Raw genomic sequence first — 57,671 nt, forward strand, 5'->3', positions numbered from 1 at the left:
GGTGAAATCCTTCGGGGAGATTCTGAGCGATGCTGCAAGCTGGCCGCAGCACTTCATGTGGTCGAACTACTCAAGCGCATGGAAGTTGGCCCGCTTCTCTGAAGCCTTCCGCAACTCGCTGATTGTCACCATCATCAGTGTGGTTCTGATCTCTTTGTTCAGTGCAATGGCTGCTTACCGTATGGTTCGCGCCAATAACCGGTTTAACCGGGTATTGCTGCTGCTGTTCGTAGCGGCGATGGTCGTTCCGTTCCAGACCATTATGATTCCGATCCTAAAGGTCGTTAATGTATTAGGAGTGAATAACTCCTTTCTGGGCCTCATTATTTCCAACCTGGGCCTCAGTATTCCGATGGCGATCTTCCTGTTCCACGGATTCATCAAGTCCGTACCTCTTGAAATTGAAGAGGCGGCAACGGTCGACGGCTGTAATCCGATCTCGGCATTCTTCCGGATTGTGCTTCCTCTGCTGAAGCCGATGCTGATGACCATTATCGTGCTGAATGCTCTGGGAATCTGGAATGACTATCTGCTTCCGTCGCTGATTCTTCAGGCACCTGAACTGCGGACCATTCCGCTGGCTACCTTCTCGTTCTTCGGGCAATACACGAAGCAATGGGATATGGCGCTCCCGGCACTGACAATCGGGGTTGCTCCAATTGTGATCTTCTATCTGTTCATGCAGCGGTACATTGTTGAGGGAATAGCGGCCGGCTCGGTGAAAGGTTAACACCGGGCCCCCGTTCCACATAGGAATCAGTTAAATTATACGAGGGGGAAATAAAATGATTAAGAAACGTTCTGCACTGTTGATGTCATCTGTAATGCTAATGACAGTAGTGCTCGCGGCTTGTGGCGGGAATTCAAATAATGCCGCATCCAATACTGCATCTAATGGAAGCGCTGGCAACAAATCCGGCGAAGTGAAAACGGTTAAAATTTTTCAGTTCAAGACTGAAATCGTGGAAGGCCTGAACGAGCTGAAGGTTGAATTCGAGAAAGAACATCCTAACATCAAGCTGGACATCCAAACGGTCGGCGGCGGTGCAGACTATGCGGCAGCCCTGAAGACTAAATTTGCTTCCGGCGATGCTCCTGATATTTTCTCGAACGGCGGTTACGCTGAAATGGCACTGTGGGCTGACAAATTGGAAGATCTGTCCGATCAGCCTTGGGTGAAGGATCTGATTCCTTTGGCTGCAGAGCCAATGACCAAAGACGGCAAAACCTATGGTATGCCAATGAACCTTGAAGGTATCGGTTATGTATACAATAAAGACCTGTTTGCAAAAGCGGGCATCACTGAAACTCCAAAGACCATTTCTGAGTTGGAACAAGACGCTAAGAAGCTGCAGGCGATCAATGTTATTCCTTTCGGCAACGCCTATCAGGAATGGTGGCTGCTGGGTATCCAGGGGATTAGCGTAGCTTTTGCACAGCAGAATAATGTGGATGATTTCATCAAGGGCCTGAATGCCGGAACTTCCACAATCGTGGGCAACGAGAAATTCAAGGATTGGAGCAACCTGCTTAACCTGACTGTAAAATACGGACAAAAAAATCCGTTGACAACAGATGCTAATACTCACCTGGCTATGTTCGCCAATGGCGAAACAGCTATGATGCAGGAAGGCAACTGGGCACAGACTCTGGTGGACAACATCACGCCTAACATGAACATCGGTATGTTCCCTATGCCAATCAACGACGATGCTGCGATGAACGATAAGTTGTCTGTAGGCGTACCGTCCAACTTGGTTGTAAACAAGGATTCCGGATCGAAGGAAGAAGCTAAAACCTTCCTGAACTGGCTCGTAACTTCTGACATGGGTAAAGAATATATTACAAAAAAATGGAAGTTCATCCCTGCTCTGTCCACCATTCCAGCAACACCTGAAGATATCGGTCTGCTTGGTTCTGATGTATGGAAATATGTTAAAGAAGGTAAAGTATACGGTTTGCAGGCTTCAAAATTCCCTGATGGTGTAACTCAAGAATTCGCCAGCGTCATCCAAGAGCTGATCGCCGGTAAAACCGACGAAGCCGGCTGGGAAAAAGGCATGCAGGCTGCTTGGGACAAGCTGAAGAAATAAGCGGATCAAGTAAACAGAGAGTCCGGACACGGACCAAATAAGCAGTTGGATAAAGTGGATTTGCGAAAGGCGCTCCGTCTATCTCATCATTGATGTGAGGCGGGGCGTCTTTATTTGATTTAAAATAAGAGGATGAAAGGGAGTGGAGGAATGGCCGGGGAAGGCTATACAAACGTTCAAGTCGGTGTTGATTATTATCCGGAGCATTGGGATGAATCCATGTGGGAGCCGGATGTGAAGTTAATGAAGGAGAGCGGCGTCAGACTGGTGCGGGTGGCAGAGTTTGCCTGGAGCCGTCTGGAGCCGAGCGAAGGGGATTTCGAGTTCGGCTGGCTGGATAGGGCGATAGACCTGTTTCATAAATATGGCCTCCAGGTTGTGATCGGGACGCCTACAGCAACACCGCCGCGCTGGGTGACGCGGACTTACCCGGATGTGCTGCCGGTCTTTGCGGACGGGCGGATTTATCACGAAGGCGTGCGCGGGCACCGCTGCTACAACAGTGTCTCCCTGCGCAAATTCGGAAGCCGCATTATTGAACGCCTGGCTGGACACTACAGCAGTCATCCGGCCGTGATCGGCTGGCAGACCGATAATGAATTCAGCATGCTGGACTGCTGCTGCGACCGCTGCAATAAGGACTTCCGGGACTGGGTGCGGGCAAAATACGGCACGCTCCAGCATCTGAACCAGGAATGGGGAACCGTGGTCTGGAGCGGGGAATACAGCGACTGGTTTGAGGTTACAGTGCCTTACGGTGGCTCACCGCACCAGAATCCTTCACTTCTGCTGGACTATCAGCGGTTCCAGTGGGAATCATGCATTGCCTTCCAGCGTTCCCAGGTAGAAATTCTGCGCCGGGTCTGCCCGGAGCATTTCATTACGCATAATTTCCACAGCTATCCGCAGCGGCTCAACATGCATGGGTTGGCTGAGGATCTCGACGTGGCCGCCTTCGATTATTATCCGAACCCGTCACCGCAGAAGCAGGCGACTGCGCCTTATAGCGGCGCGCTTTCCCTGGATCTGACCCGGGGCATCAAACGCCGGAATTTCTGGATCATGGAGCAGCTTAGCGGCCCTCCGGGGTGCTGGTTCCCGATGTGGCGGACGCCGTACCCGGGACTCATCCGGGCTTATGCCTGGCAGGCAATTGCGCGCGGAGCCGACACGGTTGTGCATTTCCGCTGGCGCAGTGCGGCTGCCGGAGCGGAGCAATTCTGGCATGGGCTGATCGACCACAGCAATGTGCCCGGGCGGAGGTTCGCCGAATTCGCACAGCTGTGCGGGGAGGTGAACGGTTTGGCGTCGCTGCTGGAGGGGACTGAGGTCGTCAGCAGGGCTGCCATCCTGTATTCGCATGAGCAGCAGGCGGCGTTGCGCATCCAGCCTCAGGCCGAAGGAATGGATTATTATGAGAACATCAAGCTGTACCACCGTGCGCTGACCAGGCTTGGCATCAGCTGTGATGTTATCGACTGGCGTCAGCCGCTTGAGGGGTACAGGCTGGTGATTGCCCCCAGTCTGTACCTGCACGACGAAGAAGCTTCGCAGTCACTGGAGGCCTGTGCCGAAGCCGGGGGAACGGTGATTCTCACGAACCGCAGCGGCGTGAAGAATATGAACAACATCTGCGTGATGCAGCCGCTGCCGGGATTCTTCTCGCGTGCGGCGGGCGTTTCGGTGGAGGAATACGACCCGGTCGGAAGCGAAAATCATTTGCTTGTCGATCGTGAGAGTGTGCTGTATGAATGCAGTCAGTGGTGCGACATTCTGCGGCCGGAGGGGGCTGAGCCCATCGCTTGGTATGGAGACGATTTCTTCGCCGGAGCTCCTGCGGTTACTGTGAACCGCTTCGGATCGGGCAGGGTGTATTATATCGGGACTCATGCCGGTGAGGACTACTGGCTGAAGCTTCTCCATGATATCGCCCTGGATGCAGAGCTGGTCCTGTTTCCGGGATTGCCGGACGGTGTGCAGGCATTTACGCGTACCGGAGAGGCAGGAGACCTGCTGTTCCTGCTGAATCTCACCCGTACGGCACAGACCGTGGGACTGGACAAGCATTACCGCAGCGCTCTTACCGGTGCCAGGCTGAGTGGACCGGTTGAGCTTGGGCCGTACGCCGTAGAGATTCTGATGACAGAAAGCTGATCTAATTCGGGCACCCGGACGCAGGCCGCGGGATGGCGCCTTTTGTCCATCATGCGGGAGACCCAAGGGAGCAGCAGCGCTTTCGGCTTACTCTTCAGACTAGCAGTCTGACCGTGGTCAGCGGCATAAAATCAGGAAATCCAAACATTCCCCGTAGTTCCGACCATAACCCCACATGATAATCTAAAAGTTTAACTGATGTTTGTGTGCAAGGCTATTGCCGGGGGGCTGGATCACGAACGGACATTAGTACAGCCGCCGGAATTGATCCGGCGTCGTTCCGGACTGCTTGCGGAAGGTGGCCACGAAGTGGCTGACGTCGCGGAAGCCGACCCGCTTCGAGATGGCTTTTACCGTGAGATCCGGCTGGCTGACCAGCAGTTCCTTGCTCTTGCGGATACGCAGGCGGACGAAGTAGGCATAGGGGGAGAGACCGAAGGTTTGCAGGAACAGGCTGTTGAGATAGCGGCCCGACACCCCCGACTGCAAGGCCAGATCGTGGAGACCAATATCGGGCTCGCCATAATGGCTGTCCATCCATTTCAGCAAAGGCTGCACCTTGTCCACATTGCGGGATATGGCGGTATTGTTATGCAGTTGCCCGTATTTGCTTAGCGTAAGAAGGAAACGGTAGGCATCAGAGGAGGCACCCAGGCTGAACATATCCTCTGCGGCATCATAACGGTCGAGCATTTCCTCCAGCATCAGGGGGAGCGGAGCCTCACTCTCCCAGCGGTAAAAAGAGTTGGCGTTCATCCCCAGCGAATCGAGAATATTCCGGGCGGAGCTTCCCCCGAAGGTTAGATAATAGGTGCACCAAGGTTCAGCGGAGAGCGCTTGATAACGGTGCGGGGTACCCGGCAGCAGCAGCACGCCGCTGCCTTCGGCGAGCGTAAGCTTTTTATTCTCGAAATGAATCAGTCCTTCGCCCTGCGAAGTCTGAAGCCAATGATAGGCGTGATAGCCTTCCGGCCGGGATACCTTCTCCTGGTCCGGGTTATAACCCATACTGTCCAGAGTAATAGGCAGATGATAGCCTCCCTCCTGGCCAAACACAATTCTGCGGGGTGCTGCCACAAGCACAATGATCCACTCCTGTAGGTTCCATATTATTATATGACACAGCGGTAATTTTATATTTAAAGGGAAACGGCAAACGTTTACAATAAGAATATACTTATACTATAAAGGATGTGCAATAAGTGATCAACGATAAATTGGCGAAGATTTGGTACGGCGGAGATTACAATCCCGAGCAGTGGGACGCGCCTGTATGGGCAGAGGATGAACGGATGTTCAAGCTGGCGGGCATTGATGTCGCCACGATCAATGTATTTTCCTGGGCGCTCATTCAGCCGTCGGAGGATACCTATGATTTTTCCGGACTTGATGAATTGATGGACCGTTTATATAAGAATGGAACCTATGTCTGTCTGGCGACGAGCACCGGTGCTCATCCGGCCTGGATGGCTCACCGCTATCCTGAAGTGACCCGGGTGGATGTTCAGGGCAGAAAACGCAAATTCGGCGGACGCCACAACTCCAATCCGAATAGTCCGGTCTACCGTAAATTCGCGGCCAAACTTGCGGGCAAGCTGGCTGAACGCTACAAGGATCATCCGGGTCTGGTCGCCTGGCATATCTCCAATGAATATGGCGGCTACGATTACTCTGAGCAATCCGAAGCCGCTTTCAGAGTCTGGCTGAAGAACCGTTATGGCTCGCTGGATGCTCTCAATAAAGCCTGGAATACCCGTTTCTGGGGACATACCTTCTATGACTGGGAAGAAATTGTTGTGCCAAGTGAGCTGAGTGAGGAATGGAATGGCAACCGGACCAACTTCCAGGGGATATCGCTCGATTACCGCAGATTTATGTCCTACAGTCTGCTGGAATGCTACAAGCTGGAATATGACGCGATCAAGGAGCACAGCACCAATGTTCCGGTCACCACGAACCTGATGGGCTTCTATCCGGAGCTGGATTATTTCGAGTGGGCCAAGCACATGGATGTCATCTCTTGGGACAACTACCCGTCGCTGGATACGCCGGTGAGCCATACGGCTATGACACATGATCTGATGCGCGGCCTGAAGCATGGTCAGCCGTTCATGCTGATGGAGCAGACGCCAAGCCAGCAGAACTGGCAGCCGTATAACTCGCTGAAGCGTCCGGGCGTGATGCGTCTGTGGAGCTATCAGGCAGTAGCACGCGGTGCAGATACTGTGCTGTTCTTCCAGCTCCGCCGTTCCATTGGGGCCTGCGAGAAGTATCATGGTGCAGTCATTGAGCATGTGGGACATGAGCATACCCGGGTATTCCGTGAATGTGCTGAGCTCGGCAAAGAGCTGGAGCTGCTGGGCGACCAGCTTCTGGATGCGCGCAGCGCAGCACAGATAGGCATTATCTACGACTGGGAGAACCGCTGGGCGCTGGATCTGTCGAGCGGACCTTCCGTAGCCCTGGATTATGTGAACGAAGTGCATAAATATTATGATGCCCTGTATCAGCAGAATATCGAAGCCGATATGATCGGTGTTGAAGAGGATCTCTCCAAGTACAAAATTGTCATTGCACCGGTACTGTACATGATTAAGCCGGGGTTTGCTGAAAAGGTAGAAGCCTTCGTGAAGGCAGGCGGCACATTCGTTACGACTTATTTCAGCGGAATCGTAAATGAGAATGATCTGGTTACCGTAGGCGGCTACCCTGGAGAACTTCGCAGCGTACTCGGCATCTGGGCTGAGGAGATCGATGCGCTGCTGCCGGGAATGAGCAATGAAATCGTGATGAGCAAAGAGTGGGGAGCGCTGAACCGCACCTATCCATGCGATTTACTGTGCGATCTGATTCACGCTGAAGGCGCAGAAGTGCTCGCGGAGTATGGCACTGACTTTTACAAAGGCATGCCGGCCCTGACCGTGAACCGCTTTGGCGAAGGCAAGGCCTATTATGTGGCAACCAGTCCGGATGCGGCTTTCCTGCAAGGGTTCTTGTCGAACCTCTGTACTGAACAAGAGATCCGGCCGCTGGTCAGTGCACCGGAAGGCATCGAATCCGTACAACGCGTTAAGGACGGTGTGTCTTATCTGTTCCTGCTGAACCATAAGGAAGGCGAACTCAGTGCCGATATCGGTTCCGTACATCGCACCGATCTGCTGACAGGCAAGACCTTCAGCGGCACGGCCGTTGTTCCGGGGCGTGGCGTGCTGATTCTGTCAGACAAATAATCTAAAAGGACGGTTTCCCGGGCTTCAGGCCTGGAGAATCGTCCTTTTTTCTACGCCCAAAATGGTATAATGCAGAAATAGAGCGAGATATGAAGATTAACGGTTCAGGAGAGAGGCAGCATATGACAACCTTACTGGTAACAGGCTACCGCGCGCATGAGCTCGGGATTTTTGACAGCAAACATCAGGGGATTCCGTATATCAAAAAAGCGCTGAAAAACAGACTAATCCCTCTGATCGAGGAAGGGGTGGAATGGATCATTACCCCCGGGCAATACGGGGTGGATCTGTGGGCCTGTGAAGTGGTGCTGGAGCTGAAGCAGCAGTATCCGGGACTGAAGCTGGGCATTATCACAGCACATGCCGCTCCGGAAGAAAAGTGGAAAGAGGAGAAGCAGGAAGAATACCGCCGGATTATTGCCGGGGCTGATTATTACGGGGCCGTCAGCAATGCTCCATACGACGGAAGCTGGCAGTTCCGGGCCAGAGATGACCTGCTGCTGCGCAAAAGCGACGGGATTCTGCTGTTCTATGATGAAGACGCGGCCGAGGGAAGTCCCAAATTCTTGAAAGAGCGGGTCCAGAAGCTGCAGGAGGAGGGAAACTATAGCCTCTATCTGATGCATGCCGAGGAAATCCAGAATATTGCGGATGAGGAGAGCCAGCGCGGCTATGAATAAGGAGGACAGACAAATGAGTTCTGTTAATGGCGGAGCGGATCGCAGAGCGCGATCCGTACATTCTCACGGGAATCCGCAGCTATGAGCTGCGCACCTGGGGGCTATCCCATGCAGGTAACCGGCATATGGGCATCGCGGAGGAATAGCACAAGCGGCTCTTTCACAGAAACGATACCGTCCTTCAGAAGGACGGTATCGTTTCTGTTTATATGAAGCTTTGCAGGGAAGGCGCTTTGCGGACCTTGTAATTCTGCTCGTAGGCATATGCCAGCCGGATCAGTACCGGCTCCTGGTAAGCCTGCGCTGAGAAGGTGACCCCAAAGGGAGCACCGGCAGAAGTGTAGCCGGAAGGCACAACGATGGAAGGATAACCTGCCCTGGAGGTGATCCTTGCACCGAAATCCGCCGGGAACAGAAGCGCGTCAAGCTGATGCTCCTTCATCGTGGCGTCAATGCCAAGCTCCTTGCAGAGCCGGAGATCCGTTGCCCGGTCGCGCAGATATTGCGGCTCAGTGAACGTGCCGGAGGAGGTGTACTCAGCATCCAGCAGGGTGGCTTGACCGTATTTCAAGGTCTCCATAGGATGTGCATGATTGAAGTCGATAATATCCTTCAGCGTGCGCATTCTGGCTCCCGGGCCGAGAGCGGCCAGATACGCATTCAGCGAGGTTTTGAATTCGTTCAGCACGACGGAGGAATAACTGATCTCGCGAGCGGTCCGGATCTCTGCCGGATCAATGATGGTGGCGCCAAGCTCGCGCATCCGGTCCACCGAGGCGTTGAACAGTGCCAGCTGCTCATCGGTCAACTCCTCAAAATAATAATCCCGCGGAATTCCAATCCGTGCGCCCTGCAGCCCATTCGGGTCGAGGAAGACGGTATAATCCTCATGCAGACGGCCTGCACTTGTCCCCATGGCGGCATCTCTGTCATCCTTACCCAGCATTGCGTTCAGCAGCAGTACCGCATCGCGGACCGTGCGTGCCATGGGTCCGGCAGTATCCTGTGTATTCGAGAGCGGCAGGATGCCGGAACGGCTGATCATCCCCACCGTCGGTTTGATACCGATGATGGAGCCGAGATTGCCGGGATTCAGAATGGAGCCGGAGGTTTCCGTACCCACGGACACTGTGCAGAAATTACAGGCCACTGCTACCGCAGAGCCGGCGCTGGAGCCGCCCGTCGGCGTGGATATATTGTAGGGATTCAGCACTTGTCCGCCGCGTGAGCTGTACCCGGACGGCATGCCGTTCGTCATGAAATTGGCGAACTCAGTCATATTGGCTTTGCCTATAATGACGGCCCCAGCTTCGCGCAGCTTGGTGACAATATAAGCATCTTCCCCGGCAAAAGAATCCGCCAAAGCCAGCGAGCCTGCACTGGTGTGCATTTTATCGCCGGTGTTGATATTGTCCTTCACTAAGACAGGTATACCATGCAGCGGCCCCCGGGGGCCTTGCAGCGAGCGTTCCACATCCAGAGATTCGGCAATGAACAGGGCATCAGGATTGATCTCCAGAATGGAGTTGACCGTCAGCCCGCTTTTGTCATGCTCGGCGATACGTTCAAAATACATGAGGACTAATTGTCTGGACGTCATTTCTCCGGTTTCAAGCGCAGCCTGAATCTCCGGAATGGTAGCCTCTACGATTTCAAAACTCATGCGGTTCACGCTTCTTTCCCTGTGGAATATGGCCTTTTTGTCTATAGGGTCTTCAGGCTCTTCCCGAATCCTAGACCTGCACTTGGGTAAATCCTTCTTCCGCCAGATATTCCTCAGCTTCTTCAAGCGTCTCGAAAGCCATCTCCAGCTGAAGTCCGGCGTAGAGATACCACAGGTCATCCTCCGGCTTCAGGGTAAGCGTATGTCCTTCATCATTCGTCCACAGTGTCTGTGCTCCGTCAGCCTGCTTTTTCTTTCTCTTGCCAGGTGCTGGTGCCTCCGGGATATACATAGACAGTGAGGTGATGGACGCCTCCAGCAGGCTGCGCAGTTCGGGCTCCCCGTAGTCACGTATGTTCACCATGCCTTTATCATCGGTCTCATAGCCGCGCAGCAGTCCTGCATACACAAACCCGTTGCCATTCGGATGCAGATGGAAGGCTACCGTTTTTTTCTCATGGCGGCTTTCCTCATAGTGGTAGTTCACCCGGCCCAGCGATACATTTCTCCGCTCCAGCTGGGGGTAGGAATCAAGAATAGCCAATTTCTGTTCAAAAGTAAGCATATGCAGCCTCCGGTTTACGGTTTCAAATTCAGTCGCCCTGATTATACCATGCCGTTCCCTTCAAGGACTATAATCCGGATCGTACTCTCAAGGGTCTACCGGCATAGAGGCAGGGTGATTACAAAAGCGCAGCCCTGCTCCGGCCTGTCGCCGAGCCGCAGGCTTCCGCCCATGGCTTTGGCAAGCAGCCGGCTGAAGGTAAGTCCGAGTCCAAGGCCCCGGAGTGTGCTTTGTTTGTCACTGCTGCGGAAGAAGGGTTCGAAGATCCGCTCGCTGTTCTCTTCAGAAATGCCCGGCCCATTATCGGTGACGGTAATCACGGCATATCCCTCCGGATTCGCCTCAAGGCGGAGGGTCAGCTGAAGGGTATGCCCCGTCGCCTTGGCCTGTACGCTATTGTTGAGCAGATTGACGAGAATCTGCTGGATGCGCAGCGGATCACCCCGGAGGAATAGGGGCTGCTCCGGCAGCTGCAGCACCGGTTCACATACCTCCTCGCTCTGGGTCAGCTTCCACTGATAGACGACCTCCTCCAGCAGCGGAACGGCATCCAGCCTGTCATGACGGATGGCGACAATACCTGCAGCCAGGGCGTTGTAATCCAGCAGATCCGCGACCATCCGCTGCAGCCGTCCGGCCTCCAGCAGAGCGATGTCGAGGAATTCACTGGCTTCTTCGCCTTCCACAATGCCCTCACGCACCGCATGCACCAGCCCCTTGATGGAGGTGACAGGGGTTTTAAGTTCATGGGAGACCCCGGCCAGCATCACCGCCCGGGACTGCTCGAACTGCTGAAGCTTGCCCGCCATCTCCTGGAAGGAGAGCAGCAGCTCGTGAATTTCCCGCTCCTTGGCCTCCGTCTTCAAGATGATGTTGTATTCACCGCCGCTGATCTGCGAAGCAGCGGCGGCAACCCGCTGAATCGGCTTGGCCAGCTTAATGGACAAGAGATAAATAGTCAGCCAGCTTAAGAGGATCAGGAAGAAGATGAGAATCGAGAAGAAGGTGATCTCCTCCCGCGGAATGAACCGCAGGGATCGTTTGGACTGCAGGACCACGACCTGCCCGAGCGTTTCGCCGTTCCCTTGAATCCGGGCACCGGCCGACTTGAACTCCGGGCTGCGCGCCGCGCTCAGGCTGTCGTTGAGCTCGTAGCGCATCTCCTGGTCAGTCATCGCCGGCTGGGAGAACAGCAGTTCACCTTCCGGTCCCATAATAATGACGCACATTTCCTGCGTCAGTTTGAAGAACCGCTTGCGGTCCTCGATCAGCTGATTCAGAGCCGGGGAAATATTCAGATTGCCGTCCGCATTGACGCTGCGGTCGGCAATCTCCTGCGCGAGCAGACCGGTGGTTTGCATCCGGTTGTTCATCGCCTCCTGCTGAATCCACCAAAAGGTCACCAGTGCGGTGAGCAGGAGACCTGTGCCGATAATCAGCAGGTAGCGGACCGTCCAGTAGGAGAGGATGGAGGTGTGGGTGCTGCGCGGCTTCTTCAACTTCAGGTGGTCCATAATTGATACCCCGTTCCTCTAAGCGTGCGGATTTCGCCTTCTCCGGCAGGCCAGTGCGACAGGGCCTGGCGCAGCCTTTTGATCGACAGGTCCACAGCCCTGTCACTTCCCTCATAATCCATCTCCCACACATGCTCCAGCAGCTGATCCCGCGTACAGATCTGATTCGGGCGCTCCGCAAGGAAGAGCAGCACGGACATATCACGCGGGCTCAAGGAAACCTCGGCTCCGTTCAGGAACACTGAACGTGCGCCAAAATCAATAAACAGGCCGCCATAATGGCGTTTGCGGCTGCCGTCGGACCACTGGGAGGGGCGCCGCAGCACCGCATTTACACGAGCCACCACTTCTTCAGGAATGAAGGGCTTGGACATGTAATCGTCGGCCCCTCCGTCCAGTCCGGCCAGCCGGTCGTGAATAGAGTCTCTGGCTGTCAGCATAATCACAGGACAGCTGCTTTTCTCACGGATCAGACCCAGCAGCTCAAAGCCATCCATATTCGGCAAATGGATATCGAGCAGAATCAGGGAAGGCGGAGCCACCTCGAAGGCCTCCAGCGCAGTGCGTCCGTCGGCGGCGCGGGTGATCTGGAAGCCCGCTTTTTTGAGATAAGCGCTGAGCACGCGGGCAATGGCCTCCTCATCTTCAACAATCAGAATCGATTTCATCATCTATAGACAGTCTCCTTACAGCAACTTAGATTCTTAAGTTCACTCTATATAGTTAAAATTACGACAATTTTACCACAATACAGATGGGGGTGCTTTGACTTATTCCCGACATATTGCTCTGCTAGAATGGGAAACAAGCCATACTGGAAAATACAGAACCATTTGGATGGAGGAAACAGGATGAAGAAAAAAACAATCGCCATCATCGCTGCTGGAGTCGTTATTGTAGGAGCCATCACCGCATTTACCTTTTTGAATAACAGCTTGGGCAATAATGTTGAAATCGAGTCCGTGATTCCGACACAGGCGCAAGGTGCAGCAAATGGTACGAACACAGCGAATGCGGCAGCATCGCCCGCAGGAGCAGCCGTTACAGCAGAGCAATTAAATGGTGCCTGGAACATCGCCGACACTTCGAAAGTATACTGGTCGGTAACGACCTCCAAGGAAACTGTCAATTTCGTGGACCCGTCAGTTAAGGGAACCTGGAACGTGAATCTGGGCGATGCGGGGGCGATGACCGGAGAAGGCACCGTGGAGATGAGTGCACTGGATTCCGGCAACGGCCAGAGAGACGAGCATGTAAAGGGAGCAGACTTCCTTTCTGTAACAGAATTTCCGCAGTCCACCTTTGTCGTAAAGTCTTTCTCGAAGCTGCCGGCGGAATGGACGGAAGGCACGGCGGTACCCGTCCAGCTGCAGGGCACGATGACCGTAAAAGGCATTACAAAGGATGTCACCTTCGACAGTCAGGCCGTATATAGCGGCGGACAGCTTATGCTCTCGGGTACAACCACCGTAACCTTTGAAGATTTCGGCATGGCCAACCCACACTCGATTGTGTTAGACACCGAAAATAATCTCGAGGTCCGCCTGGAGCTTGTACTCTCGAAATAACAGGAACACTTCAATAAAATAAGCTTAAGACTCTTCCCGGCAGCCGCTTCTTTGGGGTTCCCCGGGAGGAGTTTTTTGTTTTTACTGGATATCCCAGCTGCACCGGGGTATATTTTTACCTATAGCCTGAAGGAGGGAAGCTCCATGATTGAAGTGGCGGCAGCGATTATACATAATGCAGAAGGGCAAATCCTGATCGCACGGCGGCGGGAGGGCAAATCGCAGGCCGGATTATGGGAATTCCCGGGCGGCAAGCTGGAGGACGGCGAAGAGGTGCCGGACTGTCTGCGCAGAGAGCTGATGGAGGAGATGAGCATCGTAATTCTTCCCTACGCGGCTTTTGGAGTGAATGAGCATGACTATGGCGGATTCAAGATCAGGCTGATTGCCTGGGAGGCTGAATTTCTGGAAGGCCAAATCAGACTGAGTGACCATGATGCTTTCCGGTGGGTGGCCGCGAATGAGCTGGACGCGTTTGCTTTTGCTCCGGCGGATATCCCTTTTGTGCACAGGCTGCTTGATCCATTACAGTAAACCGGATAACAGACGATAGAATTTATATAGGAAGGGGCTGTTTCATCTGCCTGAGTACCATAAGCTTGTGCGTGACGGCATACCGGAGCTGATTGCTGCCGGGGGGCATGTGTGCATCACAAGAACACTGGAGCATGAAGAGTACATAGACCAGCTGCGTGCGAAATTGCGTGAGGAAGCGGAGGAGTATTTCCGTGAAGACAACGACAGGCTGGCACTTGAAGAACTGGCGGATCTGCTTGAGGTCATTCGGGCGCTGGCAGCCATACACGGGGGGAGCCCTGAGGTTCTGGAGCAGGTCCGTGCAGAGAAGGCGGAACGCCGGGGCGGATTCCAGGAGCGTATTTTTCTGTTACGGGTAGAGGATGGCAGCTAGCTGCGCACCGGATGGTTCTCGTTCAAGCCATAGGAGGTTGACAATTCATGTTCAAAAGCAGACTGACCATGCTCTTATGCAGTGCTGCCGCCATTGTACCGATTGTGCTGTATTTCTATCTCTACCCGCGGATGCCCGATTTTGTTCCGATTCACTACAACGGGGCCACGGCTGACCGGTTTGTGAATAAATGGAGTGTGGATGTGGCTCTGCTCTGTCTGCTCAGCTGGTTCGGCTTCGGTTTTATGCGGCTGCTTCAATTCTTATTGCGGAAAATATTCCTGAACAGCTATATCCATAATGTGGCGTTCATTCACCGGATCTGGAATGCGGCCACATTACTTGTCACGGCCGGGTTCGCCGCGATTAGCGTCTGTGCCCTGCTCGCTATGATCTAGCGGTATGCTCTTCCCCCAAAATTTTATTAACAATCCGCTATTGTAGCTATAATAAGGATTAAAGAACTTAACCCTTTCGGCTAAACTAAATTGATTATGGGAGAGCAGAATGAACAAGAGGCAGACAGAGATTATTCGGAATTTGTTAACTGAGCCAGGCCGCTTATGGCTGGTTCAGGATTTGGCGGATCAGGCCGGCTGCTCGGACAAAACCATCCGAAGTGATCTGAAGGTCATTCAAAAATATATGAACAAGCATTCCACAGCACAACTTGTGAAAAAACCGGGGCTTGGGATTTATCTGGAGCTGGGTGAAGGTGACCAGTCTGCTCTGCTTCAGCTGCTGTATTCAGAGGAGTATGATACCGAGCATGATTCGGATGAAGAAAGAGTGCTGCATATCGCTTACCGGCTTCTGATGAACGCCAGTCCAGTGACCACACAAGATCTTGCTGCTCAGTATTACGTGAACAAAACGTTAATCCGCAGAGATCTGGAGAAGATTGAGCACTGGCTGCATCACCTTGATCTAGCGTTAATTATCCGGCCCCGCATAGGGCTTATGATTAAAGGCACCGAAAAAAATAAACGTCTGGCCCTTGCCAGGCTGAACCAGCTGATTGACAGCCCTGAACTTACGGGACAATGGATGCGCAAGCAGTTTGAATCGCATGAAATTGCGGCTGTAAATCATGAATTGAAAATCTTTCAGGAACAGCACCGGCTCTTTTTTACGGATGAAACCTTCGAAGGGCTGATGCTGCATATTCTGCTGATGGTCAAACGGACAAAGCTAAACCAGCCCATTTCGCTCTTGGAACAGGATATTGCCTTTCTGCAGGAAAAAGAAGAATACACTTGGGCTGCAGCGTTTTTGCAGCAACTGCATAAGCTGTTTTCAGTCTCATTCTCACGCGAGGAAACAGCTTACCTGACCCTGCATTTGCTTGGCGGAAAGTTTCGCTATGGGCAGGAGGAGACAGAGGGGAGACGGACTCTGCTAGCGGACAGCCACCCGCTCCTGCCGGAATTGATCAGGCAACTGGTCAAGCGGATGTCGGAACTGAATATGATAGAATTCTCCAGTGATCAGGTGCTCCTGAATGGACTTAAGGTTCATTTGTTCACTACCCTTAACCGTCTCCAGTATGGCCTGAAGGTATCCAATCCCATGCTGGCTGATATCAAAAAGATGTATCCCTACATGTTTGACCGCGTTATAGAGGCCATGGAAGCAGCAGGCAAAGCAATAAGGCAAACGTTTCCAGAAGAGGAGGCCGCCTATGTCACTCTGCATTTTCAAGCTTCTGTTGAACGGCTGCAGCAGAGTGAGAGGCAACCGCAAAAGGCTATTATTGTGTGTCACATGGGCATTGGAATGTCTCAATTGCTCCGTACAAAAGTGGAACGCAAATTCCCGTCTGTGCATGTAGGAGCAACTTTATCCAAAGCAGAGGTCAGAGGTTATCTCGCCCTGCATGACGTGGATTTGGTTATATCAACTGTGGCTCTTCCTGAGGACATCAAGCATGTAATCGTCTCTCCGCTTCTGGAAAGCAGGGATGAGCGCTTGCTGGAACAGTCCATTCGGCGGTTGGATGAGCCGGACCATGCGGTGGAGGAATCTGTCTTTTTAAAGTATACCACCCCGTTTCTGGTCTATCCCCAGCAGGAGGCGCAGCATCCGGAACAGTTAATTGCCAAACTGGCAGGAATTCTTGAACAGAAGGGATATGCGGAAAAGGGCTATGCGGAAAGTGTGCTGGCCAGGGAAAAGCTATCTAATACCACCATTGGTGGAGGGGTGGCTATCCCACACGGGAGCTCAGAGTATATCAGCGAGTCTTCTATTGTTATTGCTACGCTGAAGCACCCGCTGTCATGGGGGGCCGAAACCGTGCATCTGGTGTTCCTGCTGGCGGTCAAGCATGATGAACGGGAAGAAATGCGGCTGCTGTTCAGAGAATTGTCCCGAATCAGCGAGCAGCCTGCACTGGTCAGCGCGTTGGCCAAAGAAACGGATGCGATGGTCCTGCTCCGAAAGCTGGGCAGATAAATTGCAAATTGAATAATACTTAGGTACAGGGGTGTCTCAAAAAGCCAGGAAGTGGCTGCTTGGGACATCCCACTTTTTTGGAGCGGGCTGGACCTGGGCACTTGCGTGGGATGGTAACGCCTTTGGCGGTATTAATCCGTTTTTCCGGAAGTTCCGGTAAAAAGTTTGTCCGATATCCGGGAATAAGGTGGATATAATTAAAAATGTAAGCGCTGATAAAAGTGGAAAGGGATGATAGAAATGAAAATATTAGCGATAACCTCGTGTCCTAACGGCATTGCGCATACCTATATGGCAGCTGAGAATCTGCAGAAGGCAGGCAAGAAATTAGGCATTGAAATTAAGGTTGAAACACAGGGCTCCATCGGCGTGGAAAATGCGTTGACCGAGGAGGAAATTCGTGAAGCTGACGGAATAATCATTGCAGCGGACAAAACGGTAGTAAAAGACCGTTTTGTCGGAAAAAAGCTGCTAGTTGTCGGGGTGCAGGATGGTATCCGTCGTCCGGAAGAGCTGATTCAGCGGGTCATGAAAGGCGAAGTGCCTGTGTACCAAGCGCAGTCTCGTTCTTCCGACAGCCGTTCGGGTGAAAAAGCACCGAAACAAAATCCGATTTACCGTCATTTGATGAATGGCGTCTCCTATATGGTACCCTTTATCGTCATCGGAGGGCTGCTTATTGCCATCGCATTGACGATTGGCGGTGTGAAGACACCGGGCGGTCTAGTGATACCGGAAGGCTCCATCTGGAAGAACATTCAGGATATCGGGTCTGCTGCATTTACTTTCATGGTGCCGATTCTGGCGGGATTTATCGCAATGAGCATTGCAGATCGGCCAGGGCTGGCTCCGGGGATCGTCGGCGGATTTATCGCCGCAAACGGAAGCTTATATGGCAGTGAAGCGGGAGCGGGATTTATCGGCGGGATTATTGCCGGCTTCCTGGCGGGTTATGTAGCACTCGGCATCCGCAAAATCAAAGTTGGCCGGGCGTTGCAGCCGATTATGCCCATTATCATCATCCCCGTGCTCTCATCCCTGATTGTAGGGTTGATCTTTATCTTTGTCATCGGATCTCCCATTGCCCATTTGTTTGAAGTACTAACCGGCTGGCTTGCCGGCATGCAGGGAACAAGCTCAATCCTGCTGGCTTTGATCCTGGGAGCGATGATCTCCTTCGATATGGGCGGTCCGGTTAATAAGGTAGCTTTTCTGTTCGGATCGGCCATGATTGGTGAAGGGAATTATGAAATTATGGGGCCTATCGCCGTAGCCATTTGTATTCCGCCTATCGGGATGGGACTGGCTGCAATGATCAACAAACGCAAATTTGCATCTGCCGAGCGTGAAGCCGGCAAAGCGACATTTACCATGGGGTTGTTTGGTATTACTGAGGGGGCAATTCCATTTGCGGCCCAGGACCCGCTGCGCGTGATTCCAAGCATCATGGCCGGATCAATGGTTGGATCGGTAATTGCGATGCTGGGAAATGTGGGGGACAGAGTAGCCCATGGCGGACCGGTTGTAGCTGTGCTGGGGGCCGTTGACCATGTTGTTATGTTTTTCATTGCTGTTATCGTTGGATCTGCCGTAACAGTGGTCATGGTGAGTCTGCTGAAGCGGGACGTTGCTATTGTGGCGGACAGTACAGCAGTAGAGGCTGTTGCCCCGGAAAGCTTGGGAAATGATCCCCAGGTCAAGCCTGCCAAAACCCCTATAGCTGCTGACGTGGAAACAACTCAGGGCCGTCTTGAGAAACTGACGGATATTTTAACACCGGAGCTAATTGAGCTGAATGTAGCGGGGACCACAAAGGAAGCTGTTATTGATGAAATGATTGCAATCCTGGAAAGAAACGGGGCCATAAGCTCTGCAAGTGATTTTAAAGAAGGGATATTGGCCCGTGAGGACGAAAGCTCTACAGGCATTGGCATGAATATTGCTATTCCTCACAGTAAATCAGATGCGGTCCTGAAGCCAAGCGTGGTTTTTGGCATTAAGCAGGGTGGAGTGGATTGGAACAGTGTGGATGGCAATCACGCGAAGCTGGTATTTATGATTGCCGTACCGCGCAGCAGCAAGGGAAATGCCCATTTGAAGGTGCTGCAAATGTTGTCCCGTAAGCTAATGGATGATGATTTCAGAGAAGCGCTTCTTGCGGTTACGACGAAGGAAGAGGCTTATCAGTTACTTGGGCAGGTGCACTAATTTATCCGGTAGAAGAGTAGAGCCCTACTATGCTTTGCTGGTTAAACAGAACTTATACAGGCTGGCGATCCCTTATCCAGGGGACACCAGCCTGTTTGTCTGCAGCTCTCGCCGAGCCTGTACTCACAAGGGATAGTTTGATAGAATCAAAAGTACTATATGGACAAAACAAGGAGGATTCATCAATGACAATCGATAACGCTTACAAGGTGAAATGGGGAATTCTCAGCACTGGCTGGATCGCACACCAGTTCGCAACCGATCTGGCTCATGCATCGAACGGGATTGCCTATGCTGTAGGTTCACGCAATCAGGAAAGCGCCGATGAATTTGCCAAGAATCACGGTATTCCTGTAGCCCATGCCACGTATGAAGATTTAGTCAATGATCCCGAGGTAGATGCGGTTTATATCGGGACACCACATCCTTTTCATAAAGACAACGCGCTGCTTGCGCTGCGTGCCGGCAAGGCGGTGCTCTGCGAGAAGCCGTTCACGGTGAACAGCGGCGAGCTTGAGGAGATCGTGGCCTATGCCCGCGAACATAAGCTGTTTCTGATGGAAGCCATGTGGAGCCGGTATATTCCAGCCAACGTTAAGGTCAGAGAATGGGTCGCCGCAGAGCGGATTGGAGACGTACGGATGGTAAAGGCGGACCTCGGCTTCCGCACCGAATGGAACCCGGAGAGCCGTCTGCTGAACCCGGCACTGGGCGGCGGGGCGCTGCTGGACGTTGGCATTTACCCGATTTCCTTTGCCTCCATGATCTTTGGGCCTCACCCCGAAAAGGTAGCCAGCACTGTACATATGGGTGAAACGGGGGTAGATGAGCATTTCTCGCTGCTGCTGTCCTATGGCGATGGCAAATCGGCCTCCCTGAACGGCGGGGTACGCCTGAATATGCTGCAGGAGGCTTATGTGTTCGGAACAGAAGGCTATATTGTGGTTAAAGGCTCTTTTGTAAACCCGAGATCAGCCGAGCTGTATGTCGGCAGCGAGCTTGTGGAGACCTTTGAGGATGACCGGGGGTCCATCGGGTATGCCTTCGAAGCCGAGGAAGTGGGACGCTGCCTGCAGGCGGGACTAACGGAGAGCCCGGTGCTGACGCTGGATGAATCAGTAGCGATTCTGAAGCTGCTGGATCAGGTGCGCGCAGAGTGGGGGCTTGTCTATCCCGGTGAATAAACCCCGGATAGATACGTGGACATGATGATTACCTGTTCAGCAACCGAATCCCGTTAATGCTTAGAAGAGGAATGCAGGAGGTGTAACATGGCACTGGATATGGATCGTTATCAAGGCTGCCTGCAAGGGCTGGCAGCGGGTGATGCGCTGGGAACCACCGTAGAATTCAAGGCTCCGGGGACCTTTGCGCCGCTGGAGGATATTGTTGGCGGAGGGGTGTTCAGTCTGCAGCCGGGGCAGTGGACAGATGATACTTCGATGGCGCTGTGCCTGGCGGACAGCCTGCTTGCGTCCCGGGGATTTGATCCCGCCGACCAGCTGCGGCGGTATGTCCGGTGGTTCCGCGAAGGCTACCTGAGCAGCACGGGAGAGTGCTTCGACATCGGGAACGCCACGCGCTCAGCGCTGATGCATTTCGAGGCCAGCGGCGAAGCCTGGAGCGGGTCGGAGGATCCGCATGCTGCCGGGAATGGCTCGATTATGCGCCTGGCCCCGGTGGTCCTCTATTATGCTGAGGACCCGGCTGCCGCCATAGAGTACGCTGCGCTCAGCTCGCGGACGACCCATGCTGCTGCAGAATGTGTGGATGCCTGCCGCCTGATGGCGGCCTACATCCTGGCCGGACTGCAGGGGTGGAGCAAGCAGGAGATGCTGGCTCCGGGCGCCTTCGGCGGCTGGCTGCACGAGGGGATGTTGTCCGGCAGCATTCTGGACATTAAGCACGGTTCCTACCAACGCAAGGCTCCGCCGGAGATTAAGGGCTCCGGTTACGTGGTGCAATCGCTGGAAGCAGCCCTTTGGGCGTTCCACCAGTCGGCCAGCTTTGAGGAGGGCGCGCTGCTGGCGGTTAATCTGGGCGATGATGCTGATACTACCGGCGCCGTCTACGGCCAGATTGCCGGAGCATATTACGGCCTCGGCGGCATCCCTGCGCGGTGGTCTGACATGCTTACCCTACGTGGGCTGATCAGTGATTACGCCGGACGCTTGTTTACGGAGCGGGCGGGAAGCGGACAATAACGCGCGGGCAGGCGATCAGGGTTGGGGAAAAGGACACTTTAAAAAAGAATCCAATAAGCCTAATTTAAAGGGACAAATCGCTGTTCCTTTTTTTTTATGGATAATAAAGGAGGAATGACATTAGTAGGGGTATCAAATTCAAGAAGGTGAAGACGCTAGTCTCGGGTGAAATTAGCGGCCAGATTTTTTTTTGAGCCACGACAATTGAGGGGTAAGCTTGCCTACCTCGGCGATGAGTTCTTCGATCTGCTGTTCGTATTCTTTTTTCATTGTGGTGATGCCCTTTCGGTCATCCACAAACAATTGTGAAAGGTTCTGAGTGGCTTCATTTTTCCAGCGATTCAGAACACTCGTATGAATTCCTGCTTCGGAAGCGAACTGTGATATGGACTTTTCTTCTCTTAGCATCTCCAGCACGATCCGTGCTTTTTCTTACGGTGTAAACGTTCTTCTCGATGTCAGACAACTAAGGACCTCTTTTTTGCTGTCTAGTTTCTATGTAGCATTATATTTTGTGTTCTGTATAGCGTTTGTTCATTTACAGGATTATTCGAGAATCAATCGTATCATACACAATTCGAGGGACTTCGACAACAAACACAGGGTAATATGTATATAGTTGGAAGAGATTATAGTTAAAAACAATATAGTTAAAAATTATAATTTTTTCACGGCTTAAGGCTTTAGTTACCTGATGGGAGGTAGACGAAGAGGGATGAATTGGTACGCGTTGTACGTGCAAGCAGGACAAGAAGATTTAGTTCAGAAGATGATCCACAAGTTTTTCGATAAGACGGTGGTGCATGCGGTTGTCCCCAAGCGGAAGTTAAAGCAACGTAAACAAGGAAAGACCTATGAGGTTTGCCAAACAATGTTTCCTGGATATGTATTAGTGCATACGCTGATGACTGTGCAAACGTATTATGATCTAAAACGAGTCCCCAGATTCTATCGTCTTCTCAACCAATTCGACAACTGTAAGGCTAAGGCTACTGCGAACCAGTCGATCAACAGTCTGGAAGATGCTCTTGAAGTCTATTCATTCTCTAAGATTGATGAAGAGGAAATTGCTTTGATTCTGGAGCTGGCAGGAACTGATGATATCATCGATTATTCCACTTTGTATGTGGAGAACAAGAAAGTAATTGTATGTGATGGCCCGTTAAAGGGAAAAGAAGCAATAATTAGAAAGATTGACAAACATAAAAAACGTGCGCGAATATCTCTGGAATTTATGGGAAGCGAGAAGTGGCTGGATGTAGGCATTGAAATGCTGGATATTGTCGAATAGTGAGAAAGCGGACAGGAGGATCGGCAACGGCATTAATATACATAAGTGTGCCGATTCTCTTGTCCGATCAGATTCAGCAGCACATTATGCGTTAGCGGATGCGATTTGGGCGCTTGTAAGCAGGGCTTCCACTGCAGCTTGCAGAGCTTCAACTTTGTCTGTGCGTTCCCACGGCACATCTAGGTCATTTCTGCCGAAATGTCCGTAGGCGGCGGTTCCGCGGTAGATGGGCTTGCGAAGATCGAGCATCTTGATAATGCCGGCTGGTCGAAGATCGAAGAGACCTCTGATTAACTCAACAATCTCACGATCGGCAATGGTTCCAGTGCCGTAGGTATTTACCATGATGGACACAGGTTTGGCCACTCCGATTGCGTAGGCAATCTGAATCTCGCATTTCTCGGCCAAGCCGGCGGCAACGATGTTCTTGGCAACGTATCTTGCGGCATAAGCTCCGGAGCGGTCTACCTTGGTCGGGTCCTTGCCGGAGAAGGCTCCGCCGCCGTGTCTTGCATAGCCGCCGTATGTATCGACAATGATCTTTCGTCCGGTTAAACCGGCGTCCCCCTGCGGCCCCCCGATCACGAATCTGCCGGTCGGGTTAATAAAAATATTAGTGGATTCATCCAGGTATTCAGACGGTATAGCGTGTTCAATAACAAAGCTAATCATATCTTGTCTGATCTGCTCCAATGTAACGTTTGGGTCATGCTGGGTGGAGATAACCACCGTATCAATGCGGATCGGCTTGTCCTTCTCATATTCAACTGTAACCTGAGTCTTCGCATCCGGCCGCAAATAAGAAAGGGTCTTGGCTTTGCGCAATTCGGTTAATCTTCTGGCGAGCTTGTGTGCCAGCATAATGGGCATCGGCATAAGTTCAGGAGTCTCTTTGCAGGCAAAGCCGAACATAAGTCCCTGATCGCCTGCCCCGATCATTTCCAGTTCATCCTCTTCCATTTGTCCTTCCTTAGCTTCCAAGGCAACATCGACACCCATGGCTATGTCTGGGGATTGCTGATTGACGGCTATCAGCACCGCGCTGGTATCGCAGTCGAAGCCGAGTTTTGCCCGCGTGTAGCCAATCTCACGGATGGTGTTGCGAACGATTTGCGGGTAGTCGATCATAGCTGAGGTTGAGATCTCACCGGTCACCAGCATGAGCCCTGTCGAGGTCGCGGTTTCACATGCTACTCTTGCGTTGGGGTCCTGCATCAGAATTGCGTCGAGTATGGCATCAGAGATTTGATCGCACATCTTGTCCGGGTGGCCTTCGGTTACGGACTCGGATGTAAATAAATGACGGTCTTCCACACAAATCATTCCTTTCGACGAGAAAGATTAATATTTAACAATAATCCCTGGAATTGTAACACAAACTCTACGAAAATACTATATATTGACACAAAGTGGGTATATATGTATATTGAATTATTATATGGACTATTTTATATTAAAGATTAATAGATCAAAAATATGTAAGTATCTCCTCGTTGTGTTTTCTTAACGAATCACGTCGAGCCAATCGCTGTTTCGGCACGTTGGTCAGAATGATGCGACATAGCTGTATCGATCCGTAGTGTGTGGCCTACAGCAGATGAATGGGGGAACCTGCACCTTCTTTTTCTGTAATTATTATACATTAATTGATAATATTGATGAATTAAACCTATCCGGGAGACGGATAGGTCTTTTTTGTCATGGAGTAAGGGTCACTGATTCCATGGCCGACTATACTAATTTCGAGAATAAGAGGAGGATGCAATGATGCAAGCGTTCGTGTTCCCTGGTCAAGGTTCTCAGCATCTCGGTATGGGGGAGGCATTATTCGATGAATTTCCTGAGTTAACGGCTCAGGCTGACCGTATACTTGGCTATTCAATCAAACAGCTTTGTCTGGCGGACACTCAGAACAAATTAGGTCAGACTGCGTATACCCAGCCTGCCTTGTATGTCGTCAATGCATTAAGTTACATGAGAAAGGTACGAGCGACGGGCAAGCGACCTGATTTTGTGGCAGGGCATAGCTTAGGCGAGTTCAATGCACTTCTGGCGTCCGGTGCGTTTGATTTTGAAACCGGGTTAATGCTTGTCCAAAAGCGGGGAGAGCTGATGAGCCGTGCTTCGGGAGGAGGAATGGCGGCTGTATTGGGCTTGGGGGCAGAGAAGGTGAGCCAGGTTCTCTCAGAGAACGGCCTTGGCGGGATTGATATCGCCAATCTCAACATGCCGACGCAGATTGTTGTTTCAGGACTCAAACAGGATATTGAACAGGCGATGCCGTTTCTGGAGACAGCGGGAGCACGGATGGTTGTGCCTCTGAATGTGAGCGGTGCGTTCCATTCCAGATATATGGAGGAGGCGCGGCAGCAGTTCAGTGTATATTTGGACAGATTTGATTTCAAGCGCTGTGAACTTCCGGTGATCTCCAATGTCTATGCCAGGCCCTACCGTCAGGCCGATCTCAAGCGCAATCTTGCCGATCAAATTACGCATACCGTTAATTGGACGGACTGTGTCCGGTATATGCTGGCAATGGGAGTAGAGGAGTTCGAGGAGATTGGTCCGGGCAAGGTTCTGACGAAGCTGGTGGACCAGATCAGAAAGGAAGCGCCTCCACTCGATATGTTGCAGGGAGGCGATCTGGAGGACAGCCAGCCGGAGCAGGACGAATGGAAGCAAGCTGGCAATGCACCCACAAGCGCCTCCATAACCGCTGCTGACTTGGGTGATGCCGAATTCAAAAGAGATTACGGGCTTAAAGCGGCGTACTATGCCGGGGGGATGCATCATGGAATATCCTCTGTGGAGATGACGGCACGGCTCAGCAAATCGGGTTATTTGGGATTTATAGGTACGAAAGGCCTTGGCATCCCGCAGATTGCCGATATGATTCAGTCCCTGCAACTGGAATTGAACGGAAAGCATACATACGGAGTGAATGTGGTTCATGATCCATTTGATCCCCATAAAGAAAAAGCCGTTTTTGAACTGCTCTTGCATCACAGGGTGAAGGTGCTGGAGGTGGCATCCTTTATTGGCATAACAAGATCGTTGGTGCTCTATCGGGCTGCCGGGCTTAACAGAGAAGCGGATGGCAGCATTACGGCCGGCAACAAATTGATCGCCAAGGTATCCAGGCCCGAAGTGGCGGAGGCCTTTATGAGTCCGGCTCCAGAGCCGTTGCTGCACAAGCTGCTTCAAGATAACAGCATAACCGCAGAGCAGGCCGATCGGTTGCGAAGCATGCCTATGGCAGACGATGTTTGCGTACTGGCCGATTCGGGAGGACCGACCGATCATGGATCTGCCTGGGTATTACTGCCCGTTATCCGGAAGCTCCGGGACGAGCTGATGAGTAAATACGGGTATGGCAGAAGGATAAGGGTCGGCTCAGGAGGGGGAATCGGTGTGCCTGAGGCTGCCGCAGCGGCCTTCATGATCGGCGCTGACTTCGTCATGACCGGTTCCATCAACCAGTGTACCGTAGAAGCGGGAACAAGCGTTGAGGTAAAAGAGCTGCTTCAACGCATGAATGTGCAGGATGTAGCTTCGGTTCCGCTAGGCGATCTGTTTCAAATCGGTGCGCAGGCCCAGGTGCTGAAGAGAGGCTTGTTCTTCCCGGCAAGGGCCAACAAGCTGTATGAGCTGTACCGCCTGTATGATTCGTTGGAAGAGCTGGACGCCAAGAGCAAGAGCATGGTCCAGGAGCGTTATTTTAAGCGCAGCTTCGAAGAAATCTACGAAGAACTTAAGCTCTCATGTACAGATGAGGAGTTGGACAAGGCCGACCATGATGCGAAATATAGAATGGCGCTCGTATTCAAATGGTACTTCGACCGTTCCGACCGGCTGGCCCGCAGCGGAAGCAGTGAGAACAAGGTGGATTACCAGATTTTTTGCGGACCGGCGATGGGGGCCTTCAACCGGTGGGTGGCAGACACAGATCTGGAGAATTGGCGCAGCAGGCATGTGGATCGAATCGCCGACAAACTGATGCATGCAGCCGCTGACTGGATGAATGAGCATGTTGGAAGAATGACCGGTTCTGTTCAGAATTAGAAAATTCAGGAGGAGTTAAGGATGGGAAAGCGTGCGTTAAACCTGACAGACGAGTTGTATGACTATTTACTTCAGGTATCTCTGCGGGAGCCAGAACCTGCCAGAAAGCTGCGCGAGGAGACCGGTCGTATGCTGTTGTCCGCCATGCAGAGTCCGCCTGAGGAGAGCCAGTTCATTGCCTTGCTGGTCAAGTTAATCGGTGCCAAGCGCATATTAGAGATCGGTACTTTTACCGGCTATACAACACTGCTGATGGCGATGGCGATGCCTTCGGATGGGCGTATCATTGCCTGTGACATTGACGACAAGTGGACAAGGATGGGGTACCGCTATTGGGAAGAGGAAGGGGTAGCCCACAAAATTGATCTTCGTTTGGCGCCTGCCCTGGATACGTTGGACGATCTGCTATCCAGAGACTATGCCAACTATTTCGACTTTATATTCATTGATGCGGATAAAGAAAACTATACAGCATATTATGAGCGTGCCATTCGTTTGGTTCGTCCCGGCGGTTTGATCGGCGTTGACAATGTGTTGTGGGGGGGCAGCGTCATTAACGAGTGGAACCAGGGTCCGGACGTAAGAGAGATACGCAGCATCAACAAGACGATTCACCAAGATGACCGGGTTACTGTGAGCATGCTGCCGATTGGAGACGGTTTGACACTGGCCATTCGCAACAAGTAACACACACTATATTGAGGAAAGAGGGATTTCATATGGTTGAAACTAGGACTCTACTTGTACGGGCTGACAAAAATCCGGTTCCTGGAGTAGCCAATCCGTTGCCTAACCAAATCTATCAGAATGTGCGTGTATGTGTGGAGAATAGGGTGCTGTCCCGGTTGGCCCCCGATGAAATCCGCTTGCAGATGCATTATGTAGGAATATGCGGGACGGATCTGCATCTGACTACGAATCATCCGGAAACCGGGTATATCCGCTGTACGTCTCCCCTCGAAATTCCTGAAGAGGGAAGGGTGATCGGACACGAGGGCGTTGGCCGAATAATCGAAGTCGGAGATCATGTCAAGCATCTTAAGCCGGGCATGTTCGTTGCGCTGGAATCGATCATCGTCTGTCATGTATGCGAGGTGTGCAAGCGAGGAAAGTTCAACCAGTGCAAGCATGCCAAGCTGCTGGGACTGGAGAAGGACGGCTTGTTCGGAACATTCGTTGATGTGCAGGCATCTATTGCGCACAACATTACGGACTATATTAATGATGAGCGGGATCTCATGGCCGCAGCCAATATTGAGCCTGCAGGGGTCGCCTATGTGGCGTGCGAGAATGCTGCATTAAAGGCGGGGGAGGTGGCGGTCATTTTTGGTGCAGGCCCGATTGGCTTATTAACCGCGATGTTAAGCAAGCAGGTATTCGGAGCATCAGAGGTGCACATCATCGAACCGATTGAGTTTCGGCGGGATTTTGCCAAAAAGTGGGCGGATTATGTGTATACACCTGAGGAATTTATGTCTAGTCCCCCTGGAAAAATCGACGTCGTATTTGAAACCTCTGCCATTGTGGAGAATGTTACCCGGATCTTCAGACATGTCAGCGAAAACGGCCGAGTTGTCTTACTGGGTCGCAAGGGCATTCCCCTGGAGATTACCGCAGTGGATCATATGATTACGAATGAAATCAAAATTATTGGGTCGCGCGGGCATTTATGCGGCGCATTCAGCCAAATCCTGGCGCTGCAAAAAGCGGGAAGGATTCATCTGGAGGATATTGTGACGCAAGTGGTTGACGATTTGAGTGAGATCAGGGATATGCTGCAGCATCATGAGAAGGTGGAGAATGAGAACTGCAAAGTTCTCATTGATCTGCAGAAACAGATGCTGCATATGTCAACCTCTTCTGTCGCCGGCGGAAGAACCAGGGACTTGTAAGGAGGAGCAGACGATGGAGTTGGCAATAGCTGAAATGTTGATTTCAAGCAGATCGCATTTTTTTCGGAAAGGCCATCATTACGATTATTATACTTCTTTCAATAGTCAGCCCCACTTGCACCCGATCAACATGGAAGGGCTGTCGGCCGGAATTACAGCGGATCAGAATACACTGGCTGAATTCGTGGATTCTCTGAAGCTGGCTTCTACGGAGTTGTCCCATACAAGGATACTTAAACAAGGTAAGGATAAGCAGACATTGCCGGAAGTGCAGCGGTTGTTCGCCCAGAATGTGCCGCAAGTCTTCCGGCTTCCCCATGGTGAGGGTGAGCAGCAGCGGCAGGCTCTTGAATGGGAGCTTGTTCGTCTTTTCAAGCTGTCCGAGGAGCAATGGAGTCCGGTCCGTTCGTTCAGTGAAGCCATCGGGGTTAAGCCACAGGTTGTAATCGCAGCCGTCTTCATAGCATTGCTCGCCAGGTACCCGGAGTATGAAATGAAAGCAGGGGTAAAGGCAATTGGCAAAAGAGGACGAAGCATAACCTGGTTTGACTGTTCCAATGCGGAAGGAAGGACGTTGCGGGCACTGATTGGACAAGTCAAGGAAGCGCTTCCCAATGATAAGGAAGCATCCTCCTACCAACTGCTGTTGCAGATTCCGAATCTCCCCTTGGAGAACAAGGAAGCGGCTGTGCCGGACGCCGTAGTCTCGTTCCGGGAGGAAGGGGAGGCTTGCATCGGAGGGATTAAATACTCGCCGATATTGTGTGATTCGATCTCCATCGAGTTAACGCTCCGGCAGTTCTTGAGCTTCCTCACGAATCTGTTGCAGGAACCGGATACGGTTATAGATCAAGTGCCTTTGATGAGCGGGGAAGAAGAGTCCTTCCTGCTGGAATGTGCCGGTTATGACGAAGAGGTAGCGTTTGAACAGTCGCTGTATGAACGTTTTGCACATTCAGCCTCCCTGGACAGTGATGCCGTTGCTGTTATTCATGAGAGCGGCAACGGCGAAACGGATGCGTGGTCCTTCCGCGAGTTGTCAACTGCGGTTGACAGACTCGCATTGCGGATCAGCAGTCTGGGCATCGCCCCCGGTTCTTCCATCGGGGTATACGGTGAAAGATCCATCCACACCATCGTTTCAATCCTGGCTATATTTAAGCTGGGACTTACGTATGTTCCATTGGACGGAAGTTATCCGGAGGCACAAATTCTTTATATGATTCAGGATGCCGGCCTCGTTCTGATTCTGGACACGGATTCCCGAGAATCATTTATCGACAGCGGGCGTGTTCCGGTACTTCGCCTGGACGGACCAGACCCGATCTCCGGCGAAATCGGTGAGGATGGCGGAATACTGCCGGATACGCTCTATGCCTCTGACGGTGCTTCACTCATTCTCTATACATCAGGATCGACCGGTACTCCCAAGGGGGTCAGACACAGACAGCAGCAGCTAATCAATTATTTCAACCACATGTGGACCCGATATCCGTTCAGACAGGGGGACCGGACCTGCCAACGGACCAGCATGAATTTTATGCCGTCCATGTGGGAATTTCTTGGGGCGCTTCTGCAGGGGATTACAACGGTGATTCTGTCCGATACGGTTGTAAAGGACCCGGGTAAGATTATACACGCACTAGATAAACATAAGGTCAGCTGTTGCACGATGCTTCCGTCCATGCTTCGCCGGATGTTTGAATCGTCTGAGGATTTAACCGTTCTGAAGCAGGTTCGGATGTGGATGACGGTCGGAGAGCCGTTCACGCTGGATTTGTTCAAACCATTTATGAAGCACTTCCCGGATGCTCTGCTCGTAGCTGATTACGGTGCGACAGAGGTGAACGGAATCATGCAATTTACAACGGCAGACTGTGATCTTGCAGAAGGCAAGATGGCCTGGTTCAGACCGATTACGAATGTCAAGGCTTACATTCTGGATTCCCGGATGCGATTGTGCCCTGTTGGAGTGCCCGGAGAGCTGCACATCGGCGGTGCCTCATTGGCCGTAGAGTATGTGAATAGGCAGGAGGAGACGGCAGCCAAGTTCACCAACAACCCACTTCGCGGAAGCGCGGGAGAGCGGTTGTACAAGATGGGGGACATGGCCCGTTATTTGCCGGACGGAACCATCCAGCTGCTGGGCAGACAGGATCATCAGGTGAAGATCCGCGGAATCCGTATCGAGCTATCTGCCGTCGAGAAGGTGCTGGGCGAAGTTGAGCGGATACAGGAATGCGCTGTTGTGGCCAAGGAGAGCGGCAACGGGACCAAACGGCTGGTGGCCTTCCTTGCCTTGAAGCAGGAAGCCGTTTTTTCGGACGAGGAAGTAAGGGGGTACCTGGGTGCAAGATTGCCGGAGTTTATGGTTCCGTCCTCCTTCATCGTTCTGAAGGAAATGCCGCGAACTCCCAATGGCAAGCTGGATCGTCACAGACTAATCAAGGCCGATACCGCTGCCCTTGTGCGTGAGCTGGAAGAAACGGCGGGCAAGGCTGCGAACTCTGTCGTTCCGCCGGTTGAAGCTTCTGCCGAACTGGACCATGACACCGTCAGGGATGAGCTGCTCCGGATTGCGACAGAGATCCTGGGAGGTGGCCCGGACGAGATCAAGCCGCATCATAAATATTACGAAGTCGGCTTCGATTCAATGACCATCGTTGATTTCATGAACCGGATCAAAGCGTTGTTCGCGGTCAAGCTGGAGGTTACGGATTTCTACGATCATCCCAGCATCAAGGATTTGGTTATGTTCCTGGCCGGAAAGGGGGTCCGTCCAGTTCCGGTTGCTCCCCCGCTGCCCGAGCCGGGCACTGCTGCCGTGGACACCGGCAATGCTTCGCAGGAGGCCAGTTCGTCTGGACTTGCAGCAACGGATGATCCGGCCAAGCCGGAGGACGACGTCTCGACGAGCCGGCAGCCGGTTGACAGAAAAGTAGCCGTAATCGGCTTGTCCTGCAGATTTCCGGGGGCCCGGAATGCCGAAGAGTATTGGAGCAATCTGGCCGCCGGCGTCTGCTCCGTAACGGAGATTCCCGCAGGAAGATGGGAGATGGAGGCATTTTATGACCCGGATCTGAAGAAGCCGTTCCGGTCTGCCAGCAAATGGGGCGGATTTATGCAGGGCATCGACCAGTTCGATTCGGATTTTTTTCGGATCTCTCCACGGGAGAGCGAAATGATGGACCCCCAGCAGCGCTTGATTCTCGAAGAGTGCTGGAAGGCGATGGAAGATGCGGGCTATCAGGAAAAGGAGCTTAGCGATAAGGCGGTTGGCGTATACATTGGCGGAAGGCCGGGGGATTATGTCCAGTTGATCCGCGACCGGCAGCTTCCCCACGATCATTACACGACCATGGGCAATGATAACGCCATTCTGTCAGCCCGGATTTCGTATTATCTCAATCTGAAGGGTCCATGCATAACGGTGGATACCGCCTGCTCTTCTTCGCTTACCGCCATCCATTTGGCTTGCTCCGACATTGCGGCGGGCGAGTCTGAGATGGCTTTTGCAGGAGGCGTGTCCGTGATGTCGTCTCCGGCGCTGTATTATCAGTCCTCTAGTATGGGGATGTTCTCCCCGGATGGACAATGCAAGGCATTCGATAATGAGGCCAACGGGATGGTGCCCGGCGAAGGTGTAGGAATCGTCATTCTGAAAAGCCTGGACCGGGCATTGGAGGACGGGGACCACATTTACGGGGTAATCGTTGCCTCCGGAATCAATCAGGACGGCAAAACCAATGGAATAACCGCTCCGAGTGCTGCCTCGCAGCAGCAATTAATCCGAAATCTGTATGCTAAGTACAAGCTTGATCCTGAACGGATTTCGTATATCGAAGCCCATGGAACCGGCACCAAGCTGGGGGACCCGATCGAGATCAAGGCGTTGACGGAAGCATTCGCCGGCTGGACGGATCGGAAGGGGTACTGTGCGGTCGGTTCCGTAAAGACGAACATCGGCCACACGATTGCTTGCTCCGGGGTAGCCGGGCTGGTAAAGGTTCTGCTGGCAATGAAGCACAAAAAACTTCCCCCGTCGCTGCATTTCAAAAACGCTAATGAGCATATTGATTTCGCCGGCAGCCCCTTCTATGTCAACACGGCGCTTAAGGATTGGGAGGCTCAGGGTCCGCGAATGGCTGCAGTCAGTTCATTCGGCATCAGCGGAACCAACGTGCATCTGGTTGTTGAAGAAGTGCCGCACGCCCCGCGGGGCGGCAGCGATTCACTTCCGTACCACATCGTGCCGCTTTCTGCCAAAACGAAACGGGCGCTGATGGCCAAGGCAGGCGAATTGGCCGTTTGGCTGGATAAGGAAGGGAGTGGCTATACCCTAGACGAGATCGGCTATACGCTGCAGGCGGGACGGAGCATGTTTGATTGCCGTGCCGCCTTCGTGGCGGCGGGCCACCACGATCTGAAGCGCAAGCTGGAAGCCTTTCTGAACGGGGAGGAGCTGCCGTATATTTACAGCAATCTTCGTCCTCAGGCGGAGGCGCAGGCAGAGGAGCACGGCCCATACCGGCAGGACACGCTTGTCAGAAGACTCGGCAAGGTAGGCCTTGAACGGGAGGAGTACAGAAATATAGCCGGTCAGATCGCTGTATGGTTCGTTCAGGGACAGGATATCGACTGGAACCTGATTCCGCGCGACGGCCGCCTCGGCCGGATTTCCATGCCGGTCTACCCGTTCGAACGTCAGAGCTATTGGATTGCAGGGACGTCGGAAAACCGCCCGCAGGTGCAGCTTGAAGAGAAACACGCCAACCCTGACCAGAAGTTACACCCTTACCTGGGGGAGAATGCCTCTACGCTGAAGGAGCAACGATTCAGAACCGTCTTTTCGCTGAAGGATGCCGAAGTACGGGAGCATGTCATACATGGGGCGGCTGTACTTCCGGCGGCGGTCATGCTGGAGATGGCAAGGGCAGCCGGGGAGTCTGCTTGCGAGCAGAAGATACACTTAATTTCTTCTATTGTATGGAAGAAAGAGCTTCGCTTCACCGGGGAATCGAAGCAGGTGGCTATTCATCTCTCGGAGCGGGAAGCTGCTGTTCATTTTACGATAACGGAGCAGACTGACGACGGCCCTCAGACCGTATGCCAAGGCAAGCTGGAGCCGGATGTTGCTCCCCGGTCAGCCGCAAGGTACGAGAAAACCGCTTCTATTCTGGATAGATGCACCCGGTCGAGGCCGGTTGGGGAGCTGTATGCTTCCTTTGCGGAGAAGGGGATATGCTACGGCGCGGGCTATCAAGTAGTGAAGACACTCGCGTACAACGGGAATGAACTGCTGGCCCGGCTGGAGCTGCCGGACGGACAGGCAGGGCAGACCGGCGGAGAAGCCCCCTATTATGAGCTGCTGCCCCAGATGCTGGACGGGGCAATGCATGCTATGGGCGGCTTCGACGAGCTGTTCGAGGCGGATCATTCGTATGTGCCGTTTATGCTGGGGCAGCTGGAGCTTTATCGGCCTCTAGGCCGACAGTGCTGGACCCATATCCGTCTCCACCGCCCTAATGAAGCGGGTCATGGAATAATTAAGGCTGATATCGACGTATTTGACGAGCAGAGTGAATTATGTTTGAGCATGAAAGATTTTGTAATCAAAGCGATAACAACACCGGGGAAAACGGTTGTCAATATAACGGCGGAGCCGGAAGTGCTGTTTTTTGAAGGCCGCTGGAAGAGTAAGGAACTGCTCATATCGTCTCCTGCTGCAAACGTCAAGAACATAATGGTATTCGGCAGTGAGGAATACCGGGTGCCAGCAGGCGCTCTTGCGGAGCAGCGGGTCATAGTTGTCAAGCAGGGAACGTCATGGAGACAGCTGTCGGATACAATGTACGAAGTGGGCTGCGAATATGCGGATTACAGCAAACTTATGGACGTATTATTCGAACGCGGCTTCCGGCCTGACGAAATCCTGCATTTATGGACGCTGGATACCGGCATGTACCGCGACCCCTCTGTTCATATGGAAGCAGGCGTATACTCGTTGTATCTGTTAACCAAAGCATATATGCATGGGCCATATAGCTCGGAGACGGTGCGTCTGGTCTATGCATACTCCGGCGAGAACAACGATGCGTATCCCCACTACGCGGGAGTCAACGCCTTCCTTCGGACTGCGGCGGCAGAGAATCCGCGATTCCGCACCACAAGTGTCATGCTGGAGCCTGATCTGCTGCGGAAGGACTGGGCGGCCTGTTATGCCAGGCTGAGCAATGAATTGAATGAGGTGTCCGGGGATTCGGAGGTTATGTACTCCGGGCCTGGGCGGAGCGTTAAGGTTATGGAGTCCGTTGAACTGCGGCAAGTGCCGGAAGCCGGGCCAGTCTACCGTGGAACATACGTGATTACAGGCGGTCTTGGGGGCATTGGCTATCAATTGGCCTGCCGCATGCTGGCTGATCCCGGCTGCCGGGTCATCGTCATCGGGCGTTCCGAACTGGATGAAGTGCGAAAGCACAGGCTGCAGCAATTACAGACATTTGCAGGCGAAGCCCATTACATCCAAGGGGATATCGCCAGCTATAGGGAGGCCAGAAGCGCTCTGCAGGAATGCCGGAAGCGTTATGGACCTATCCAGGGAGTGCTTCATTGTGCGGGGGTAACCCGTGATGCTTTATTGTTTCATAAGGAGCGCCATGATTTCGATGCCGTGCTGCAATCGAAGGTATGGGGGACCTTGAACCTTGATGAGTTGACTGCTTCCGATGATCTTGAGTTCTTTGTTCTGTTCTCGTCCATTTCGTCTGTGTTCGGCAATGCCGGTCAAAGCGATTATGCCTATGCCAACCGCTTTATGGACGAATTCGCAGCGGGAAGGGAGCAGAAGCGTCTCAACGGCTTAAGGTCCGGCAAAAGCTTGGCAGTGAATTGGCCCTTGTGGGCAGACGGAGGCCTGCAGCTGACGGAGGCGTACAAGAAGAAGCTGCGGATGGAGCTGGGGATGGCCGAGCTCGGCAGCCGAGCAGGAATAGCCGCCTTAGAACAGGCGCTGCAGTCTCCGTATCCGTGCCTTGCCGTTCTGGCCGGTGATCCCGAGCTTCTGTTGCAGCGGACAGCCAGCCGGCTGTTCATTCAACCGGGAGGGCGGCCGAAGCAGCTGCAACCGTACGCAGCTGCTTCGGCCGGGCCGCAAGACCGGCTCTCGGCGCTTCCTGGGGTGAAGGCGCCGGTGAAAGCGCCGGAAGATGACGCTGTCAAGCTCAAGCGGGTAGAAAATCTGCTGATAGGCCTTGTGGCCACCGAGACCCGCCTGCCGGCCGGGAAGGTGCAGCCGCAGCGCAGCATGGATGAATACGGCTTGAATTCTTTAATGATTATGAATATGACGGGGGAGCTAATCAGTCAATTTGGAGCCTTGCCGCAGACGGTATTCTTCGAGCACCGCAATCTTAAGGAACTGGCGGTCTATTTAGTGAAGGCATACCCGGATCAGACGGCGAAGCTGTGCGGAGAAGCCGAGGACCTCGCCGTCAAGGAGCCTGAGCAGAAGACAGGAGAACGCTTTCTTCCGGAGGATGCAGCTGCAGGAGACCCAGCGGTCAAGGAGCAGGAGACTTCCCTGGCTGAATCTGCCGGGACAGGGAAGAACGGTGATAAGGATGAACGGATTGCCATTATCGGGATTAGCGGACGTTATCCGATGGCCCGGACCCTGGAAGACTATTGGAACAATCTGAAGTCGGGCAGGGATTGTATTGCCGAGATCCCGGCGGACCGCTGGGATCTGCATGCTTTCTTCGATCCGAACAAGGAAGCGAAGGGGAAGAGCTATACCAAATGGGGCGGTTTTCTGGACGGCATGGAGGAGTTCGATCCGCTTTTTTTCAATATATCGCCCAAGGAAGCGGAGCTGATGGACCCGCAGGAAAGGCTGTTTCTGGAATGTGCATGGGAAACGCTGGAAGACGCCGGTTATACGCGCAAAGCGTTGGATAAAGCCAAGGTAGGCGTATATGTGGGAGCGATGTGGAGCCAGTATCAGCTGTACGGCGCCTCAGGAGATGAACGGGAGAAACCGACCTCAAGCTTCTCCTCCATTGCCAACAGGGTATCGTACGTAATGGATTTTACAGGACCCAGCATGGCGGTAGATACTATGTGCTCCTCTTCGTTGACTGCGATCAAGCTTGCCTGCGACAGCCTTGCTCGCGGGGAGGCGGATTATGCGCTTGCCGGCGGAGTGAACGTGGCCTCGCATCCCAATAAATATATTTTGGTCAGCCAGGGCAAATTCGGCTCCACGGACGGAAGATGTCGCAGCTTCGGCGAAGGCGGAGACGGGTATGTGCCGGGTGAAGGCGTAGGGGCCGTGCTATTGAAGCCGCTGGCCCAAGCCGTCCGGGACGGAGATTCCATCTATGGCGTAATTGCGGGTACTTCGCTTAACCATGGAGGCAAAACCAACGGATATACCGTTCCGAGCCCGGTATCCCAGGCGGAGCTGCTGAGCCAGGCATTTCATGAGTCGGGAATTGACCCGCGCACGATCAGCTATCTCGAAGCCCACGGCACCGGAACCGCTCTGGGAGACCCTATTGAAATCGAGGGCATTAACAGGGCGTTCGCATCCTTTACGGAGGATAAGGGCTTCTGTGCCATAGGCTCAGTGAAGTCGAATGTGGGGCATCTTGAATCGGCGGCCGGGATTGCGGCACTGACGAAGGTGCTCTTGCAAATGCGCGAGCGGATGCTGGTACCGTCGCTGCACGCTGAACAGTTAAATCCAAGAATCGATTTCCGGAATTCTCCGGTCCGCGTTCAGCGTGAATGCAGTGAATGGAGACAGCCTGTCCGCACGGTGAACGGGAAGCAGGAGAGGTATCCGCGCCGGGCGGGAATCAGCTCCTTTGGAGCAGGGGGCTCCAACGCTTTCCTGGTCATAGAGGAATATGCAGAGGAGCAAGCCGTCTCCGGCAAAAGGTCAAGCGATAACAGACAGTCTGCTTCCATAGCGGTGCTCTCCGCCAGGACAAGGGAACGGCTGTCTGAGTATGCAGGTATCATGAAGGCATTTGTGGACATCCGGCGATTGCAGGAAGGAGCGGCGGCAGGCGCAGAGGAACCGGCTGCGGCTTATTCGCTGCTGGAGTACATCGAGGCGGTGACCGGAGGCGGACAGGAGCAGCTGGATGCAGGGGAAATGCTCGGAGATGTATTGGGCACTGCGGCCGACATCATGCAATTCGCATCCGGGATTAATCAGAGGTTCGGGGTTGAACTGAATCTGCACGATGTGGCAGGCGGTCTGACGGTCGGCGGCCTGGACAAGCTCATTGCGGATGCCAGAAGACAACGCGAAGGGGCGGCGGCAACCGCAGTTCTGCAACCCCTTCGGACAGGCGCCGGCGTTGCGGGCTGCTCGTTGCAGGATTTCGTCTATACGCTACAGACCGGCCGTGAACACTTTGAGGAGCGGCTGGCTATCATCTGCGAGGATTTTAATGAACTGAGCGATCTGCTGGATGTGTATCTTCAAGGCGGCGATGCGCCGGGGCTATACTCCGGATGTGCAGCGGACAAGCTCCTGTTCGGGCAGGTTCCTGCACTTGACCTAGACCCTGAGCTTGTCGATCTAACGGCCAGGGACCGTCTGAATGATATTGCCAGAAGCTGGACGGAGGGCTCTGAAATTCCATGGAAAAAATTGTTTTCGAACTCGAAGCGCCGTCCGGTCCGGCTGCCGACCTATCCCTTTAGCAGAGAACGTTACTGGGTAGAGACCCGCTGCACACTTCAGGCAACGGTGGAGGCGACAGCTGCCGACACTCTGCTGCCATTTATAGATGCGAATGTATCCACTTTTGAAGGTCTGGCGTATACCAAGCTTTTCGACAGGGAGAATGCTCTGATCCAGGATCATATTGTGCAGGGAGCTGTTCTTGTTCCGGGTGCGGCCATGATCGAGATGGCCAGGTCGGCCGGCTCGCTGGCGAAGCCGGGGACAATCGTTGCAGGGCTGAAGCATGCAATGTGGTTCTCGCCCCTTGATGTAACGGCCGGAAGCAAACAGGCGACGATCATGTTAACCCCGGACGGCAACCAAGCGAAGTATACCATTGTTACCGGCGTCCAGGGAGAGCAGACGGTTCACTTTAAAGGTACTCTGTCCTATGGAAACGCTGCCCCCGGCAATCCGCTCGATCTTTCAATGATAAGAAAGCGGTGCCTGAACTTGATCTTCCCTGCCGAGCTTTATTCCGGTCTCCATGATCGGGGTCTTCAATACGGCCCCGGTTATCAGGTTATGGCGGAGCTGTATCACAATGAGGTTGAGGCACTGGGCCATATCCAGCTGCCGTCCGGAAGCCGGCAGTATGAAGGCGGCGGGGGCCATCCGGCGATATGGGATGGGGCACTGCATTCGGTTGCCGCTCTGGCATGGGGAGAATCGGCCGAACAAGCAGGGCTGCCGTTTGCCATTGAGGAAATTGCATTCTATGGCGCCCTGCCGAATGAGTGCTGGGTATACACCGTAAAGGGCAGCGCAGGATATGACATTACGATCTGCGATATGTCCGGGAACCGCTTGGCCCAGATGGACGGCTTCCGCTTGACCGGAACGCCTGGCCCCAAGAAGCAGGCGGAAGACAAGGGGCTTATGTATGTGCGGGAGCAATGGAAGCCGGTTAAACTGGCAATTCAAGTGCCATCCATGAAACGGAGCTTGCTTATCTTCGACGACGACAACGCAAGGTTCGAGCATATAAGGGATGAGCTGAGCAAGTCATACTCTACGATTGTGCGGGTGCGTCCGGGGACTGCATTCCGTAGAACGGAATCGGGGTTTGAGCTGAACCTGGAGGAGCAGGAGGGATACCTTAGACTTTTCCAATCCCTTCGGGAGTCCAGTCTCCGTGACTTCCAGATCATGTGGTTATGGAACGAGACGAACGCCGGTGATGCTTCCGGCAGCTATAACGTGGACCATGTACACCGTTCGGCGCAGCGCCTGCTCTGCTTCACCAAAGCAATAGCCGGTGCGGGGGGGAGTGAACAAACGAAGATCCTGTTTGCTTACACGGGGCAGCATCCGGAATGGGAGAGCTCCTGCGCAGCCGCTTTTGTCAAAAGTGTCTGCCTGGAGAGCAAGCAGGCGGTCTATAGAACGGTCCGCGTGCATGACCGGCTGCAGGCTGCGGAGCTGGCTCAACTGCTGTATCGGGAAGTAAACGCCATTCAGCAATCCTTTGCGGAGATTGCGTATACCGGCGGTATACGGATGATGCGGCTGCTGGAGGAAGCGGATATCGGTCTTCGGCTGAATGCCGATATCCGCCAGCATGCCGGGTCGTCTCCCCGCAGTCATGCACAGGAGCGGCCGGTATATGTAATCACCGGCGGAGGAGGCGGGCTGGGCCTCGTCTTCGCCCGGTATTTGGCGTCCTTGCGTCCTTGCATCCTTGTGCTGGCCGGAAGGTCGGAGCTGAATTCGGAGAAGCAAGCGGTGCTGGAACAGCTTGGGGAGACAGCCGAGATATCGTATCTGAGCTGCGACTTGTCGGACGCTGCGGATACACGCCGACTCTTCCAGATCATCGGGCAGCGGTACGGGGCCGTTCACGGTGTGATCCACGCCGCCGGAGTCACCAGGGATTCATTGGTGAAAGGGAAGTCCGAAGCAGAATTGCAGGCTGTGCTTGCGCCCAAGGTAAACGGGATCTTCCATGTGGATGAAGTCACCAAGGAAGAACCGCTTGAATTTTTTGTGGCCTTCTCTTCTATAGCGGCGGTGGCGGGAAGCCGAGGACAGGCCGACTATGCGTTCGCCAACCGTTATATGGATGAGTACATGGAGCATAGGCAGCAGTTAACGAACATCGGCCGGCGCTCCGGTGTATCGTTATCCGTGAACTGGCCTCTGTGGCAGGAGGGCGGCATGGTGATGCCCGCTGCCGTAAGCGCCTGGATGGAAGAAGAGACCGGTCTGTCGTCTCTGCAGACCGACCGGGGAGTGCGGGCCTTTGAAGCGATGCTCGGTGCCGGTTATCCCCGGCTGACGGTGGCGGAAGGACGGCTGAACAAGGTGAGAGACTGGCTGTTCCCGCCGCAGGACCTACCTGCTGCCGAAGCTTCGAGGCTGGAGGCGGATGCGGCTGCCGACCTCCCAGGTAGGGGGGATGATCCGACCCCGGAGCAGGTTGCTGCATTTGTGAAAGAAATGATCTCCCGGACGACAAAGGTAGCGGTGGAACGCATCCGCGATACCGATACGTTTGACCGGTATGGTATGGATTCTGTAATGCTTATGGGGATGGGGCGTGAGCTAGGGGCTGTCATCGGTGCGGATGCCCAAACCGTATTCGTCGAATACAATTCGGTTCGGCAGATAAGCGGCTGGTTGCTGAGCAATCACCGGGAGCGGCTGGCAGCTTATTTCCGGAAGGATTGTGCCGATGCAGTTGCCTCGGCTCCTTCGACTCCTTGGACGCCTTCGACCCCGGCTCCTTCGACCAACCCTCAGCAGGTGCGGCCAGGTGCCAAAGAGGTTGCTGTAATCGGGTTAAGCGGGAAGTACCCTGAGGCGGAGACGGCCGCTGAATTCTGGAGCAATCTGAGTACAGGGAAGGATTGCATCCGGGAGGTGCCCGCCGAGCGGTGGAACGGCGATTTGTATATGAATGCCGCTGCAGACCAGCGGCACATGCGCAGCAATGGCAAGTGGGGGGGATTCATTAAAGATGTGGATCGGTTCGATCCGCTCTTTTTTAACATTTCGCCCAAGGAAGCGGTCGGTATGGACCCGCAGGAGAGAATCATGCTGGAGACGGTCTGGCACGCGCTGGAGGATGCCGGCTACTCAAGAGCAAAATTGAACCGCTTGGAGAAGGAAGGGCGGCGGGTAGGCGTATTTATCGGGGCTATGACTCAGCCGTATCCTTGGGTTGCCAAGGATAAACAGGTCGGGGCCATTCTTTCCGGTGCTTCTTATTGGTCGATTGCCAATCGAATTTCGTATTATCTGGGCATTCAGGGACCGAGTATGGCCGTGGATACCGCTTGCTCCTCTTCGCTTGCGGCGCTGCATCTGGCGGTCAACAGCTTGCGGTTGGGAGAGTGCGCGATGGCTATCGTCGGAGGCGTGAACTTAAGCCTGCATCCTTACAAGTATATAGGCTTGTCCCAGGCCAAGCTGCTGGGAAGCCACAGCAGGAGTCTCAGCATGGGCGACGGAGACGGTTATCTTCCGGGTGAAGGGGCGGGTGTCGTCATATTGAAGCTCGCCGAACCGGCGGAAGCGGACCATGATCGAATTCTCTGCAGGATCAAGGGCAGCGCCGTTAACCATAGCGGCAGAACCAGTGCCTACAAGGTTCCTTCCGGTGACGCGCAGGCGGAGCTTATCCGCCTGGCGTTGGCCGATGCGGGAGCGGAGCCTGCCACGATTGGTTATGTCGAAACGGCAGCCAACGGATCGGCGGTCGGAGATGCAATCGAAATGGATGCGCTGAAGCTTGTTTTTCAAGATTGCAGCGCGGACAGTCATGTGTGTGCCGTCGGATCGGTCAAATCCAACATCGGGCATTTGGAGGCGGCCTCCGGGATGTCCCAATTGACCAAGGTCATTATGCAACTGGTGAACCGTAAGCTCGTTCCCTCGCTTCATGCGGACAGCTTGAACCCACGGATCGACTTGACGGGCACCGTTTTGCAGATTCAACGTGAAACGGCCGATTGGAGTAGGCTGCGGCAAGACGGCGACGATGGCTTCGGCCCGGAAATACCGTTGCGCGCAGTGATCCATGCTGTCGGTGCCGGTGGAACCAATGCGGCGCTCGTTGTAGAAGAGCATCTCCCCGCTCTGCAGGCAGAGCTGACACAAGAGCCGGAGACAGCAGGTCCCTTCCTGTTGTTAATGTCGGCCCGAAACGCGGAGAGACTTGGCCGGGTGGCCCGCAATTTGCTGGAGTATTTGACAAGCAGCGAATACGTCTCTATGAGGGACCTTGCCTATTCGCTGGCTCTGAGGGAGCCGATGGAAGAAAGGCTGGCCCTTGTTGTGCAGGATAAGCAGGCTGCCGTCGATACGCTGGAGCGGGTGTTGGGCGGAAGCGCAGCCGGGACCGGAATATTTGCGGGGAGTGTAGAGGAGCCGGGTATCCAATCGCGGCTAAGAGCAACTGACGTGACAACGGCCAGGTTGTCCGTCTTTGCGGAGCGGTGGGTGCACGGCATTGAGTTGGTGCTTGACGATCTGTACCCGCCGGAGGAATGCTTCATGCTGCCTCTGCCGGGTTATCCCTTCGAACGGGAAAGCTATTGGGTCGCCAGCGACTTGACTGCAGAGCAACAGCTGGAACCAGCGGCAGAGGCTGCACCGGACCGGACTGCATCAAATCAGGCTGCACCAGACCAAGTTGCACCGGACCGTGAGGTTTCGAGCGAAATCAGGGACTATCTGACGGAGCTGCTTGCGGAACTGCTGGATTTGAAGGCGGAGCAGATTAAGCCGGGCCAGCGGTTTGACAAATACGGCATGGATTCCCTGACTGCCAGCAGTATGGTAAAGGCTATCCGGCAATTTTTAGGGATAACGGTTACCCTGCCTGATTTGTTCGAGCACTACTCCATTGAGCGGCTCAGCGGCTTCTTAATGGAACACGGTGCTCCCCAGACCTGGGAATTGCCGGAGAACCTCTTCTCCGGTAAGGATGATACAGAAGCGGAGCCGGAAGGCGAAGCATCCTTCGACTATTACCTGAACAACTTGATTTTATCGAGTATGGAAGATAACAAGCTTCAATTAGAAGAGGCGCTGGCTTTGAAGGATATCATAAAGTCTTTTGTTGAAAGCGGTGAAACGAATGATCGAAAGAGAGATATATCAAAAGTTTGCTGACGGCCGGTTGTCGCGGGAGGAAGCCCTCAAGCTGATAGCCGGAAGCCACCGGCGCAGATCTTCACGGACAGTGCTGTCTGCTGGACAAATGGGAATGTGGGTTGAGCATATGCTATCGCCCGGCAGTTGGGCCTATCATACTCCCGGTGCCTTTAAAGTACATGCCGGATTTAACGAGAATCTTCTCTATAAAGCGCTGGAGTATATGCTTTCGGTTCATCCTTCCCTTCGAACGGTACTGCTGCGTGAGGAAGGGGAGTTCTTCCCGTACCAGGTGACCGACAGTGCAGTGCTTCCGGCGATCAGCCGGTTCGCTGCGGCCGGATTGGCTGAAGATGAGGTCAACCGCCTACTCCGGGAAGACATTAAGAGGCCCTTTGATCTGGAAGCGGGACCGCTCTTTCGCGCAAGTCTGTATGATGTGTCGGATGAGTACTCCCTGTTGCTGTTTACGTTCCACCATATCATTCTCGACGGCCTTTCTTCGCAGCTGTTTCTGAGGGATTTGCAGACCTGCTATGCCTCCTTGAGCCAGGGGCGCACACCGGTACTGCCGGAACGGCGTGCAGATTTCACCGATTATGTTCATTACGAACAACGTTATCTCAACAGCGATAAGGCCGGCAGGGATCGCAGCTTTTGGCTGGACCGGCTGGCTGTGCCTGTACCTTCTTTGGAGCTGCCTGTAACCGGTATGCGCTCTGCCCCTTCTGCGGAAGGGGCGTCTTTTTCATTTTCGGCTCCGGAGTGGCTGGTTGCCGCCTTAAAGTCCGTACCGACATCCAAGCCGGTGACGCTGTTCTCTATAATGATGGCGGCTTATCAGCTCGTTCTTTCCCGGCTAGGCAATCAAACCGACATCTCCATCGGGACGCCGGTGGCCGGCAGACCGGAAGAGAGCTTCGATAATGTAATCGGCAATTTTATGAACATGGTTGTGATCCGCAATGATATCGATCCAGCCGATTCGCTGCTGGCCTTCATTGAGAAGGTTCACCGGACGGTGCTTGAATCCCTTGAACACAGCCAGTATCCGTATTATACATTGGCCCGCGAGCTCAATGACCAGCGTCCGTCGGGGGAACGTTTTTTGTTCCAGGCGGCGTTTTATTTTCAGAACGGCATTCAGGCAGCGGAGGATGGTATCTTCCTGGACTGTCTGCACCATATCCATCAGCTTGGGGAATTCGACCTGACGCTGGAAGTAATCGAGAAGGCTAACGGATGTCTGTTCCATCTGAAATACAATCCCGATGTGTATGCATTGGATACGGTGGAGACGTTGGCCCGCCACTATATCCGCGCGCTCGAAGCAATAGCCGGGCAAGGAGGTCTCCAGCTCTCCGGAGTTACACTGTTGTCCGAGGAAGAACGTCAGCTGCTGCTCTACGGCTGGAACGATACCGAGACGGCTTATCCGCGCAGCTTAACGTTTGTTGATCTGTTCTGTGAACAGGTCAAGCGCTCTCCCCATTCCGAAGCGGTACGCTTCCGGGAGGAAAGTCTGACCTATCTGGAGCTGTTCTGGCGTGCCAAGACGCTCGCCCTCCATCTGCAGGCCAACGGAGTTGCGAAGGGGACCTTTGTAGGCATCTACCTGAACCGTTCCCTGGATTTGCTGATGGCTTTGATTGGCGTGCAGATGGCTGGCGGTGTATACATTCCTCTGGACCCCCTATATCCAAAGGAACGGTTGGCCGATATGTTCGAGGAGAGCGCATTATCATATGTGCTGACACATTCTTCCGTCAAATCTGGCTTGCCGCAGTTTGCCGGCGCGGTACTGTGCGTGGATGGAGCGGATGCGCGGCAGGCTGCCTCTTCGGAGGAGCTGGAGCAGATAGCCCCTTTGGTATCCTTACAGCCGGACGACCCGGTATACACCATATTCACATCCGGTTCGACAGGAAAGCCCAAAGGAATTATAGTGAGCCACGTTGGACTGACCAACTTTCTGTGCTCCATGGCCCGGCAGCCCGGTTGTACGCCGGATGACAGACTGCTTGCCGTAACAACGGTCTGCTTCGATATTGCGGGACTGGAGTTGTATTTGCCGCTTATAGTTGGTGCCCAATTGGAAATAGCCCCGGAGGACATGCAGAAGGATGGCATCCTTCTGCTGGACAAGCTGGCGGAAGGCAGAATCACCATGATGCAGGCGACCCCTGCAACATGGCAAATGCTGCTTGTGGCCGGCTGGGATTCCCCCCTGCGGATCAAAATGCTGTGCGGCGGCGAAGCTCTGTCCAGGGAGTTGGCAGATCAGCTGTTGCCGCTGGGCAACGGGCTCTGGAACCTGTACGGCCCGACGGAGACTACGATATGGTCCTCTGTCAGCAAAGTGGAAAGTGCAGGCCGAATCAGCATTGGCCGGCCCATTGCGAACACGCAATTCTATGTGCTGGACGCATCGCTCCAGCCTGTGCCTGCCGGTGTCACGGGAGAGCTGTATATCGGCGGAGACGGGGTCGCCATCGGCTATTTGAACCGGGAGGAGGAAACGAAGCGCCGCTTTTTGCCTGACCCATTTCATCCGGATCGATCCTCAAGAATGTACAAGACCGGGGATTTGGCCCGTTACATGCTGGATGGCACCGTGGATTATCTTGGGCGGGCGGATTTTCAGGTCAAAATTCGGGGGTTCCGCATAGAACTGGGCGAAATCGAGAATGTGCTGCATAAGACCGGAGGCATTGCCGAAGCGGTTGTGGTGGCGCGGGACGAAGGAAATGACAAGCAGCTGACGGCATTCCTTGTTCCTCAGCATACGGACAGGATGCCGGATGTGCTGGATCTGCAAAGACAAGTCCGGCTTGTTTTGCCGGAGTATATGGTTCCTTCCCGGATCATGTATGTATCCGGTTATCCTCTGACCTTAAACCGCAAGGTGGACCGGAAGCAGCTGGCGTCCGCCGGGACGGAGCAGATTGCGCATTTGTTCGGCCTGGCCGGTTCTGTCCCGATGGACGAGCAGAGCGGGCCGGAGAAGCAACAGTTACATACCTCCGGCAGCTCGGCCCTGGATCTGCAGCCATTGGTTGAGAATGAACTGGTCCGCCTTGCCGGGATAATAAAAGCGTTGCCCGTTGAGGCGAACCTGCTGACGAACCTGGGCCAGATGGGATTTGACTCCATCTCCTTTACGGCTCTGGCAGCGCTTATCAACAAGCATTACGGTGTGAAGACGAATCCGACGCTCTTCTACAGCTATTCGACGATCCGGGACTTTGCCGGTTATTTGACGGCTGCATACCCTGGCGAAATGGCTTCCCATCACGGTGGGCAGCTTACAGATGAGCAGCGGCACGCCCAATTTCCGGCTCACGAGGCCCGGAGAGCGACGAATGAGCGGGCCGGCAGCGTGGAGGGGGAAGGCCCGGCGGCTAATGCCGGGGATATTGCCATTGTCGGCATGAGCGGCAAGCTGCCGGGTTCGGCAAATCTGGAGCAGTTCTGGCAGCAGATTGTCGCCGAACGGGATTTGATTACGGAAATTCCGGCAGACCGTTGGGACTGGAAGCAGTATTACGATGAAACCAATGAAGATCCGAACAAGTCCGTGTCCAAGTGGGGCGGATTTATTCCAGATGTCGATAAATTCGATGCCTCCTTCTTCGGAATATCACCACGGGAGGCGCAACTGATGGACCCGCAGCAGCGGATCATGCTGGAGACCGTCTGGGCAGCCTTTGAGGATGCCGGCTATAGACCTTCCATGCTCTCCGGCTCCAGAACAGGCGTATTTGTCGGAGCGACCAGCTCCGACTATGCCGAAATTCTCATGAGGGAGTCGGATATTGACCCGCATACATTATCGGGCATTGTTACAGCCGTCATCCCGAACCGCATCTCTTATTTCTATAACTTGAAAGGTCCGAGCGAACTGACCGATACGGCATGCTCCAGTTCGTTGGTGAGCGTTAACCGGGCAGTGGAAGCGATCCGCAGCGGTGCCTGCGATATGGCGCTGGCGGGCGGTGTCAATCTGATCTTGAGCCCGTTCGCCCACATTGCGCTGAGCAAGATCAATATGTTGAGCGGGGACGGACGGTGCAAGGCGTTTGATTCCTCGGCTAACGGTTATGTGCGCGGAGAAGGTTGTGCGGTTGTGTTCCTGAAGCGTATGTCGCAGGCGTTGGCCGACGGTGACCACATCTATGCGGTCATCAAGGGAACGGCGGTCAATCATGGCGGCAAGACCAACTCGCTGACTGCACCCAACAGCACTGCCCAGCAGGAATTGATTGTATCGGCCTTCCATGATGCCGGCTTTGATCCGGCAACCATCGGTTATCTGGAAGCTCACGGAACGGGAACCGCACTGGGCGATCCGATCGAAGTCAACGGAATGACGGCGGCGCTGCACCAGCTCTACCGGGAATGGGACCGGCCTGCCGCCCAAGCATCCCATTGCGGCATAGGCTCGGTCAAAACAAACATCGGACATTTGGAAGCGATGGCCGGAGTGGCCGGGCTAATCAAGGTAGTTCTGGCCTTGCATCACAAGCAGCTTCCGGGCAATCTGCATCTTCGGGAGGTTAATCCCTATCTTTCACTGGAAGGAAGCCCGTTGTATCTTGTGGGCCAGACCAGACAGTGGGAGCACCTTAAAGACGGGGCAGGCAATGACATCCCGCTGCGGGGCGGTGTCAGTTCCTTCGGGTTCGGCGGAACCAACGCCCATGTGTTGCTGGAAGAGTATGTAAGTGGACCGGCAGCAGCGCAACCGGCACAGGGCGGAGCACCGGTTATCATCGTGCTGTCTGCCAAGGGAACGACTGAATTGAAACGGCAAGCGGAGAATCTGGTCCGGTATCTGGGCGAGATGCAGGCAAGCGGGTCAACGATTCCGCTTGAGAAGATCGCCTATACGCTGCAGACGGGCCGGGAACCGCTGCAGGAGCGGCTTGCTGTGGTCGTATCGGATGCCGCTGAATTACTGGACAAGCTTGGTCTGTATTTGCAGGGAGAAGATCCGGTGCCGAACCTGTATGCATCGGCATACAGCGAAGGTCTGGAAGCGGTGCTGGACGACGGGGATTTGGCCGAGATTCTGGACAGGCTTGCATCTCAAGGCCATTGGGACAAGATCGCACGGCTATGGCTGAAGGGCTTCGAACCTAATTGGAGACGGTGGTATGTCGGGGATGGGCCGGGCAGAATTTCGTTGCCGACCTACCCGTTTCTCCGAGAATCCCACTGGGTGCCGGTACGAAACCGGAAACCGCAATACGGAACATCCTCCGGCAGCAAGGCAACCTTAACGGCTATGCTGGACCATATCGCGCCCGCACAAAGTTTGGGGGAGGGGCTGGTGTTCCGCAAAGTCTGGAGCGCTTCCCACCCGATTGTTCGTGACCACATGGTGAACGGAAAATCAGTGTTTCCGGGAACGGGATATGTGGAAATGGTCGTTGAAGCCACAGGTATGCTCGGAGATGCGCAAACATGGCGCATATCAGACATCGTGTGGCTGCAGCAACTAACCGTGGAGGAGGCTGCACTGGCAGAAGTGCATCTTTCGGTGCAGGAGGATGGCGATGCCTTCCGGTTCGAGATCGAGAGCGCCGGTCCCGATGCAAGCGGGAGCAGGCTGCATGCCAGTGGCAGCGTGTCCAGCGACAGCGGGACTGCTCACCAGGCTAAGGCTGAATTTGTGAATGTAAGTGAGATTATTGCCCGTTGTCCGCAGTACATGGACAAGCAGCGATTTTACTCGCAGATGGCAGCAGGCAGCGGCATTGTATACGGCCCCTTCTTCCAGGCTATGGAAGAGGTATGGCACAGTGCAAAGGAAGTGCTGGGACGGATTAAGCTGTCGGATGAAGCTTATGCGGAACTGGGCAGCTATACGGCCCATCCGGTATTACTGGATTGTGTGCTGCAATCTATGGGCTGCCTGTTTGATCAGAATACGGAGAAGGGAGTAGCCAAGCTGCCATTCTCCGCAGAGCAGATTCATATTATGGAGCCGCTGCGCTCCCGCGAGTATTACGTCTATGCCGTCCAAGCAGGGAAGGATGTCCACAATCTGGCGCTCCTTGATATGCAGGGCAAATTATGCGTAGCCTTCCACAACCTTGCTTCCCGCGAAATCAAAAAAGCGGAGGAACACAGTCTATATGTTCCGCAGTGGGTGATGGGCAGTTATAGTGAACGCCGGAGCAGTACGCCGATGAAGAGCGGGCGTGTGCTGCTTATCTCAGGAGAGCAAGAGGTTCCGGGCATTAGCGGTTTCACCCAGGCACTGCGGAACAAGATGCCGGATTGTCTGGAAATCCGAGTGGCGGAAGCAACCTCTATGGAGGAAGGATGCAGTTGGACCGTTGCCTATAACGATGAGGCGGCTTATCGGAGAACGGTGGAGGAGAACGGCATTGCCGAAGTCTATTTCCTTGGCGGACTTAGTGACAGCCCGGTCCCAACCGGCGAGATCGCCGATTGGGAAGCAAGGCAAAGCTGCGGGGTTGTGGCGCTGTTCCATCTGGTTAAGGCCATTGGTCACATCCGGGGTATCCGGCTCACTGTTGTAACGAATGGTATCTTCGAGGTTCTGCCCGGCGAGTCAACGAATCCGGTACACGCTGCCATAAGCGGTTTCTTAAAAAGCGCAGCACTGGAGTACCCCGGCCTGTCCCTGCTGCTGGCGGATCTTCCGCAGCAGGGCTGTCCGAATGCGGCAGCAAGCAGCGAGACTGCACATGCGTTTCTGGAAGCAGCAGCGTCGGGGGCAGCGGGAGAGCTTGCCGTTCGCCGCGGCAAGCTGTATACCCGCAGGATCATCGGCCTTGATCTTCCGTCCGGCGACGGCCTCGCTTTCCGGAACCGGGGAGTATACTGGATTGCCGGCGCGGGCGGAATCGGTTGGGAACTGGGGCTGCACCTGGGCAGAACGGTCCAGGCCCGGCTGATTCTGACGGGACGCAGCCGGTTGACGGAAGAGATGGAGCAGAAGCTTGCCGATATCCGCCGGGCGGGGGGAGAGGCTGTCTACATTCAGGCCGATCTTACCGATCCGTCCGCTCTCACAGCGGCAATAGAACAGGCCCGTGTGTTATACGGCTCCCTCCACGGAGTGTTCCATTCGGCAATGGTGCTTCAAGATATGAGAATTGAGAACATGAACGAGGATCACCTGATAAGTGTTCTTGCTCCGAAGCTGACAGGTTCTGTTGCTCTGGGCGAAGCCTGTATGGATGTTCCGCTGGATTTTATGGTCTTGTTCTCTTCCACGAATTCGCTTCTGGGCAATCAAGGCCAGAGCAATTACAGTGCGGCTAGTTCCTTTCAGGACGCGTTCTCGATCTGGCTGGGCGCCAAGACCGCTTATCCGGTGAAGGTAATCAATTGGAGCTTCTGGGGCAATGTCGGGGCCGTGGCATCGGATGGATACCGCAGTTTGCTCACGGAAGCCGGTCTGCTTCCCATTGATACGGCTGAGGGTATGAAGACGATCGGCAGAGCGCTGGCTCAGCCGGTCCCGCAGGTGCTGATGTTCAAAGCCAAACCATCTCTAATCCATAAGCTGGGATTCGACAATAACATCCGTGCCAAGGTATATCCTGCCCGGCTGCCGTCCGTGATTCAGGAGATCAGCTTGGATTCGGGATCACGCAAGCATGGGATGGAGCAGATAGATTTCTTGAAAAACGGATTTAAGGAGCTGGAACGATTCGGCCTGCTGGCCCTGTGGCTGTACTTCAGGGAGAGTCTGTTTCCGGCAGCGGGTGAACGCTACGGTAGACAGGAGCTGCTGAAGGCCCTTGGCATTGTGCCAAAGTATGAGCAGCTGTTCGACGCATTGCTGGATATGCTCGAACGGGGCGGCTTAATGGTCAGGGACGGGGATGAGGTCGTTGTCTCCTCCTTGGCGGAGGATGAACAATTCCGGGTTGCCGCCGGCAATCTGACAGCGCTCAAGACTTCGCTTGAGCAGGCCTACCCGACGCTGGCACCGTACTTTCATTTGACCTGGCAATGTGTGGCCCACTACACGGAAGTGCTCAGCGGCCGGAAGGATTATGTCGAGATTATGTTCCCCGGCGGCTCTAAGGAACTGGTCCAGAACATTTACCGGGGCAACCTGATTATTGATTATTACAACGGGCTGGTTGCCGATGCAGTCTGTAGCTATATCCGTAAGCGAAGAGATGTCGGAGGCGGCTCACCGGTCCGAATTCTGGAGATCGGAGCGGGTACAGGCGGCACGAGCGCCATTGTCCTGGACCGGCTGGATCGGCTGGACGGGCCGCGCGGCCCGATTGAATATGTATATTCGGACATTTCGGCAAGCTTCACGGCCTATGGTGAAGAGACTTACGGCGGCCGGTACAGCGATGTTCGCTTTCAGGTCCTCGACATCGAGAAGGAGCCTGGCGGCCAGGGATTCACAGCGGACAGCTTCGATGTCATTCTGGCAACGAATGTGCTGCATGCGACGGGATCGGTGGAGCGGACGCTGCGGAACATGAAGGGTCTGCTCAAAAACAAGGGCATCGTTGTGATCAACGAGATTACCAAATTCCAGAATTTCTCCACCTTGACCTTCGGTCTGACGGGAGGATGGTGGAATTTCACCGATTCGGGGCGGATCAAGGGCTCCCCGCTGTTAAGCGCCGAAGCCTGGGAAGAATGCTTGAACCGCAACGGATATACTCATGTCAGTATTTACGGGCTGGCGGACGTTGACGGGGTAAACGATCAATCCGTCATCCTGGCGGAAGGAAACGGCGTGTTCATTAATGAAGGGGCGGAGCAGCCTGCGGCAGAGCGGGCCGAGCAGGCATTGGCGAAGAGCCCCCCGGTTGTGAAGAATCAACCGAAGCCTGCTTCGCTGCCGGGAACCATGTCCCCAAGCCCGGCAGCGGGCGCGGTTACGGTCACCGGTAACGGGATGACGGACGAGCAACTCTACCATTGCGCCTGCCAATATATTAAACAGCTGCTGTCCCGCAAACTGAAAATTGATACTGACAAAATCGGGGAGCAGACGTTATTTGATAAGCTTGGTGTCGATTCTCTCATTATTATCGAGTTGAACAAGGAGCTGGCGAAGGATTTCGACAAGCTTCCGTCCACGCTGTTCTTTGAGCATGTTACCGTAGAAGCGCTGGCTGTCTACTTGGCAAGGGAGCATAGGGCGAAGATGACGCAAAGGTTCGGCGTGAAGCCTGGTCCACAGACCCCGTCCCCGGTCGGTTCGTTGTTTGCTCCGAAGAACGAGCAACCAGCCGGAATGACGGAGACAGCTCCTGCAGCTGCCACGGAGATGCATGCAACAGCGGTGTCCGACGCCAATGAAATGTCTTCAACAGCGGTGTCCGACGTCATTGAAATGCCTACAACAGCGGTGTCCAATGCCACTGACATTGCCATTATCGGTGTATCAGGCCGTTATCCCTTAGCCGAAACGCTGGACGAGTTCTGGGACAATCTGAAGCAGGGGCGCAACTGTGTTACAGAGGTGCCGGGGGACCGTTGGGACTGGGAGCGTTATTATGATCCCGATAACCGTGAGCAAGGAAAAGGAAGCAGCAAATGGGGCGGATTTATCCGGGATGTGGACAAGTTCGATGCAGCGCTGTTTCATATTCCGGACGACCATGCCAGAGAGATGGACCCTCAGGAAAGACTGTTCCTGGAAACGACCTGGTCGCTCCTTGAGGATGCGGGCTATCCGGGACAGAAGCTGGCGGACAAGGGCAATAAAGTTGGGGTATTCGTCGGTGCGATGTACGGCGCTTACGGACAGCTTGCGACCAGTGCATGGGAGAAAGGCACGGCGACCAACGCCCAATCCGCTTACTGGATTATTGCCAACCGGACCTCACATTTCTTCAACTTTACCGGTCCCAGCATCGCGGTCGATACGGCCTGTTCTTCTTCGCTGACAGCCATTCACTATGCCTGCGCAAGCCTGGTGAACGGAGACTGCAATGTGGCGGTAGCCGGCGGGATCAATCTCATTCTGCATCCGAGACAGCATGTACGTCTGGCCAACCTGAACAATCTGGCCGGATCGGATCGGAACCGCTCCTTCGGCGAAGGGGCCGACGGTTTTGTCGAGGGCGAAGGCATCGGGGCCATTCTGTTGAAGCCGCTGAATCAGGCAGTCCGCGACAACGACTATATCTATGGAGTGATCAAAGGTACGGCCATCAACAGCGGTGGGCAATCGAGCAGCTTCACCACGCCGAGTCTAAGTGCTCAGACAGAGGTGGTGGAGCAAGCATTACGGCGGTCCGGCGTAGATCCGGAGAGTATCAGCTATGTGGACGCTCATGCGACCGGAACGGCCTTGGGAGATCCGATCGAAGTTCGGGCACTGAGCATCGCGTATTCCAGATTCACCTCCAAGAAAAGCTATTGCTCTATCGGATCCGTCAAATCCAATATCGGCCATCTGGAGGCGTCATCGGGCATATCCGCAATGACCAAGGTGCTGCTGCAGATGAGATACGGCAAGCTTGCACCGAGCATCCACACCGACAGGATCAACCCGTACATTGCATTCGAGGGTTCACCGTTCTATCTGCAGCGGGAGCTGACGGAATGGAACCGTCCGGTAATTCTGGAGAACGGGGAGCGGAAGACTCTTCCGCGCAGAGCGGGAATCAGCTCCTTCGGGGCGGGCGGCTCCAATGCGCATGTCATTGTGGAGGAATACAGGAAGGAAGCTGTGGCAGCGTACAGCACAGAACCGGTGCTCATTGTGTTGTCGGCTCGCCAAGAGAGCAGTCTGCTGGCGTATGCGGAAGCACTTCAGCGGTTTATTGCGCGACGGCTGACGCCGGAAGCGGAAGAAGTCTTGTCGCTGGAGCGGATTGCTTACACACTGCAGACGGGCCGCGCGGAGATGAAGGAACGGCTTGCCTTTGTTGCGGCTGATCTGACGGAGTTGACCGGGAAGCTGGCCTTGATTGGCAGAGGAGAACCGGTGCAGGGCCTGTTCAGAGGCAGTGCGGGCCAACCCTCCGAAAGAGAAGCGCCGGCTGACATAAGCCTGGAAACAATGGCCTCGCATTGGGTGGCAGGCGGACAGGTAAGCTGGGAAGCGTTGTATCGGAATAGCCGGAAGCCGGACCGTCTGCCGCTCCCGACCTACTGTTTTGACCGTCAGCGATACTGGCTGGCGGATGGCTGGGCGCTGGATGAAGTGCCGGACCGTCCCGCTTATACGGCGACCTACCATTACAACGAGCCTTACTTGAGGGATCATTTGTCTATGGGCAGACGCACCTTGTTGGGGGTGACTTACTGTAGCCTGGCCTATGAAGCATTCAGGCACTCCACGCCGGATGCTCCAAGGTTGCAGATCCGGGGCATGCTTTTTCAGGAGCCGGTTGAAGTGCCGGAGGGTGAACAGGTTGAAATAACGTCCCGTATCGCTGCGGAGGACGGTAAGCTGTATGCGGACAGTCTGTTTCAATATAGCGGATCGGGACCGCAGCGTCTGGCATCGCGGGGAGAAGTGGTTGCCGATGTTGTTGCAAGAAGTCGGAGCATTACGATTCCATCCTTCTCGGAGCATGAGGCGCTGCCGGGCTCTTCGTTGTATGAAGCCAAGCCGGGGGTATACGGACCATCGCTCTTTACCGTCAGAACAATTATCGTCTCCCATGCGGCCAGAACGGTATGGGGACAGCTGGCGCTCACGGCTGAGATGAGACAGGATCAGCGGGCATATGCAGTTCATCCGGCCTTGCTGGACGGTGCGGTTCTGTGCCGCCTTGCATTGCTGCCTCATGGAGAGAAGGATGCGCTGATTCCGCTGATGGTCAAGCAGATGTATATCTTCGGCGCTTTGCCGGATGAGTGCTTTTGCCAGGTGCGGGAAGTGAGGACGAATGCGGAGCTGTGGGAAGGCGATATTGAATGGGCGGATGCCGACGGACAGGTTCTTGTGGCGATGAAGGGCTTTGTCTGCAAAAGAATAAGACCGGACAAGAATCTGCCGGAAGGCCCGGCAAACGGGAGGAGCATAAGCGGTACCATGAAACAGCATACATTGATCCCGGATAAGATTTTGGCGGAGGTACAAATGTACTTGACCGATAAAATCGCCGGCTTGCTTCAGGAGAACCCGTCTGAAATGGATACGGCCTGCCACTTTATGTCCATGGGCATCGAATCGGGAGATTTAATCGCACTGGCCCAGGAGCTGCAAAGCAAGCTGGACCTTCCGGTTTACCCGACCTTGTTCTTTGAATATCCGAATATAGAAGAATTGGCAGTGTACTTGACCAGGGAGCATGGAGACAAGCTCACCGTCTTGCTGCCATTCGGGCAGGAGCTTGAACGGATTCATCCTGCCACAGCAGCACAGCCGGAGGCCGAAGCAGCCGGAGCGAGAGAGGATAGCGGCTCTGCTGTAGCCGATTCCGAATCTTCTTCCCCGGCCGATGAACCGGTTGCGATTATCGGCATCAGCGGCTACATGCCTCAATCGGACAATCTGACTGATTTCTGGAACAAGCTTGTCCGCATGGATAGCATGGTGACGGAGATCCCGCCGGACCGCTGGGATTGGCGGGATCATTTTAAGGAGTCGCCGGAGGACAGGGATAAGACCAAGGTAATCTGGGGCGGCTTCATGAAGGATGTGGACAAGTTCGATCCCGGATTCTTCGGGATGTCTCCCAGGGAAGCCAGTCTGATGGACCCCCAGCAGCGGCTCAGCCTGGAGCTGGTCTGGAGTGCAATCGAGGATGCGGGCTATAACCCCAGTGAATTGTCGGGCAGCCGGACCAGCGTTTTTATCGGGGTAGCCGGACACGATTACAGCGACGTTCTGGCAGAGGGAAGGACTGAGAGCCGGGCCCAGGCTTTAACCGGCAATGCCCACAATGTATTGACCGGTCGCATCTCGTACCTGCTGAATTTACACGGGCCGAGCGAGCCGATAGACACGGCATGCTCAAGCTCACTGGTTGCCGTTCACCGGGCGGTGGAGAGTCTGCGCAGCGGCGACTGCGAGCTGGCGATTGCCGGAGGGGTTAATGTCATTACCAGCCCATCGCTCTACATTTCCTTCGACAACGTAGGCATTCTCAGTCAGGACGGAACATGCAGAACCTTCGATCAAGCCGCAGAAGGTACAGTCCGGGGAGAAGGCGCGGGCATCCTCCTGCTGAAGCCGCTTAGCCGGGCAATCCGCGACGGTGACCGGATCTACGGGCTTGTCCGCGGTTCGGCGATCAATCATGGCGGACGCTCAAGCTCGCTGACGGCCCCCAATCCGAACGCCCAGGCAGATGTAGTCTCGATGGCGCACCGCAAGGCGAAGCTGGACCCGGCGACCATCGGCTATGTGGAGGCCCATGGCACCGGCACGAAGCTCGGAGATCCGGTCGAGGTCAACGGCTTGAAGCGGGCCTTCAAGCAGCTGTATGAAGACTGGGGGCATGATGCCAGGGCAGCGGCCAAACATTGCGCCGTCGGTGCCCTGAAGCCGAACATCGGACATTTGGAGACGGCATCCGGCATTGCTGGGATGATTAAGATCCTGCTGGCGATGAAGCATCAGACCTTGCCGGGATTGGCCAATTACAGCGTAAGGAACCCTTATATTCAGCTGGATGACAGCCCCTTGTACTTGGTGGAGAAGACACAGCCATGGGCCCGCTTGAAGGATTCGGATGGACAGGAGCTTCCTTACCGGGCAGGCATCAGCGCCTTCGGCTTCAGCGGTGTGAATGCCCATGTTGTGCTTGAAGAATTCGTGCCTGAACCGGGAACAACGGCACCTGCAGCGGAAGAGGACGGTGAGCAACTGATCGTATTATCCGCCCGGAGTGAAGACCGTCTTTTGGCTTACGCCGCTTCCCTCCATGCCTTCCTTATCGGCAGAATGGATTCGGCGGAACCGGCGGCAACTGAACGGAAGGACAGTCGCCTCATGGATGAGGTGAAGCGTCTACTGGCAGATGGCCTGAACGTCTCGCCGGAGGATCTGGAGGAAGACATGACGCTGGCCGAATGCGGATTGGACCCCATTACGATAGACGGCTTCCTCCGGAAGCTTGAAGCCAGATATGGATCACAGGTGCTTGAGCAGGATATTGTGCTTGAGCACAGTCTGAAGCAGCTTTCGGCTATAGTCCGGTTCTCCGGCACCGCAACAAGGCCGGAGAACGGCCGGACCTCCGGCCCGCTTTCTCTTCGGGATGTGGCCTACACCTTGCAAACGGGAAGAGAGGCCATGGAAGAACGGCTTGCCTTGATTGTCAACTCCGTCGATGAGCTTGCAAGCAAGCTGGAGCTTATTGCCGAGGGAAGATCGGTGGCAGGCAGAATCTACAGGGACAGCTGCAAGCAGCCGGGGCAA

The 57,671-nt window shown here is 54.3% G+C and carries 26 protein-coding genes (2 of these 26 cut by a window edge); 19 read left to right on the top strand and 7 right to left on the bottom strand.

The window, feature by feature from the left end; translation table 11 throughout:
* The 3 genes from A3848_RS00225 to A3848_RS00235 all read left to right on the top strand — a co-directional run.
* Nucleotides 1-730: the 3' portion of a carbohydrate ABC transporter permease gene (locus A3848_RS00225; RefSeq protein ID WP_074082838.1), read on the top strand. It extends 104 nt beyond the left edge of the window; only the last 730 of its 834 coding nucleotides appear in the window; its start codon lies off the left edge, out of view; the stop codon is at nt 728-730.
* A gap of 55 nt (nt 731-785) precedes the next feature.
* The gene (locus tag A3848_RS00230) at nt 786-2,093 is read left to right on the top strand and encodes an ABC transporter substrate-binding protein (protein WP_074082841.1); all 1,308 of its coding nucleotides are present in this window, start codon (nt 786-788) and stop codon (nt 2,091-2,093) included.
* A 132-nt stretch (nt 2,094-2,225) separates the two neighbouring features.
* Nucleotides 2,226-4,247: a beta-galactosidase gene (locus tag A3848_RS00235; protein ID WP_256702105.1), complete on the top strand. Its 2,022-nt coding sequence runs from the start codon at nt 2,226-2,228 to the stop codon at nt 4,245-4,247.
* Between the two features lie 246 nt (nt 4,248-4,493).
* Here the strand turns inward: A3848_RS00235 and A3848_RS00240 are convergent, their stop codons facing one another.
* On the bottom strand, nt 4,494-5,330 hold the full coding sequence (locus tag A3848_RS00240; RefSeq protein WP_083611823.1) for an AraC family transcriptional regulator: 837 nt from the start codon (nt 5,328-5,330) through the stop codon (nt 4,494-4,496).
* Nucleotides 5,331-5,449: 119 nt separating this feature from the next.
* On the opposite strand from A3848_RS00240, the gene A3848_RS00245 reads away from it, so the two are divergent.
* Nucleotides 5,450-7,477, top strand: coding sequence for a beta-galactosidase (locus A3848_RS00245; protein ID WP_074082844.1), 2,028 nt, complete (start codon nt 5,450-5,452; stop codon nt 7,475-7,477).
* 122 nt (nt 7,478-7,599) lie between these two features.
* The gene (locus tag A3848_RS00250) at nt 7,600-8,157 is read left to right on the top strand and encodes an SLOG family protein (RefSeq protein WP_074082846.1); all 558 of its coding nucleotides are present in this window, start codon (nt 7,600-7,602) and stop codon (nt 8,155-8,157) included.
* A 205-nt stretch (nt 8,158-8,362) separates the two neighbouring features.
* Here A3848_RS00250 and A3848_RS00255 read toward each other — a convergent pair whose 3' ends face one another.
* The 4 genes from A3848_RS00255 to A3848_RS00270 all read right to left on the bottom strand — a co-directional run bounded on the left by A3848_RS00255 (nt 8,363) and on the right by A3848_RS00270 (nt 12,567).
* Nucleotides 8,363-9,820, bottom strand: a complete 1,458-nt coding sequence (locus A3848_RS00255) for an amidase family protein (protein WP_074082848.1) — start codon at nt 9,818-9,820, stop codon at nt 8,363-8,365.
* Nucleotides 9,821-9,890: 70 nt separating this feature from the next.
* On the bottom strand, nt 9,891-10,385 hold the full coding sequence (locus A3848_RS00260) for a hypothetical protein (protein ID WP_074082850.1): 495 nt from the start codon (nt 10,383-10,385) through the stop codon (nt 9,891-9,893).
* A gap of 95 nt (nt 10,386-10,480) precedes the next feature.
* The gene (locus A3848_RS00265; RefSeq protein WP_074082853.1) at nt 10,481-11,899 is read right to left on the bottom strand and encodes a sensor histidine kinase; all 1,419 of its coding nucleotides are present in this window, start codon (nt 11,897-11,899) and stop codon (nt 10,481-10,483) included.
* Nucleotides 11,887-12,567 (bottom strand): response regulator transcription factor, encoded by a 681-nt coding sequence (locus A3848_RS00270; RefSeq protein ID WP_074083313.1) that lies wholly within the window; start codon nt 12,565-12,567, stop codon nt 11,887-11,889. The genes A3848_RS00265 and A3848_RS00270 overlap by 13 nt, the downstream gene beginning before the upstream one ends.
* 183 nt (nt 12,568-12,750) lie before the next feature.
* Here A3848_RS00270 and A3848_RS00275 point away from each other — a divergent pair, with 183 nt between their 5' ends.
* The 8 genes from A3848_RS00275 to A3848_RS00310 all read left to right on the top strand — a co-directional run bounded on the left by A3848_RS00275 (nt 12,751) and on the right by A3848_RS00310 (nt 21,243).
* Nucleotides 12,751-13,467 carry a YceI family protein gene (locus tag A3848_RS00275; RefSeq protein ID WP_074082855.1) on the top strand — a complete coding sequence of 239 codons (717 nt, stop codon included), beginning with the start codon at nt 12,751-12,753 and terminating at the stop codon, nt 13,465-13,467.
* A gap of 75 nt (nt 13,468-13,542) precedes the next feature.
* Nucleotides 13,543-14,001, top strand: a complete 459-nt coding sequence (locus A3848_RS00280; protein ID WP_305953414.1) for a (deoxy)nucleoside triphosphate pyrophosphohydrolase — start codon at nt 13,543-13,545, stop codon at nt 13,999-14,001.
* Between the two features lie 46 nt (nt 14,002-14,047).
* Nucleotides 14,048-14,377 carry a nucleoside triphosphate pyrophosphohydrolase gene (locus tag A3848_RS00285; RefSeq protein ID WP_074082858.1) on the top strand — a complete coding sequence of 110 codons (330 nt, stop codon included), beginning with the start codon at nt 14,048-14,050 and terminating at the stop codon, nt 14,375-14,377.
* 47 nt (nt 14,378-14,424) lie between these two features.
* On the top strand, nt 14,425-14,775 hold the full coding sequence (locus tag A3848_RS00290) for a DUF1648 domain-containing protein (protein WP_074082860.1): 351 nt from the start codon (nt 14,425-14,427) through the stop codon (nt 14,773-14,775).
* A 109-nt stretch (nt 14,776-14,884) separates the two neighbouring features.
* On the top strand, nt 14,885-16,831 hold the full coding sequence (locus tag A3848_RS00295; RefSeq protein WP_074082862.1) for a BglG family transcription antiterminator: 1,947 nt from the start codon (nt 14,885-14,887) through the stop codon (nt 16,829-16,831).
* 240 nt (nt 16,832-17,071) lie between these two features.
* Nucleotides 17,072-19,039, top strand: a complete 1,968-nt coding sequence (locus A3848_RS00300; RefSeq protein ID WP_074082864.1) for a PTS fructose transporter subunit IIABC — start codon at nt 17,072-17,074, stop codon at nt 19,037-19,039.
* A 185-nt stretch (nt 19,040-19,224) separates the two neighbouring features.
* Nucleotides 19,225-20,223 (top strand): Gfo/Idh/MocA family protein, encoded by a 999-nt coding sequence (locus A3848_RS00305; RefSeq protein ID WP_074082865.1) that lies wholly within the window; start codon nt 19,225-19,227, stop codon nt 20,221-20,223.
* Between the two features lie 87 nt (nt 20,224-20,310).
* Nucleotides 20,311-21,243: an ADP-ribosylglycohydrolase family protein gene (locus tag A3848_RS00310; protein WP_074082867.1), complete on the top strand. Its 933-nt coding sequence runs from the start codon at nt 20,311-20,313 to the stop codon at nt 21,241-21,243.
* 171 nt (nt 21,244-21,414) lie between these two features.
* On the opposite strand, the gene A3848_RS00315 is transcribed toward A3848_RS00310, so the two are convergent.
* The gene (locus A3848_RS00315) at nt 21,415-21,660 is read right to left on the bottom strand and encodes a hypothetical protein (RefSeq protein WP_083611824.1); all 246 of its coding nucleotides are present in this window, start codon (nt 21,658-21,660) and stop codon (nt 21,415-21,417) included.
* 298 nt (nt 21,661-21,958) lie between these two features.
* Between A3848_RS00315 and loaP the strand changes: the two genes are divergently transcribed.
* Nucleotides 21,959-22,534, top strand: a complete 576-nt coding sequence (gene loaP, locus A3848_RS00320) for an antiterminator LoaP (protein WP_074082869.1) — start codon at nt 21,959-21,961, stop codon at nt 22,532-22,534.
* An 84-nt stretch (nt 22,535-22,618) separates the two neighbouring features.
* Here the strand turns inward: loaP and metK are convergent, their stop codons facing one another.
* A complete protein-coding gene (metK, locus tag A3848_RS00325; RefSeq protein WP_074082871.1) occupies nt 22,619-23,857 on the bottom strand; it encodes a methionine adenosyltransferase in 1,239 nt (412 codons plus the stop codon).
* A gap of 444 nt (nt 23,858-24,301) precedes the next feature.
* Between metK and fabD the strand changes: the two genes are divergently transcribed.
* The 5 genes in view from fabD to A3848_RS31520 are tightly spaced (at most 32 nt apart) and all read left to right on the top strand, a layout consistent with a single transcriptional unit that may run on beyond the window.
* Nucleotides 24,302-26,596, top strand: a complete 2,295-nt coding sequence (gene fabD, locus A3848_RS00330) for an ACP S-malonyltransferase (protein ID WP_074082873.1) — start codon at nt 24,302-24,304, stop codon at nt 26,594-26,596.
* 21 nt (nt 26,597-26,617) lie between these two features.
* Entirely contained in the window at nt 26,618-27,283 is a 666-nt protein-coding gene (locus tag A3848_RS00335; RefSeq protein WP_074082874.1) for a class I SAM-dependent methyltransferase, read from the top strand.
* A 32-nt stretch (nt 27,284-27,315) separates the two neighbouring features.
* Entirely contained in the window at nt 27,316-28,488 is a 1,173-nt protein-coding gene (locus tag A3848_RS00340) for a zinc-dependent alcohol dehydrogenase (protein WP_074082876.1), read from the top strand.
* 13 nt (nt 28,489-28,501) lie between these two features.
* On the top strand, nt 28,502-43,345 hold the full coding sequence (locus A3848_RS00345) for an amino acid adenylation domain-containing protein (protein ID WP_074082879.1): 14,844 nt from the start codon (nt 28,502-28,504) through the stop codon (nt 43,343-43,345).
* Nucleotides 43,311-57,671, top strand: the 5' portion of a protein-coding gene (locus A3848_RS31520; protein WP_143192313.1) for a non-ribosomal peptide synthetase. It continues 8,436 nt past the right edge of the window; only the first 14,361 of its 22,797 coding nucleotides appear in the window; the start codon lies at nt 43,311-43,313; its stop codon lies off the right edge, out of view. The genes A3848_RS00345 and A3848_RS31520 overlap by 35 nt, the downstream gene beginning before the upstream one ends.

It is taken from the genome of Paenibacillus sp. P32E (assembly GCF_001909085.1).
Taxonomy (GTDB): domain Bacteria; phylum Bacillota; class Bacilli; order Paenibacillales; family Paenibacillaceae; genus Paenibacillus_AQ; species Paenibacillus_AQ helianthi.

Excerpts from the sequence above, each read along its gene's own strand:
- A3848_RS00230 (WP_074082841.1), top strand. The coding sequence starts at position 786 with ATGATTAAGAAACGTTCTGCACTGTTGATGTCATCTGTAATGCTAATG.
- A3848_RS00235 (WP_256702105.1), top strand. The coding sequence starts at position 2,226 with ATGAAAGGGAGTGGAGGAATGGCCGGGGAAGGCTATACAAACGTTCAA.
- A3848_RS00250 (WP_074082846.1), top strand. The coding sequence starts at position 7,600 with ATGACAACCTTACTGGTAACAGGCTACCGCGCGCATGAGCTCGGGATT.
- A3848_RS00255 (WP_074082848.1), bottom strand. The coding sequence starts at position 9,820 with ATGAGTTTTGAAATCGTAGAGGCTACCATTCCGGAGATTCAGGCTGCG.
- A3848_RS00260 (WP_074082850.1), bottom strand. The coding sequence starts at position 10,385 with ATGCTTACTTTTGAACAGAAATTGGCTATTCTTGATTCCTACCCCCAG.
- A3848_RS00265 (WP_074082853.1), bottom strand. The coding sequence starts at position 11,899 with ATGGACCACCTGAAGTTGAAGAAGCCGCGCAGCACCCACACCTCCATC.
- A3848_RS00270 (WP_074083313.1), bottom strand. The coding sequence starts at position 12,567 with ATGAAATCGATTCTGATTGTTGAAGATGAGGAGGCCATTGCCCGCGTG.
- A3848_RS00275 (WP_074082855.1), top strand. The coding sequence starts at position 12,751 with ATGAAGAAAAAAACAATCGCCATCATCGCTGCTGGAGTCGTTATTGTA.
- A3848_RS00290 (WP_074082860.1), top strand. The coding sequence starts at position 14,425 with ATGTTCAAAAGCAGACTGACCATGCTCTTATGCAGTGCTGCCGCCATT.
- A3848_RS00295 (WP_074082862.1), top strand. The coding sequence starts at position 14,885 with ATGAACAAGAGGCAGACAGAGATTATTCGGAATTTGTTAACTGAGCCA.
- A3848_RS00300 (WP_074082864.1), top strand. The coding sequence starts at position 17,072 with ATGAAAATATTAGCGATAACCTCGTGTCCTAACGGCATTGCGCATACC.
- A3848_RS00305 (WP_074082865.1), top strand. The coding sequence starts at position 19,225 with ATGACAATCGATAACGCTTACAAGGTGAAATGGGGAATTCTCAGCACT.
- A3848_RS00310 (WP_074082867.1), top strand. The coding sequence starts at position 20,311 with ATGGCACTGGATATGGATCGTTATCAAGGCTGCCTGCAAGGGCTGGCA.
- loaP (WP_074082869.1), top strand. The coding sequence starts at position 21,959 with ATGAATTGGTACGCGTTGTACGTGCAAGCAGGACAAGAAGATTTAGTT.
- metK (WP_074082871.1), bottom strand. The coding sequence starts at position 23,857 with ATGATTTGTGTGGAAGACCGTCATTTATTTACATCCGAGTCCGTAACC.
- fabD (WP_074082873.1), top strand. The coding sequence starts at position 24,302 with ATGCAAGCGTTCGTGTTCCCTGGTCAAGGTTCTCAGCATCTCGGTATG.
- A3848_RS00335 (WP_074082874.1), top strand. The coding sequence starts at position 26,618 with ATGGGAAAGCGTGCGTTAAACCTGACAGACGAGTTGTATGACTATTTA.
- A3848_RS00340 (WP_074082876.1), top strand. The coding sequence starts at position 27,316 with ATGGTTGAAACTAGGACTCTACTTGTACGGGCTGACAAAAATCCGGTT.
- A3848_RS00345 (WP_074082879.1), top strand. The coding sequence starts at position 28,502 with ATGGAGTTGGCAATAGCTGAAATGTTGATTTCAAGCAGATCGCATTTT.